This window comes from Allobosea sp. (genome assembly GCF_035999205.1).
Taxonomy (GTDB): Bacteria; Pseudomonadota; Alphaproteobacteria; order Rhizobiales; family Beijerinckiaceae; genus Allobosea.
Genome location: NZ_DASYHA010000026.1, coordinates 1 through 56321, shown reverse-complemented (window position 1 = coordinate 56321; position 56321 = coordinate 1). Strand labels below are relative to the sequence as shown.

Here is a 56321-nt window from a genome sequence, read left to right as displayed (position 1 = left end):
CTACGAGAAGGCAAAGGGCCTGAAACTGATCAAGCCCGACGCCTTGGCCGCCAAGAAGAAGTGAAGCCAGCCAGCAGTTAAATTCATCCTTGCCGGCGTTCGACGCCAGCTGGACAGAAACAGGGGATCGGAATGTTTGACTGGTTCGCGACAACACTGCGCACCTATCCCGAGATCGCACTCTTTCTCTCGCTGGCGATCGGCTACTATGTCGGCGGCTTCGCCTATAAGGGCTTCAGCCTCGGCGCTGTGACCTCGACGCTGATCGCAGCCGTCATCATCGGCCAGCTCGGCATCACGATTTCCCCCAATGTGAAGTCGACCTTCTTCCTGATGTTCCTTTTCGCCGTCGGGTACGGCGTTGGGCCGCAATTCGTCCGCGGTATCGCCAAGGATGGCGCGCCGCAGGCGATCTTCGCGGTCGTCGTGACCGTGTTCTGCCTCGCCGTCCCCGTCATCATCGCAAAACTCGCGGGCTATCATCCGGGCTACGCCGCCGGCCTGTATGCCGGCTCGCAGACGATCTCCGCCTCGATGGGTCTCGCGACTGATGCGATCAATCGCCTCGGCCTGTCGCCCGAGCAGACCAAGGACTGGCTCGACGCGATGCCGGTCGCCTATGCGGTGACCTACATCTTCGGCACTGTCGGTTCTGCCATGGTCCTGGCGTTGTGGGGGCCGAAACTCCTCGGCATCGATCTCGCCCAGGCCTGCAAGGACTACGAGGCCCGTCTCGGCGGCGGCAAGGAAATCGGCGGCCCCGGCTCGGTCTGGCGGCGCTTCGAGCTGCGCGCCTTCCGCCTGCGGGATGACGCTAAGGTTTCCGGCATGCGCGCCGCCGAGGCCGAAGCGCTGGTACCCGATGCCCGCGTCTTCGTCGAGCGCATCCGCCGCAACGGAGTCATCGAGGATGCCACCGCGGATACGGTCCTGAAGGCGGGCGACATCATCGCCCTTGCCGGTCCGCGCGAGGTACTGGTCAACCTGATCGGCCAGAATGCCGATGAGGTCGAGGACCCGGAACTGCTCGACCTCAAGGCCGAGGGCGTCGACGTCTACGTCACCAGCAAGGACGCCGACGGCAAGACGCTGACCGAACTCTCCAAGATGCCGACGGCTCGCGGCGTCTTCCTGCGCAAGATCGTTCGCGGTGCGACCGCCGTCAGCATCCCGATCCTGCCGGACACCGTGATCCATCGCGGCGACATCCTCACCGTTGTCGGTCGCACTCAGGACATCGCCGCCGTCGCCAAGACGCTCGGCCACGCCGACCGGCCGAGCGATGTCGCCGACGTTGCCTTCATGTGTGGTGCGATTGTGCTCGGCGCGCTCATTGGCGCGCTGGTCTTCAAGGTCGGTGGCGCCCCGCTGACGTTGTCGACCGCTGGCGGCGCGCTGATCTCCGGCCTCGTCTTCGGCTGGCTGCGCTCGGTTCACCCAACCTTCGGCCGCATCCCGAGCTCGACCGTCTGGTTCATGAATTCGGTCGGCCTGAACATGTTCATTGCGGTCGTCGGCATTTCGGCCGGCCCGGGTTTCGTCAAGGGACTGCAGACCCAAGGCATCGGCCTCTTCCTCTGGGGCGCGCTCGCCACGTCGATTCCGCTGATCCTCGCCATGTTCGCCGGCAAGTACGTCTTCCGCTTCGATCCTGCGATCCTGCTCGGCGCCTGCGCCGGGGCGCGGACCACGACGGCAGCGCTGGGCATGATCTGCGAGACCGCGAAGAGCCAGGTCCCAGCGCTCGGCTACACCGTCACCTACGCGGTTGGAAACACGCTCCTCACCATCTGGGGCATGATCATCATCATGCTGATGACCTAGTGCGCTTCCGCGCATGCGTCCGTTCTTATTCTGATCAGGAGAATGTCATGGATCCTGTCACCCTGCGGAGCTTCGAGAAACTCAGCCCCTTCGAGATCAAGGACGAGCTCATACGGCTCGCCAAGCTGACGGCGCAGAATTCCTCGATCGCGATGCTCAATGCCGGGCGCGGCAATCCGAACTGGGTGGCGATGACGCCGCGAGAAGGCTTCTTCCTGCTCGGCCAGTTCGCAATCACCGAAAGCCGCCGCGTGATGAACAAGCCGGCCGGGATCGGCGGCATGCCGAAGGCCGACGGCATCGCCGCGCGGCTGGGCGACTGGCTCGCGGAGCATAAGGACGCCCCCGGCGCCGGCTTCCTCAAGGACATGGTCGCCTTCGCGATCAAGAAGTTCGACTTCAAGCCCGATGCCTTCGTCCATGAACTCGTCGACTCGATCATCGGCGACAACTATCCGGTGCCGGACCGGATGCTGGTCCACAACGAACGCGTCGTGCACGAATACCTGATGTGGGCAATGTGCGGCGAGCCGCGCCCCTCCGGTCAATTCGACCTCTATGCCGTCGAGGGCGGCACGGCGGCGATGTGCTACCTCTTCAAGTCGCTGAAGGCCAACCGTCTGCTCAACGCCGGCGACACGATTGCGCTGGCGACGCCGATCTTCACCCCCTATCTCGAAATGCCGCATCTCGAGGATTACGGCCTCGAGGTGATCTCGATCGCCGCCCCGCAGGAGAACCGCTTCCAGTTCACCGACGAGGAGCTGAAGAAGCTCGAAGACCCGAAGGTGAAGGCCTTCTTCGTGGTGAATCCGGGCAATCCCTATGCGGTCGCCCTGAGCGAGGAGACCATCGCCAAGATCGTGAAGCTGGTCGAGACCAAGCGCCCCGATCTCCTGATCCTGACCGACGACGTCTACGGCACCTTCGTCCCGGGCTTCCGCAGCCTGCTTGGCGCCCTGCCCCGCAACACCATCGGCGTCTATTCCTACTCGAAATATTTCGGCTGCACCGGCTGGCGCCTCGGCGTCATCGCGATTCATCGCGAGAACATCTTCGACAAGGCGATTGCCGCCCACCCGGATAAGATCCTGGCGACGCTCGACAAGCGCTACGGTCCAATCACGCTCAAGCCGCGCGAGTTGAAGCTGATCGACCGCATCGTCGCCGACAGCCGCGACATCGCGCTCAACCACACGGCCGGCCTCTCCCTGCCGCAGCAGGTGATGATGACGATGTTCTCGCTGGCCGAACTGATGGACGAGGCCAAGCTCTACCAGAAGACCTGCATGGGCATAGTACGGGCGAGAGCCGAGCGGATGATCGAGGGGCTCGGCATCGAGGTGCCCGAGAACGTGCTGCACGACCGCTATTACGGCCTCGTCGATTTCGAGTTCTGGGCCAACAAATATGTCGGGCCGGAGGTGGTGAAGTACATGAAGGAGCACATCCACCCGCTCGACATCGTCTTCCGGTTGGCCGAGGACCACGGCATCGTGCTGCTGAACGGCGGCGGTTTCCATGCTCCCGACTGGTCGGTGCGCGTCTCCTTCGCCAATCTCGATGACGAGGTCTACAGCCAGATCGGCCGGGCGACGCGTGCCGTCGCGCGCGGCTACCGCCAGGCCTTCGACGCCTACAACATGGCGCTTGCATCGAAAGGCAAGCCGTCCGGGAGCGTCGGCGAATAGCCGACGCCGACGATGGGCTGAAAGCGATCCGGCCGCGCGCCTCGCTCGATCGTCGGCTGGGAGGACCGGCCGACAGGGATATTCCAGGATAGGCGAGCGAGACGCGCCATGACATTCGTCGTCGAGGCCCTGCGCAACAACCCGGAGCTGGCCGTCTTCCTCACGGTCGCGCTGGGGTTCCTGGTCGGCCGGCTCAAATTCGGCAGCTTCAGCCTCGGCGTCGTCGTCGGCTGCCTGCTGGCAGGCGTCCTCGTCGGACAGCTCGACATCAAGGTCTCGCCCACCGTCAAGGCGGTGTTCTTCAGCCTCTTTCTGTTCACCACCGGCTACAAGGTCGGGCCGCAGTTCTTTCGCGCCCTGAAGAAGGATGCCTTGCCGCAGGTCGCGCTGACGGTCGTGCTGTGCGTTACCTGCTTGCTCACCGCGCTGACGTTCGCGAAGCTGCTGAACTACGACATGGGAACTGCGGCAGGCCTTCTGGCGGGCGCCTTCTCGGAATCGACCGTCATCGGCACGGCCGGCGAGGCGATCCAGCGGCTCGACCGCTCCCAGGCCGAACGCACGGCACTCGTCAACAACATTCCCGTCGCCTATGCCGTGACCTATCTGATCGGCACGGCCGCGCTGGTCTGGTTCCTGCCGAAGATCGGTCCAAAGCTGATGGGGATCGATCTGCGTGCGGCCGCAGCCGCGCGGCGCGACGCGACGAGCGGATCGGCCGCGGAGGCGGAAGGGGTGACCTCGGCCGCCCGCCTCTTCGACGTGCGCGCCTACCGGGTCGAGAACCCGCAACTCCTGGGCAAGACGATCGCGGAACTCGAGGCGTTGCCGAAGCCGTCCCGCGTCTTCGTGCTGCGCGGCCGCAGCGGCAGCGCCCTGTTCGACCAGGCTTCCAACCATCGGGTCCAGGTCGGCGACGTCATCGCCGTGATGGCGCGCTTCGAGGTCCATGCCGCCCGCGGCGATCTCATCGGCCCCGAGGTGAGCGACCCCGAACTCCTGGACATTCCGATCGAAGCGCTCGACGTGATCGTCACGAGCCGCAAGTTCGACGGCAAGTCGCTGGCGGAGTTGGCCGGCGACCAGTTCGCGCGTGGCGTCTTTCTCGCCAAGCTGACACGTTCGGGTATCGCCATGCCGGTGATCCCGACGACTCGTCTCAATCGGGGCGACGTCATGTCCCTGATGGGCCCGATGGCGGAGGTCGAACGCGTCGCCGCCGTGATCGGCTACCCGGACAGGCGCACATCGGCGACGGACATGATCTTCGTCGGATTAGGCATCTTCCTCGGCGGGCTGTTTGGACTGCTTTCGGTGGTTGTTTGGGGCATTCCGCTGACGCTGACGGCGAGCGGCGGTGCCTTGTTCATGGGGCTCATCTTCGGATGGCTGCGCTCGGCCTATCCCTTCTTCGGCCGCATTCCCGAGCCGGCGATCTGGATCTTCGACACGGTCGGACTCTGCATGTTCATCGGCATCGTCGGGCTCAGCGCCGGCCCGAGCTTCGTCGCCGGCCTGAAATCGACTGGTATCAGTCTCGCCGCCGTCGGGCTGTTCTCCGCCCTGTTTCCGCACCTCGTCGGCATCCTGTTCGGCCGCTACGTCCTGAGGATGGATCCGCTGATCGTCCTGGGCGCCTGCGCCGGAGCCGGCACGATCACGGCAGCGCTGCGCGCCGTACAGGACGAGGCACAGAGCAGCATCCCGGCGCTCGGCTACACGGTCCCCTATGCGATAGGCAACATTCTCCTGACCGCCTGGGGACCGGTCCTCGTCGCGCTGATGTCGGTTTGAATGGCCGACAGATCGCCTCCCTGGCAACCTCGGTGCCCGACCTCCAGATCTAGCCGGTCGCCGCACGCCGATCATCGGCGGCGACGAGGCCGGCGACCGTCTCGTCGAGCTGCCTGATCGCCGCAACGATATGGTACAGGGAGCTCGCTGGCGCGGGCTCCTCGGCAAACGCGCCGTCCCCCGAATGCTTATCGTACCAGAGTCCGGGGATCGGTGTCTGGAGATAGCGCCAAAGCGCTGCGCAGGCGTCCTCCGCACTCGCCAGCAATTCGGCGCGCCGTTCGCCCTGCGCCCGCTCGGCCAGGATCAGGGCCGCCTTGAGCCGCTCGGTCTGCGGCCACAAGCGTGCTCGGTCGGTCCGGCGCGAAAAATCGTCATTGAGCGCATCTAGCGCAACTTTCCGGTCTGCATCGACGCCGATTTCACCGACATCGTTCAGACGCTCCGCCGCGGCCGAAGCCCGCATATCGCCCGAAAGCCGTGCCCAGCGCTCCAGCAGCCAGGCCCATTCGAACTGATGCCCTGGCTCCACGATGCGTCCCTTGTCGCCGGGATGCGGCGTCCAGTCCGCCGTAAAGCATTCCCGCAGGGCGCCGCTGCCTGCATCGATGAAGCGCGTCAGCGCGAGTTCGACCAACTCGGCGGCAAGCTGTCGCCAGAGCGCCGCGCCATCGGCCTCGATCCAGGCCAGGCAGGCTTCGAGAAGATGCATATGGGCGTTCGACTGGAAAGGGGTCTCGTTCTCCTCACGGAAGCCACCGGCCGCATGCCGCATCGTCGCCTGCAGCGTTGCTGCGATCGCCAGCGCTTCATCGCGGGCGTCCGGCAGAATGCGATGGCATCTGCTGAGGGCCAGCAGCATGAAGGCCTGATCGTAGAGCAGCGCGCGATCGTCGAGCGCGTTTCCATCCCGGTCAGCCAGCGTGCGGTAGAGCCCGTCCGGGCGCCGGTAATGCTTGCGGAAATGCGCCAGCCCGGCCAGCGCCGGTTGTTGCCAGGGCCCGCGCCAGCCAAGCTCGGCCCCAGTCACCAGGGCATAAACCTGCCGACAGCAGACCCGGCCTCGCACCGGCAGGGGCAGCGCAGCACCGGCTTGGTCGATCACCTCGACGAAGCCGCCCGTCTCCTGCCGGACGCCGGTGCTGCTCCAGAGCGGAAGAGCCGTATCCAGCAACCAGCCGCGATAGCGCTGCGACCAAATGGTGAGTGAGGATGCTGAAGACATTCAGCCAACGAAAGGAGGCAACATCGCGCGGCCGGCAACAGGGAAACCGCCGATATCTTAGCGGCCTCACCGCCGCGCACAATGCGACTCGCTCCCGCATGAAACGCCAACACCGACTGCGCACATCGCTTTCGCGCGTGGCCTATGAACCGGTTAGGCCGCCAGGATGGCCCTGATCTGCCGCCAGCTCTCCGAATCGGGCGCGCAGAGCAGGCCTGTGGATGGCCGGTCCACGCGATAGTGGCTGCCATCGAGCATCCGGGCATGGCCGCCGGATTCGCTGAAAAGCAGAGCGCCCGGCGCATGGTCCCACGGGTTCAGGATGCCGTAGAGCAGGAAATCACAACGTCCTGCGGCCGCCAGCCGGTATTCCTGCCCGCAGCAGCGCAGCGACGCGACCTGTGCGAAGGCCGGGAACCGTCCGGGAAGGTCTTGGCGCAGCGGCTCGGGAAAATACTGCCAGCTCACCATGCCGCTCATCCGATCCGGCTCCGTCGCGGCCCCGACGCGCAGGTCCCGCACCCGGCCGCCGCCTCCGGCGAGCCAGGCTCCCTCACCCCGCAGGGCCAGCGCACTGTCGTCGAGAACGGGATCGTGGATCACCGCCGCCACGGTCTCCCCCTTGACGACGGCGGCTGCCATCACCGCGAAGAGGGGTAGATCGGAGGCGTAGTTCAACGTCCCGTCGATCGGATCGATCACGAAGGCGAGGTCTGCATCCGCCAACCGGCGCAGCACCGACGGATCGCGCGTCGCCGCCTCCTCGCCGACGAGCAGCGCGCCCGGAAAAGCCCGCTCCAGCTCGGCATAGATGAAGCGTTCCGCCGCCTCGTCGGCCTCCGTCACGAGATCGCCGGGCGCACCCTTCTCGCGGACATCCTCGCGCGCGAGCTTGCGGAAGCGCGGCATGACCTCTCGTCGCGCGGCCTCGACAAGGATACCCTCGAGCCTTTCGTGATCCCGCCGCGTGAAGATCATCGCCTGGCGCTCCGCCTGCGCTCAATCGGCATCGAACTCGACCAGGATCGGCTGATGATCCGAGGCGCGGGTCTCGACATCGCAGCGGATGCTGCGGGCACGCGCCATGAGATCGGGCGTCGCCAGCACGTAGTCGAGGCAACCGGGCGGGCCATAGGTCTGGTCGACGATGAAAGCAGTGGGCGGCGGGGGCGCATCGCCCATCAGCGCCGGCCAGAGATCGGCCAGCGGTGGCGTGCCGTCCTCAAAGGGCGCCATCAGTCGCGCCAGCGAGGCATCGTCCGGCCGCATGTTGAAATCGCCGGTCAGCACCGCGCTCGCCGTGTTCGGCGTCGGCGCGTAGGTGTGCGGGCCGGCGGCCCGTGGCGTGCGAGCACGTGACGCCGCCATGCGATGCGCCTCGCGGATGCCCTCGACCTGGCCAGCGCGTAGGATCGGCGAGGAATATTCCAGATGCGTGGTCATCACCCGCACAGGCCCGAACGGCGCCGCGACGATCGCCTCGACCAGCACGCGCGGCATGTTGCGCGTCTCCGCCGCCTCCCAGGGCAGGAGATGGCGCAGCGCCTGCACGACCGGGTAGCGGCTCAGGATCAGGTTGCCGAAGCGCTTGCGCCCGCCCTTGCCGTCGTCGACATCGACCCCGATGCCCTCGATCGCGGTGAAGCCCGGCAGTAGCGCCGAGAACAGCGCGAACTGGTCCGTGGCGTCGTTGCCGTCGAGATCGGGGAAGTTGGCCGCGACCTCCTGCAGGCAGAGGACATCGAAATCCGCCATGGCACGGGCATGGGCGATGATCCGGCGCGGATCGACGACGTTGTCCGTGCCGCGCGCCCACTGGATATTCCAGGTGATCAATTTCATCTGCGCGACCGCCCTGCGCTACTTGATGCCCGCGCGCATGAAACTCTGCACGAATTGGCGCTGGAACAGCAGGAAGCCGACGAGCAGCGGCGCCGAGGTCATCAGCGTCGCGGCGCAGATCACCGCCCAGTCGATGCCCTGGTCGCTCGACGAGAACACCTGCAACCCGACGGTGAGCGGCCGCGACTCGACCGAGTTGGTCACCAGCAGCGGCCAGAGGAAATTGTTCCAGTGATAGCTCACCGAGACCAGCCCATAGGCGATATAGGTCGGCTTCGCGAGCGGCACATAGACCTTCATCAGCACCTGGAGCGGGCTCGCGCCCTCGACCCGCGCGGCATCGTCGAGTTCCTTCGGCACCGTCTTGAAGGTCTGCCGCAGCAGGAAGATGCCGAAGGCCGAGGCGATGTAAGGCAGCGCGATCGCGGGAATGGTGTCGATCAGGTTGACCTTGGCGAGCGTGCGGTAGTTCTCGACGATCAGCGCGTCCGGCATGATCATCAGCTGGGCCAGGATCAGTGCAAAAGCGACGTCGCGGCCCCAGAAATCCTGCCGCGCCAGCGCATAGGCAGCCAGCGTGCCCAATACGAGCTGGAAGGCGAGGATCATCGTCACCAGCACGAAGGTGTTGAGGAAATAGCGCGCGAAGGGCGCCGCAGCCCAGGCACGGGCGAAATTGTCGAGCGTCAGCGGCGCGGTCAGCACGAAGCGCGTCGTGAACTCGGCGGGGTGGAAGGCGGCCCAGACGGCGTAGGCCAGAGGCAGGACCCAGAGCAGCGCGAGCAGGATCGCGCCGGTGGATTCGAGCGTCAGCGAGAGGCCCTTAGGGGCGTAAGGGTCGGTCCGCGAAGAATGCACGGCCGGCTGCGCGGCGGGGGCGCTCATCGATAATGCGTCCTGCGCTCAAGGATGCCGTACTGGACGAAGGCGACGAGGGCGAGCAGCGCCAGCAACACGCAGGTCAGCGTTGCGGCATAGGCCGTGTCCCAGAAGCCGAAGCCGACCTGATAGATGTAGAACAGCAGAAGGGTCGTGGCGTTGTCGGGCCCGCCCCGCGTCATGACGAAGATGTGGTCGACCATGCGGAAGGCGTTGATCACCGCGTTGATCAGCACGAACAGCGTCGTCGGCATCAGCAGCGGAAACTGGATGCGGCGGAAATAGGTCCAGCGCGACGCGCCCTCGATCGCCGCCGCCTCCCCCAGGCTCGGCGGAAGCGCCTGCAGCGCGGCGAGGTAGAAGATCATGAAGAAGCCGGCTTCCTTCCAGATCGCGACGACTGTGATCGCGTAGAGCGCCGTGTCCTGAGAGCCGAGCCAGTTGGTGCTGCGCCCGCCGAAGAAGCCGACGATCTGCTCCAGCAGCCCGTATTGCGGGGTGAAGAAGAACAGCCAGATATTGGCAACCGCGATCATCGGGAGGATGGTCGGCGTGAAGAATGCCATCCTCACCCAGGTTCGCCCGACGATCTTGTCGTTGACCCACACCGCCATCAGCAGCGCGAGCGCGATCGATGCCGGGATCGTGCCGATGGCGAACCAGAGATTGTTCGACATCGCCTTCCAGAAGATCGGGTCGGCGAGGAGCTGGTGGTAGTTGTCGAGGCCGATGAAGCGCGCCGGGCGGCGCGCCTTGGGTGTCGAGTAGAAGCTGTCGATGAAGCTCGCGACCGCCGGCCAGTGCGTGAAGATCGCAAGGCAGGCCATCGCCGGCAGCAGGAGCAGCCAGCCATGCACCGTGGCGGTCGCGCGGTTGTTCATCCCAGAGGTTGTCCGGCGCTCAGCGATAGGGCTTCAGGATGCGCTCGGCTTCCACCTGCGCATCCTCCATCGCCTTCTGTGCCGGCTTCGTGCCGGTCAGCGCCGCCTGCAACCCGTCGTTCAGCGCCTTGGTGACGCGCTGGTTCTCATGGGTCGAAAGCTCGGCGACCGCGAATTCGAGCTGGTCGCGCGCCACCGCCGCCGGCGGGAACTCGACGACGTACTTCTTCATCGCCTCCGTCTCGTAGGCCGCCTTGCTCACCGCGACATAGCCGGTGTCGATCGACCACTGCGCCGCGCGCTCCGGCTGGGTGATCCACTTGATGAACTGGAACGCAGCCTGCTGCTGGGCCGGCGTCGCCTTCTTGGAGATGTAGAAATTGCCACCGCCGGTCGGCGATCCACGGCGCTTGTGAGCCGGCAGCATCGCGACGCCGAAGGGGAACTTGGCGTTGCTGCGGACATTGGTGAGGTTGCCCGTGGTCGTCCAGATCATGGCAACCTTCTTCTCGAAGAAGTCCTTCGGCGTGGTGCCCCATTCGACGATGCCGGGCGGGTGCACCTTGTGCTTCTGCGACAGGTCGATCCAATATTGCAGCGCCTCGACCACGCCGGGCTTGTCGTAATAGGTCGTGTCGCCGGCCTGGTTCATCAGGAGCGCGTCCGCCTCGGTCGTCAGCGCCTGGAACAGCCAGTAGGGGAAGCCCGAGGACGGGATCTGCGTGCCCCACTGCGTCACGTTGCCGGAAGCGTCGCGCTTGGTCAGCTTCTGCGCGAATTCGAGGTGCTCGGCCCAGTTCTGCGGCGGCTTCTCGGGGTCGAGCCCGGCTTCCTTGAAGAGCTCCTTGTTCCAGTACAGCACGATGGTCGAGCGCTGGAACGGGATGCCCCAGGTCTTCCCGCCGGTCTGGCTGTTCTGCATGAAGCCGGGATAGAAGCCGGCAAGCCACTTCTTGTCGTCCTCGGTCTTCACGAAGTCGTCGAAGGGAACGATCGCCTCTTCGTCGATCAGCGTGAACATGTCGGTGGACAGGAGCACCGAGGTCACCGGCGGCGTGCCGCTCTTATGCGCGGTCAGCGCCTTGACGATCGTCTCCTGATAGGTGCCCGCATAGATCGGCTTCACCTTGATCGACGGGTTCGCCTTCTCGAAATCGGCGGCATAGGTGTCGATCAGCTTGGTGATCGGGCCGCCGACGGCGACCGGGTAGAAGAACGAGATCTCCGAAGCCTGAGCGCGGGCAACGCCCGGCAGGGCCACGGAGCCGGCCAGCGCTGCAGCGCCGCCCATGAATTCACGCCTGTCCATTCCAACATTCCTTCCCCTGAGAGGTGGCTCGCGCGCCCGACCCTTGTGACGAGTCTTAACCCCGAACCACTTTGCGCTCGGACGCCTGGTCGAACCAGTGCAGTGCCGATTGTGACAATGTGATGTAGACCTTTTCGCCCGGCTTTGTCCGCACCTTGCCGGGGCGCCTGACGATGAAGCCATGCCCGCCGATGCGGGCCTCGATCAGTGTGTCGGCGCCGAGATATTCGACCGCCACAACATCGGCCGCGATGCCGCCTTCGCTGAGTTCCGTCATCTCCGGACGGATGCCGACGGCAAGGCCAGCCGGATCGAACCCGGCCGGTGGCGTGAGCTGCGAGGCGCCGCCCGCCGCGAGCACGGCCGGTAGCGGCAGGACGTTCATCGGCGGCGTGCCGACGAAGCGAGCGACGAAGATGCTGGCAGGATTCTCGTAGAGCTCGTCGGGCGGAGCGTCCTGCTCGATACGGCCATTGCGCATCAGCACGACCTGGTCCGCCATCGTCATGGCCTCGACCTGGTCATGCGTGACGTAGATCATGGTGATGCCGAGCCGCTGCTGCAGCTCCCGAAGCTCGCGGCGCATTTCGACGCGAAGCTGGGCATCGAGATTGGAGAGCGGTTCGTCCATCAGGCAGACCGGTGCCTCGGCGACGATCGCACGTCCCAACGCGACGCGCTGCTGCTGTCCGCCGGAGAGTTGCGACGGCTTGCGCTCGAGCAGGCCCTTCAATCCCAGAATCTCGGCCGCGCGCGTCACCCTCGCCTCGCGCTCGGCCCGCGGGACCTTGCGCACCTGCAGCCCGAAGGAAATGTTCTCCGCAACCGAGAGATGCGGGAACAGCGCATAGTTCTGGAAGACCATGGCGATGCCGCGCTGCGACGGCTGGGCATGCGTGACGTCGCGCCCACCGATCGTGATCGCGCCGCTGCTGGTTTCTTCCAGCCCGGCGATCAGGCGCAGCGTTGTCGACTTGCCGCAGCCCGACGGTCCGAGCAAGGCAACGAACTTGCCGCCCTCGACCGAGAAGCTGACTTCGTCCACCGCGGCGGCACCGCCCCAGCTCTTCGTAACCGCATTCAGCTCAACCGAAACCATGCGCTACCCGGCTTGCCGCACCAAATGCCATGCTGAGCCGGCATATGATCTGCTGTCCCTCGTGGCGCGAACCATGATGGCAAAACGCGACGAGGCACAAGGGCGTCCCTATGCTCGGAAAGTAGCAGGGCAGGGCTATTCCCCGCCTTTTCCCGCCGGCAGTTCGCGGCTTCCCTAGACTGCTGCTGCCCAGGGCGGCAGAGAGGTGCCTCCTGCGCCCGCGATTCTGGAAAGTTCACACCATGCCCGGACCTCTCTCCATCGGCATCATCGGCGCCGGCATCATGGGCGAGCGACTGCTGCGTGCGATCCTCGATCAGCCCCCGGGGATACTTCGCGTCGCGGGCATCTGGGATCCGTCTGCGCAAGCATTGGCGCGCATAGCCGCCGCCTTGCCCGCCGTGCCGCATCGGCCCGATGCCGCCGCGCTGATCGCCGCGAGCGACTGCGTCTACATCGCCTCGCCGCCAGCCTCGCATCTGGAGCACGCGCGGGCGGCGCTCGCCGCCGGCAAGGCCGTGTTCTGCGAGAAGCCACTGGCAGTCGACGTCGCCGATGCCCGTGCCTTCGTCACTCAGGCTGGTGGCAGGGGCGCGGTCAACTTCCCCTTCGCCTCCTCGCTGGCGGTCGCCAGCCTGCGCGACTGGATCGCGCAGGGCGAGGTCGGGACGGTCTCGAAGGTCACGATCGAGGTCGGCTTCGCGACCTGGCCGCGCCCCTGGCAGGCCGATGCCGCAGGCTGGCTCGACCGCACCGCGCAGGGCGGCTTCACGCGTGAGGTCGTCTCGCATTTCCTGTTCCTGACCCGCCGGCTGGTCGGCCCGCTGCATGATCTCGTCGCGACGGCGTCCTTCCCCGAACCCGGCCGATCCGAGCGCGCGATCAAGGCGGGCCTGAAGGCAGGCGAAATCGCCGTTTCGCTGAGTGGCAGCGTCGGCACGACGCCGAAGGACGATCACAACATCTGGATGCTGGAGGGCGACAAGGGCGCAGTGCGACTCTGCGACTGGTCGATCGCCGAGCGCCGCCTGCCGGACGGAACCTGGCAGCGCGATCCCGGTGCCTTGACGCAGGAACAGGCCCGCCCGCTTGCGCTCAAGCGGCAGCTCGAGGGCGTGATCAAACTGGCGCGCGGCGAGCCACACCATCTGGCGACGCTCGACGAGGCGCTGGACGTCCAGGAGGTCGTCGAGGCGATTCTGGCGAGCCCGGCCAAAGCTACTGGCAGTTGACCCAGAGCACCCTGGTCGTGCCTTCCGCCGCATTGGCGAAACGATGCGGGCGCGAGGACAGGAAGCGGAAGCTGTCGCCCTCCTGCAAGGTCCAGCTTTCGCTCTCGACCTGCAGCACCATGGCGCCATGCATCACCAGCCCCGCCTCCTCGCCGCCATGGGTATAGAGTTCGTCGCCCGTGCTGGCGCCCGGCTCCAGTTCGACGATGTACAGGCCCAGCTTCGAGCCTTCGGTATGCGGCGTGAGCAGTTGCTTGCGGATGCCCGAGCGCCAGATCTGCAGTTCGCTGCGCGCCGCGCTGCGCACGATCGTCGCGGTCTGGTCGCCCGGAGAGCCGGCCGGCGGAAACAGATCGCCGAGGCCCACGCCCAGGGCATCCGCCATGCTGACCAGCGCGCGTAGCGTCGGCGAGGATTTCCCGCGCTCGATCTGGCTCAGGAAGCCGATCGAGAGATTGGTTCGTGCAGCCAGATCGACGAGCGAGAGGCTGCGCTCCCGCCTCAGGCGGCGCAGGCCCGCTCCGATCACCTGGTCGACCTCGGACTGGGACATCGTGTCGGGGGAAGACGTCTTGGCGGCAGGGCTGCTCATGTAGGCTCCATTCGTCGCCGCTATTTCATGCACGTGAAATCGCTTGCCGACAAGATCGTCCTATGCTCGTATCTTCATGCTCATGAAAATCATGGCCGCCGCGCAAGTCGCGCGCAATAAGCAGGGGATCAATGCGATGGAACGTCGGACTTTTCTGTCCATGCTGGCGGGCAGCGTCGTGGCTGCCGGAATTCTTCCCGCCCAGGCGCAGTCCGTGCTGAAAGTCGGCTCGACGCCGACCGGCAGCCCGTTCACCTTCCTCGACACCAAGACCAACACGATCGAGGGCGTGATGGTCGACTTGATCAAGGCGATCGCGGGGGTCTCCGACTTTAAGGTCGAGGTCGAGGGCATGCAGTTCTCGACGCTGATCCCGTCGCTGACGGGCAACAAGGTCGATATCGTCGCGGCGGCGATGTACATCACCCCGGTCCGCAAGGAGGTCATCGACTTCTCGGACCCGATCTACACCTATGGCGAGGGCCTGATCGTGCCTTCGACCGACACGAAGGATTACGTCACCTTCGAGGACATGAAGGGCATGTCGATCGGTGTTCAGATCGGCACAGCCTATGTAGACGTTCTCCAGAAGTCCGGCCTGTTCTCCGAGGTCAAACTCTACAAGACCCTGCCGGACATTCTCGCCGACGTGAATGCGGCGCGCGTCCAGGCCGCGGTCTTCGACCTGCCGATCATCGCCTACAACCTCTCGCAGGGGCAGTTCCCGAAGGTCCGCATCGTCAAGTCCTACAAGCCGGTGATCTCGGGCTCGGTCGGCATCGGCGTGCGCAAGAGCGACGGCGAGTTGCTCAAGAAGATCAATGCCGGCCTCGCCAAGCTCAAGGCCGACGGCACGGTCGACAAGATCCTGGCCAAGTGGGGCCTCGCCTGAGCAGCGCCCGGGTTCTCCCGCGCGAACCACGCCGCCATCCCGGACAAGCCGCAAAGCGGCGCTCCGGGATGACGGTCTGAGGTTCTTACGCCTCCAACGCATGTTTCGATCGCCAGGCCTCCATGCAAACCTTCCTGAGGGACGCCACGCAGTTCCTGCCGTTGCTGATGCAGGGCATCAAATTCACGCTGATCGTGGCGCTGGGGTCGCTCGCCCTGTCGACGGTGCTCGGTCTCGTCTGGGCCCTGATGCGGGTCTCCGGCATCGGCTGGCTCGACTGGATCGCCAAAATCGTCGTCAACACGCTCCGCGGTATCCCGATCCTGGTGCAGCTCTTCTACATCTATTTCGTGCTGCCGGAGTTCGGCATCGCGCTGACGGCGCTGCAGGCGGCGATCATCGGCCTCGGCATCGCCTATTCCGCCTATCAATCCGAGAACTTCCGCGCCGGCATCGAGGCGATCGACCACGGCCAGATTGAGGCGGCACAATCGATCGGCATGGGTTGGGGCCTGACCATGCGCCGCGTCGTCCTGCCCCAGGCGATCCGATTGGTGCTGCCGCCCTACGGCAATATCATGGTGATGATGCTGAAGGATTCCTCGCAGGCCTCGACCATCACCGTCGCCGAACTGACGCTGCAGGGCACACTGATCGCCTCCTCGACCTTCAAGAACATGACCGTCTATTCGCTCGTCGCCCTGCTCTATCTTGCGATGTGCCTGCCGCTGATGGGTCTCGTCAGTTGGCTCGAAACGCGGTTCGGCAAAGGAACACGCCGATGAGCCGCCCGATGATCGAGATCTCCGGCGTCACCAAGAGCTTCGGCGCCTTCCCGGTGCTCAAGGGCATCACCGCCAACGTCGAGAAGGGCGAGGTCGTCTGCCTGATCGGCCCGTCCGGCTCGGGCAAATCGACCATCCTGCGCTGCATCAACGGGCTCGAATCCTATGATGGCGGCTCGATCACCATCGACGGCGAGCGCGTCGAGCGCGACAAGCCCACGATCGTCGGCATCCGCACGGCGATGGCGATGGTGTTCCAGCGCTTCAACCTCTTCCCCCACCGCACCGCCTTGGAGAACGTCGTCGAGGGGCCAATCTTCGTGAAGAAGGAGCCTCCCGCGCAGGCCTTGGCACGGGGGCGCGAACTGCTGGCCCGCGTCGGCCTCGGCAACAAGATCGATGCCTATCCCGGCCAGTTGTCGGGCGGGCAGATGCAGCGCGTCGCCATCGCGCGCGCGCTCTGCATGCAACCCAAGGCGATCCTGTTCGACGAGCCGACCTCGGCACTCGACCCCGAACTGGTCGGCGAGGTGCTGCAGGTGATGAAGAGCCTGGCCGACGAGGGCATGACCATGCTCGTCGTCACCCATGAGATGGGCTTCGCCCGCGAGGTCGCCGACCGTGTGCTGTTCCTCGACGGCGGCGTCATTGTCGAGCAGGGCCCCGCACGCGACGTGCTGAGCGCGCCGACCCATCCGCGCACGCAGGACTTCCTGCGCCGCGTGCTGCGCCCGATCTGAATATCCAAGGAGGCCGCGATGGCCGAACCATTCCCGCTCCAGCCCTCGCTCTGGCATGCGACCGCGCCGGCCGCCGTACCGACGCCGCCGCTCGCAGCCGATGCCACGGCTGATGTCTGCGTGATCGGCGCCGGCTACGCGGGCCTTTCCACCGCCCTGCATCTCGCCGAGGCCGGCGTTTCGGTGATTGTGCTCGAAACCCACGAGCCCGGCTGGGGGGGCTCCGGCCGCAATGGCGGCCAGGTGATCCCCGGCATCAAATATGATCCGAGCGAGATCGTCGCCAAGTTCGGCCCGGATGCGGGCGAGGCGCTGACGCGTTTCGTCAGCACGACGGCCGATCTCGTCTTTGATCTCATCGCCAGACACGGCATGGACGTCCCGCACAAGCGCGCTGGCTGGATCCAGGGAGCCCATACCCCGGCCATGGCCGAGACGGTAAAGCGCCGCGCCGCCGAATGGCAGGCCCGGGGCGTCGATGCAGAATTCCTCAATAAGGATGGCGTCGCAGGGCTTCTCGGTACCGACCGCTATCTCGCAGCATGGATCGACCGGCGCGCCGGTGGCGTACAGCCCTTGGCCTATGCGCGCGGCCTCGCCAAAGCCGCCCTCGCCGCAGGAGCACGCATGCACGGGCAGAGCAAGGTCGTCTCGCTCAAACGCAACGGGGCGAACTGGGTCGTCCGCACCGCGCAGGGCGCAAGCGTCACGGCCCCGCGCGTCGTCGTCGCGACCAATGGCTATACCGGCGACCTGATCCCGAAGCTGCGCCAGACCGTAATCCGGCCGAACACCTTCATCGTCGCCACGCAGCCGCTATCGGACAACGTCGCCGGCACGATCCTGCCCGCGGGTCAGGTCACCTCCGACACGAGGCAACTGCTGCTCTATTACCGCAAGGACCATCAGAACCGGCTTCTGATGGGTGGTCGCGGCCCGTTCCGCGAACCGAGGGACGCTTCCGACTGGGCTCATCTCGAACGCGTCATCGGCAAGATGTACCCGCAGGCCAAGGGCGTGCCCTTCGAATATCGGTGGTGCGGCCGTGTCGCGCTGACGCGCGATTTCCTGCCGCATCTGCACGAGCCGGAGCCCGGCCTGCTCGTCGACATCGGTTGCATGGGGCGCGGCGTCGGCCTGCAGAGCGCCATGGGCAAGGCGATGGCAGAGTATATCGCCAGCGGAGACAGGGGCCGACTGCCCTTCCCCGTCGTGCCTATCAAGCCCTTGCCCTTGCATGCGCTGAACGAGCTCTATGTCTCCGCCATCATCACCTGGTACCGGCTGACCGACGGCGGCATGAAGGACAAGGCGGCCTAAGCCGCCTCCCCTCAGACGCAGCGACCGCCATCGACCGCGAGAACGCTGCCGGTCACCATTTCCGATTCATCCGAGCACAGGAAAAGCGCGGCATTGGCGATGTCCTGCGGCGTCGAGAAGCGGCCCCAGGGGATCGTCGCTGTGAAAGCCTTGCGCTTTTCGGGCGTATCCTCGCCCATGAAGGTCGCCAGTAACGGCGTCTCGCCGGCGACGGGCGCAATCGCGTTGACTCGGATGCGGTCCGGCGCCAGTTCCACCGCCATGGATTGCGACATCAGGTTGGCCGCGCCTTTCGAGCCATTGTACCAGGTCAGACCGGGCCGCGGGCGGATGCCGGCCGTCGATCCGATGTTGAGGATGACGCCGCCGCCGTTCGCGCGGAAATGGGGAACGGTCGCCTTCGCCATCAGATAGATCGATTTTACGTTGACGGCGAAGACCCGGTCGAATTCGTCCTCGCTGACGTCGAGCATCGGCTGGTTGCGATGGCTGATGCCGGCATTGTTGACGACGATGTCCAGCTTCCCGAACGCGCCGATCACGGTCTTGGCCGCTTCGTCGACACTGGCTGCCTTGGCCACATCGCAGGCGACAGCGATGGCGCCTTTGCCGATCGCCGCAGCGGCCTCCTTTGCCTTCTCGCCATTGATGTCGAGCACGGCGACGCGGGCGCCCTCGCGCGTGAAGGTCTCGGCGATGCCGAGCCCGAAGCCCTGCGCTGCGCCTGTGATCAGCGCCGTCTTGCCCTGCAGTCTCATGATGTTTCCTCGATTTTCTGGAGGCGCCATCTTTGGCTGGCCCGGCGGCCCGCGACCAATTCGTTTTGGCGATCCCGCTCAGACGGAAATCCTATGGGCGTCGGCTGCGCCTGACGGATGCCTGCCGGTTATGGCGCGGATCACGAAACGGTCTTTGACAGCCCGCCGCATTTGCGGCCCGATGGCATTCGACACGCCGACCAAAGAAGCCCGTCGAGGAAATGCCTGCATGAAGATCCGCGCCGCAGTCCTGAACGCCAGCCCCGTTTCCGCGCCCTATGCCAAGAGCCGGCCGCTCTCGATCGAGGAACTCGACCTCGCGCCTCCGGGGCCCGGTGAAGTTCTGGTCCGGGTCAGGGCCGCGGGCCTCTGCCATTCGGACCTGTCGGTGATCGATGGCAACCGGCCCCGCCCCGTCCCGATGGTGCTCGGCCACGAGGCGGCGGGTGAGGTCGTGGAGCCCGGCGAGGGCGTTCATGACCTGAAGAAGGGCGACCGTGTCATTATGGTCTTCGTGCCATCCTGCGGCCATTGCTCGCCCTGCGCCGAGGGGCGCCCGGCGCTCTGCGAACCCGGCAACGCTGCCAACGGCGTCGGCGAATTGCTCGGCGGAGGACGCAGGCTTTCCGTCGGCGGCAAGCCCGTGCATCACCATGTCGGCGTCTCGGCCTTCGCCGAACATGCGGTGATCTCGCGCCACTCGCTGGTGAAGCTCGAGGCAGACATCCCCCATGAGATCGCGGCGCTCTTCGGCTGCGCCGTGCTGACCGGTGTCGGTGCTGCGGTGAACACCGCCAAGGTCCGAGCCGGCGAGACGGTTGCGGTAGTCGGGCTCGGTGGCGTGGGGCTGAGCGCGCTGCTGGGTGCGGCGGCCTGTGGCGCCTCACGCGTCATTGCCGTGGATCTGTCCGATGAGAAGCTCGCCGTCGCCCGCGATCTCGGCGCTACCGACACTTTCAATGCCGGCGATCCCGGCGTCGTCGAGGCCATCCGCGCCGCAACCAGGGGCGGCGTCGATCACGGGCTGGAGATGGCGGGCTCGGTCAAGGCGCTCGACCTCGCCTACCAGATCACACGCCGCGGTGGCACCACCACCACGGCCGGCCTCGCCAACCCGGCCCACACCCTTTCGCTCGCGCCCGTGCGCCTCGTCGGCGAGGAGAGGACGCTGAAGGGATCCTATGTCGGCTCCTGCATCCCGGTGCGCGACATTCCCCGCTTCGTCGATCTCTACCAGCGCGGCAAGCTGCCGGTAGACAAGCTGATGACCAGCCAGAGCGGGCTCGACGGCATCAATGAAGGGTTCGACGCCCTGCATGAGGGCCGCACCATCCGCCACATCATCATGATGTGACGGCAGACGCGATTCTCGGGCGGAGCCGGGCTCCGACCGAGAAGCGTTCTCATGAGATGGCCGGGACGAGCCCGGCCATCGTGATAGCGATCACCCGTGCTTGTGCACGATCGTCTTGGTGACGGCGAACTCCTCCAGCGCGGCAAAGCCCTTCTCGCGGCCATGGCCGCTCTTGCCGGTGCCGCCGAAGGGCAGCTCGATGCCGCCACCGGCACCATAGCCGTTGATGAAGACCTGGCCGGCCCGCACCTTCTTGGCGACGCGCTGCTGGCGCCCGCCATCCTTGGTCCAGACGCCGGCGACGAGGCCGTAATCGGTCGAGTTCGCCAGCTTGATCGCGTCGGCCTCGTCCGTGAAGGGGAAGGCCGCGAGCACCGGGCCGAACACCTCTTCCTGCTCGAGGCGGTTGCCGCGCGGCACTTTTCCGAACAGCGTCGGCGTCACGTAGAAGCCGCCATTCGGCACGCCCTGCGCGATCTGCCCCTCGGCGATCACCGGGATCCCGGCCTCGCGCGCGTTCTCGATGAAGCTCTGGACGCGGCCACGCTGCTTGGCGTTGATCACCGGGCCGCAATCGAGGTCCATCTCCGGCGTGCCGGCTCGCAGCTTGGTGAACTCCTTGGCGACCGCACCCATGAAGTCGTCGTAGACGCGCTCCTGCACGAGCACGCGGCTGCCGGCCGAGCAGGTCTGTCCGGTGTTCTGAACGATCGCCTTGCAGACGATCGGCACCGCCGCGTCGAAATCAGCGTCGTCGAACACGATCTGGGGCGACTTGCCGCCGAGTTCGAGCGTGCACGGGATCAGGTGGTCGGCGCAGGCATGCTGCACCATCTTGCCGACCTCCGGCGAGCCGGTGAAGGACATGAAGTCGATTCCGTGATGGGCCGAGAGCGCCGCCCCCGCCTCATGGCCGCGGCCGGTGACGATGTTGATCGCGCCGTCGGGGAACCCGACCTCCGAGGCCAGCACCGCGAGGCGCAGCGCCGTCTGGCACGCCTCCTCGGCCGGCTTTAGCACCACCGCATTGCCCATGGCGAGGGCCGCGGTGAGCGAACGGCCGAACATCTGCGCCGGATAGTTCCAGGGTAGGATATGGCCGGTGACGCCGTGCGGCTCATGGATGACGTTGACGTTGTAGCCGTTCAGGAACGGGATGATGTGGCCGTGCACCTTGTCCGCGGCGCCGCCGTAGAACTCGAAATAGCGCGCCGTCGCGTCGATATCGGCACGGGCCTGGGCCATCGGCTTGCCGGTATCCTGCGCTTCGATCTTGGCGAGTTCCTCGAAATGGTCGAGGACCTTGAGGCCGAGCTTCGAGATCAGCCGGCCGCGCTCCGCCGCCGTCAGCTTGCCCCAGGCCCCCTCATAGGCGGCGCGCGCAGCCTTCACCGCATCGTCGATGTCCTCGGCCGTGCCGCAGGCGATGCGGGTGAACTCCTCGCCCGTGGCAGGCGCCAGCACCGCCATGGTCTCGCCGCTGCGGCCAGCGACATGGCGGCCGTTGATGAAGTGCTGGGTCATGGGAATTCTCCGAATACGACAAATGGTGTTTTCAATGTCAGGGAGAACAGCATCCCGGCCCCAGCGAAGCCGAGCGCCGGGACGACGACATGTTCCCTCTGCGAACTAATGCAGCCCGGCCGCTTCGAGCGAACTCGCAACCAGGCCGCCGGCCACCTCCGTAACCTCGCCGCGCTCGATCGCATAGGCGCGCTCGGCGAAACTGCGCAACAGACTGGGGTTGGATTCGGTGATGAGCAAGGCGATGTCGGGATGGCTGTCGCGCAAGGCGCGCAGGGCGGCCGCATAGCGCTGCGCCAGAACGGGCGCCAGCCCCTGGAATGGTTCGTCGAGCAGAATGACGCGCGTGCCGACCATCAAGGCCCGCGCCAGCGCCGCCATCTTGCCCTGCCCTCCGGACAGCCCGGCCGCCGCCCGGTGGCGCAGATCGGCCAGTTCGGGCAGCACCTGGTAGATTCCATCGAGGCGCTTGGCGATCTGGGCGGCCGGCACCTTCATCACCTCGGCCGGAAGCCGGATGTTCTCCTCGATCGAGAAGCTCGAGAACAGGCGCCGGTCCTCGGGCGCATAGCCGATGCCGAGGCGCGGCCGCTCATGCGGCGGCATCGTTAGGATCGGCCGGCCGTCGAAGCTGATGTCCCCCGCCGTGACCTTCATGAAGCCCATGATCGCCCGCAGCAGGCTGGTCTTGCCCGCTCCGTTGCGGCCGATCAGCGCGACCGTCGCGCCCTCGGCCAGCGCGAAATCGACCTTGCGCAGAACTTGTACGCCCTCGATCTCGGCCGAAAGTCCCTTGATCTCCAGCATGGCTCAGACCCCCACCCCGATCACGGTCTCGCGGACCTCCGGATGGTTCAGGATCTCGTCGGGCGTGCCTTCGAGCGCGATACGCCCGCCCGACCAGACCGCGACACGGCCGGCATAGCGGGCGACGACGTCCATATCGTGCTCGACGAAGATCGCCGTGGTGGCGCGGGCGTCGAGCGCGCGGGTCAGCGTATCCATGACCTGGAATTTCTCGTGGCTGGAGACACCCGAGGTCGGCTCGTCCATGAAGATCAGCTTGGGATCGAGCGCGAGCGCAACCGCGATGTCGATCAGCTTGCGCATACCCTCCGGCAATTCGCGAACCGGGCGCTCCGCGGTCTCGCGCAGCCCGATGGAGTCGAGCAGTGCGACCATCTCCTCGCGCTTCGGGTGGCGGTCGAGCCGCTGGAACGGCGACCATGTCCCTTCGCGCGCGCTCAGCGCCAGCAGCAGGTTCTCCATCACCGTGTTGTCGGTAAAGAGCTGCGGGATCTGGAAGGAACGGCCGATGCCGTGCCGGGTGATGGCGCGCGGCGAGAGCGCCGTCACATCCTGCCCGGCGAAGATGACGCGGCCGGATTGCGGCTTGAGATAGCCGGTGCAGAGATTGATGAAGGTCGTCTTGCCGGCGCCGTTCGGCCCGATGATGGCGATGCGCTCATTGGCCCGCACTTTCAGGCTTGCCCCATTGGCGGCCTGGACGCCGCCAAAGCGCAGTTCGAGATCGCGGGCTTCGAGGATGAAGTCGCTCATGGCGCGCCCTCCTTCACGGCGGGCGCTCGCTTGCGCCCGGCAATCAGGCCGTAGAGCCCGCTCGGCGCGAAGAAGATGATGATCAGCAGCATCACGCCGAGCACCGCATGCCAGGTCTCGGGCGCATAAACCGCCGCATAGCCGCGGATGATCTGGAACATCAGCGCCCCGAGGAAGGGCCCGGCGACGCCGCCGACCCCGCCGAGGATCGCGATGAAGACGAATTCGCCCGAGCGGACCCAATAGGCGAGCTCCGGCGTGACATGGCCGGAGACCAGCGCGATGATCGCCCCGCCAAGCCCCGCGAGCAGCCCCGAGAGCAGATAGGCGCCGTAGAGCACCTTGCGGCTCGACACGCCAAGATACTCCAGCCGCGTCTCGTTCGACTTGATCGCCTCCAGCGCCTTGCCACCGGGCGAAACCAGATAGCGCGCGACCGCGACTGCCGCGACGGCGGCGAGCGCCAGCGTGATGTAGAACATCCAGAACTCGAAGGCCTCGCGTTCCAGCGTCATCCCGGCGAGTGTCGGGCGTGGCACACGCTTGCCGTCGGCGCCGCCGGTCAGTGAGAACAGCTTCTCCAGCAGCGACCAGAACACCATCGAGATGGCGAGGTTGAGCATGCCGAAGAAGATCGCCCGGTAGCGCACGATGAAGAGCCCGACCAGCGCCGCGACCAACCCCGATGCCGCGGTGGCGATCGGCACCAGCAAGAGCACCTCATGGCCGAACTTTGCCGCCGCCATGAAGGCCACGACATAGGCCGAGAAGGCGAAGAACAGCCCGTGCCCGAAAGAGACCTGCCCCGCCCGGAGCAGCACGAGGATGCCGAGCGCCGCCAGCCCCTCGCAGAGCGCGACGGTGAGGATGACCGTCGACCAGGGCGAGACCAGCGGGAAGACGACGAGGGCGACGAGCAGCAGCGCGCCGATCAGAATCTGGCGCGACATCAGACCTTCCTCGTCTGCAGCGTGGTGAAGAGACCTTCCGGCTTGATCAGTAGCACCGCGACCATGATCAGATAGGGGATCAGCACGTCGAACTCCGGCGCGAAATAGACCGCCGCCGAGCGCCCCAGCCCGATCATCAGCGCCGCGACCGCTGCGCCCTCGATGCGCCCGAGCCCGGCCGTCGCCGCGACCGCGAAGGAGAGCACGATCATCCCCGAGCCGATGCCCGGCGTCAGCGAGGTCGTCGCCGAGGACAGGGCGCCGCCGAGTGCCGCCAGCGAGGCCCCGATGATGAAGGTGAAGAGGTAGACATGCGTTGCGTTGATGCCCATCGCCATCGCCGCCTCGCGATCCTGCGTCACCGCCACGATCGCTCGCCCGAACGAAGTCCGGCGCAGGAAGAGCCTGAGGCCGACGAGAACGGCCAACGCCACCAATGGGATCAGGATGAGTTGGTAGCTGGTGTAGTAGATGCCGAAGACCTCGACCGTGCCGAGCCAGTTCATCGGCGCGTTGGCGAAGAGCGGTCGCACGCCGAAGATCACCTTCTGTGCATCCTCCAGGATCATGAAGACGGCGAAGGTCACGAGAAGCTGCAGCACCTCCTCCTTGCCGTAGATGCGCCGCAGCAGCAGCGCCTCGACGGCGCCGCCGACCACGACGCCGACGAGGATCGCCGAGATCAGGAAGAGCGGAAAGGCGAGCCAGGTCGGCAGTCCCATGCCGGCCGCTGCCAGCACCGCGCTCGCCGCCACATAGGCGCCGATCGCGTAGAACGAGCCATGGGCGACGTTGAGTACGCCGAGCACACCGAAGATCAGCGACAGCCCGACCGCGACCAGGAAGATCAGCGAGCCATAAGCGATGCCGTCGAGCGCGGCGAGGAAGAGCATTTCAAGAGGCATTGCGGCCTGTTCTCGGGAGATTGTCTCGACCTCGTCATCCCGGGCGACCCATGAGAGACCCGGGATCCATGCCTGAACCGTTCCGGCATGGATCCCGGATCATCGCGGCTGTGCCGCTCGTCCGGGATGACCGCGACTGGCGAATGAGCGCCCTACTTCGAATAATCGAAGGTCTCGATCGACTTGTCGTTGACCAGCTCCGGCTTCACCTTGGCGAACCAGTCGAGCGACTTCTCGCCGACCGGCGTCGTCACGAGCTTGCCGGGATAGAGCGCGATCTTGTCGTAGACCGCGAAGGGATATTCCGGGACGCGCTTGGTGGTGCCGAGCATCTGGTCCTCGAGCCCCTGATGGTCCGAGCGGATCGTGATCGTCCCGGTCAGCGACTTGAACTCCAGCCCCTCGAAGGCGGCGATGACCTGCTCCTTCGTCGGCCACTTGCCGCCTGCAGCGGCGCCGGCCTTCTCATAGGCCTTCACCAGCCCGGTCACGGCCTGGTTCATGTGGAAGGTCGGATAGATCGGATAGACGCTGGTCTTGGCCTTGTAGGCCTTCACGAAGGCCTGCATCTCCGGCGAATTCTTATGCTTCGGGTGCAGGAAATAATGGTCGCCGCGCGAGCCGACGATCACGCCCTCCGGCAGCACATTGCCCAGCCGCTCCAGCGAGCTTTCGGCCAACGGCAGCACAAAGGTCGACTGCTTGAGCAGTCCTCGCGCCGCCGCCTGCTGGACGAAGGTATCGAGATCCCCGCCCCAGGAGGTCGAGATCACCACGTCGGGACGCAGCGCCGAGAGCCGCGTGATCTCGGTCGAGAAGTCGGGCGCGCCGAACTTCGGAAAGAGTTCGGCAACGACCTTCACGTCAGGCTTCAACGCCTTGAGCCCGGCCTGCAGCAGCGCCCAGGATTCACGGCCCCAGGCATAATCTTGATTGACCACCGCGACCGTCTTGAAGTCGGGCTTGGTCTTCATGAGGTAGAGCAGCGTCGCCATCATCTCGGCGCCGGCATGGCCCTGGGTGCGGACCGAGTACTTCCACTTGCCCTCCTCGAAGATCGTCTGCGTGCCGCAATCCCACATCACGTTGACGACCTTGAGGTCCTCGGCGACGGGAGCCAGGGCATTGCAGGAGCCGGACGAGATCGCGCCGAACATCACCTGCGCACCCTGATCCTGCACGACGCGGCGATATTCCGAGATCAGCTGGTTGGTGCCGGCGCCCTCGTCGACATAGACCGGCTTCACCGGCACGCCGAGAATGCCGCCCTTGGCGTTGATCTCCTCGAAGAACAGATCGGCCGCGGCCTTGCCGGGCACGCCGAAGACTGAGGCCGGCCCGGACAGGAAGGTCGCGATCCCGACCACCAGCTCCTTCGGCTTGTCCTGCGCCTGCGCTGGCAGCGCCAGCAGGGCCCCCAACGCGAATGCGACCGCAGCGGATGCCTTCATTGCCATCATTCCTCTCCCTGGGATTCCTCTGGAGCGCGCTCTTGGGCGGCACGCTGCCTAGAGGCAGAGGGGTGCATGGGCTGCCAATCAGGACAAGTAGGATAAAACGATGAGGGCCATAGCGATTACCTATGGAGATCGCGCCACTGCCAGCATTTCGCTATGGCCCGCATCGCAAAAGCCTATTTGACTTCGCCGGCCATTCGACGCCCCGTCTGCCGCGATGGCCGACGGAATGCAGGAACGATGATTGACGCCCTCGAGGGAATTCTGGTGGTTGCGCTCGAGCAGGCCGTGGCCGTCCCGACCGCGACCTGCAAGCTGGCCGATGCCGGCGCACGGGTAATCAAGCTGGAGCGCTTTGAGGGCGACTTCGCGCGTGGCTATGACGACTATGCGAAAGGCCTTTCCTCCTATTTCGTATGGCTGAACCGGGGCAAGGAATCCTGCCGCGTCGATCTCAAGCAGGCCGACGACCGTGCCATGGTCGAGGCCATGCTGGGCAAGGCCGACATCTTCATCCAGAATCTCGCGCCGGGCGCCACCACGCGGCTGGGCCTGGGCGCGGCCGAGCTGCGCGCGCGCTATCCCAGGCTGATCACCTGCGACATCTCCGGCTATGCTCCCGGCACCCCGCACCACACCCGCAAGGCCTATGACCTGCTGGTACAGGCTGAATCAGGCCTTGCGGCGATCACCGGAACGCAGTCCTCCGGACCTTCGCGGATCGGTGTCTCGATCGCCGATATCGCGACCGGGCAAGCTGCCTATGCCGCGATCCTGGAGGCTCTGCTCCGGCGCGCGAAGACCGGCGAAGGATCGTCCATACAGCTCTCGCTGTTCGACACGCTCGGCGACCTGATGAACGTGCCCTACCTCACCCGCCGCTATGGCGGCATCGAGCCGCCGCGTCTGGGCCTCGCCCATCCCTCGATCGCGCCCTACGGGGTATTCGCCACCGCCGATGGCAATCTGCTGATCTCGATCCAGAGCGAGCGCGAATGGCAGATCCTGACGCGCGAGGTGCTGGGAAGCGCCGCACTCGCCGAGGATCCTCGCTTCGCGACCAATGTCCTGCGGGTGCGGCAGCGCGATGTCGTGGATGCGGAAGTGCAGGCCCTGCTCGCGACCCGGCCGTTCAAGGAGGTTGCCGCCGCGCTCGACCGCTACGCGATCGCCTATGGCACGGTCTCCAGCGTCGGCGACCTCATCGCCCACCCCGCCGCGACGGCTCTTCCCGTCGAGACCCCCTCCGGTCCGGTCGAGGTTCTCGCGCCGCCCGCGATCGTCGACGGCGAGCGGGTGCGGATGCGGCCCGTGCCGGCGCTTGGCCAGCACGACGAGACGATCCGAGCTGAATTCAGCACCGGCCACTAGGCCAGACAACGACAGACAAGGCCCATGCATCAGTCTTCAGATCACGCCGAAATCCGCGACGCCGTCGCGAGGCTCTGCGCCGACTTCCCCGGCGAGTACTGGCGCAGGCTCGACCGCGAGATGGCCTACCCGGCCGAGTTCGTCGCCGCTCTGACGGAAAGCGGCTTCCTCTCGGCGCTGATCCCGGAGGAATTCGGCGGCGCCGGCCTGCCGCTTTCGGCCGCGGCCGTGATCATGGAGGAGATCCAGCGCCAGGGCTGCAACGGCGCCGCCTGCCATGCGCAGATGTATGTGATGGGCACGGTGCTGCGCCACGGCTCGCCGGAGCAGAAGCTGCGCTATCTGCCGAAAATCGCCTCAGGCGAGCTGCGCCTGCAGGCCTTCGGCGTCACCGAGCCGACCAGCGGCACCGACACCACGAGCCTGCGCACCACCGCGAGGCGCGAGGGCGACCACTATGTCGTCAATGGCCAGAAGATCTGGACGAGCCGCGCCGCCCAGTCCGACCTGATGCTCCTGCTGGCACGCACCACGCCCCGAGATCAGGTGCAGAAGCGCACGGACGGGCTTTCGGTCTTCATCCTCGACATGCGCGAGGCGCTGCAGGCCGGACTGACCATCCGCCCGATCCGTACGATGATGAACCACGCCACGACCGAGGTTTTCTTCGACAATGTGAAGGTGCCCGCCGCGAACCTCGTCGGCGAGGAGGGCAAGGGCTTTCGCTACATCCTCGCCGGCATGAACGCGGAGCGCATCCTGATCGCGGCCGAATGCGTCGGCGATGCGAAATGGTTCATCGAGAAGGCCTCGGCCTATGCCAAGGAGCGCCAGGTCTTCGGCCGGCCGATCGGCCAGAACCAGGGCATCCAGTTCCCGATCGCGAAGGCCTACGCCAATATGCGCGCCGCCGAGTTGATGGTGCGCGAGGCGATCCGCCTCTACGAGGCCGGCGAGAACCCGGGCGCAGAAGCCAACATGGCCAAGATGCTGGCGGCGGACGCCTCCTTCGAGGCCGCCAATGCCTGCATCCAGACGCATGGCGGCTTCGGCTTCGCCGAGGAGTACGACGTCGAGCGCAAGTTCCGTGAGACGCGGCTCTATCAGGTGGCACCGATCTCGACCAACCTGATCCTGTCCTATCTCGCCGAGCATGTGCTGGGCATGCCGAGATCGTATTGAGCACAGTGGCAGCCATGGACATCGACCACCTCAGAAGCTGGATCGGCAGGACGGAAGAAGCCTCCGACCTCGTCACGCCGCGTCTGATCGCGAGCTATGTCGCTACCTTTGCGCCGCACCTCGCCCACTTCTCTGCCAGCGACGCTCCACTCGCCTTGCATTGGTGCCTCGCGCCGTCGATCGCGCCGATGTCCGCCCTCGGCAACGACGGGCACCCCGCCAAGGGCGATTTCCTCCCGCCCGTGCCGCTGCCGCGACGCATGTGGGCCGGCGGCTCGATCGAGACGCTGGCGCCCTTGCGCGAAGGCGATCTCGTCACGCGCCGCTCGCGAATCGGAGACGTCACCGCAAAGGACGGCCGCACCGGGCCGCTCTGCTTCGTCGCCGTCGATCACGAGATCTCGACGCCGCGCGGGCTGGCGCTCCGCGAACGCCACAACATCGTCTATCGCGAGGCCTCGAGCCTTCCCGCCGCAGCGCCCGCTACGCCGACGGCCGAGCCTCAGCCCGCCGATCTGAGCTGGACGGTCGAGGCCGGCCCGGTCCTGCTGTTCCGCTACTCGGCGCTCACCTTCAACGGCCACCGCATCCATTACGACCTGCCCTATGTGACGCAGGAGGAAGGCTATGCCGGGCTCGTCGTGCATGGCCCGATCCAGGCGACGCTGATGCTCAACATCGCAGCGACCCTGGCTGGGCGCTCAACCCTCAGGCTGGACTATCGCGGCGTCAGCCCACTGGTCGCGGGCACCGCCTTCCGGGTTAAGGCCGAGCGGCAGGACGACGGCAGCATACGGACCTGGACCGAGGGCGCCGACGGACGCCTGCGGATGGAGGGAACGGCCAGGCTCGCCTGACCAGATCCTGGCTCAGGCCACGATCGACTCTGCCGCCGCCTGGGCCTGCCAGCCCTGCAATTCGCGCCAGTTCGGCTCGAGATGCGCGAAGCGCGAGAGCTTGAAGGAGGAGATGTCGGCGAAACTGCACGCGCCGTCGATCACCAGGTCGCGGATCGCGCGGCCGCTGGCCGGCGACAGGCCGAAGCCGACGCTCGACAGCGTCGCGACCACGACATTCGCCTGTGAATCGAGCCGGTCGATGACGGGCCGACCGTCCGGCGTGTTCTCGATCACCCCGGCCCAGGAGCGGATGATCCGGGCATGCGCCGCCTTGGGCAGCAGTTCCGCCAGCCGGCGGCCGATATGGCCCATCAGCGGCGTCGTCGGCTTGGCCGGAGCCTCGTTGCCGGCAATGTCGAGCCATTCATGCGGGCCGCCGCCATAGGCCAGGTTGCCGCGCAGCGTCTGGCGTCCATAGAGGCCGTTCCCGTCGACGCCGCCATAGGGCATCAGCGGCAGCGGCTCGGTAACGACCATCTCGCAGCGGGCGGATGCCACCGGCACCTCCTGCCCGAGCATGGCCGAGAGCCGGCCGGTCTGGGGGCCGGCGGCGAGGACGAGATGATCGCAAGGCACGAAGCCGCGCTCGGTCTCGACGCCCGTCACCTTGCCGCCTGCCGTCCGAAAGCCCGTCACGGCGCAGTGCTGCATCACGCGCCCGCCATGGTCCTGCATCGCCCAGGCATAGCCCTGCAGGGTGCGGTGCGGATTGGCGTGGCCGCCGAACTTGTAGAAATAGCCGCCGACCATGTTGTCGCCGGCGAGCGGCACGAGTTCCTTGATCTGCCTCGTATCGAGGATCTCTGAGTCGAAACCCTGCCGCTTCGCGTTCGACAGCGCCCGGCCATAGAGCGCCATCTGCTGCTCGCTCGACGCCAGTCGGATACGGCTGCCGCTGAACTCGGTGGGGTAGCCGAGAAGTTCATCCATCTGCGGCCAGAGCCGCTGCTCCTCGAGGAAGAGCGGCGAATGATGGTGCGAGCAGCCGCCGCCATTGCGGCCCGAGGCCTCCCAGCCAATCATCCCCTTCTCGATCACGAGGACATCGACGCCCCCACGCGCCAGCCACCAGGCGGCGCTGAGCCCGGTGACGCCGCCGCCGACGATGACGACGGAAGCTCCCTTGATCTCGCTCATGCTCGACCTCACTCGCTCGCCACGGGCCCGGTCGCGTCGTTGCTTGCGACCGTGTAGAACTCCGGCACCTCCCAGAACGGGCGCCATTGCGCATGCATGCCGAACCAGGTGTCCCAGTGCTCGGCCTGCTCCGGCGGCTCGGGGATCTGGCCGGCAATCGCGAGCGGCAGCGGCCTGACCGGCGCGCGATAGCCGGCGAGCGGGATCGACGACAACGGCATCGCCGAGCCCAGCGCCAGCAGCGCCGCGACCTGCTCGCGGCAGCGCCGGCCCTGGCAGGGCCCCATGCCGGCGCGGGTCAAGCGCTTGATCTGGTCGGGATTGGGCGGCTCATCGCCGAGCAATGCCGCAAGTGAACGGTCATTACGACGCTCGTTCTGCCAGTCGAGATAGCGCGGCGGCCGCACCTCCAGGATCTCGCGCGCGGTCACCTCCTCGCACTGGCAGACGTGGAATTCGGCCTTTGCCTCGATGACGCTGGCGCGCACCCAGGCCAGGCGATAGGCGCCGATGTCATGGCTCGCGGCGTCGGGCGCGACAGCGTCCAGCACGGCGCGACCGTCGTCGAGCCCGAGATCCCGGATGATCGCCGCCACGGCGCGCCGTCCTTCCGCCTCCGCGACCGCACGGTCCAGTGACTTCGACGGCCAGATGCCGGCACAATCCCCCACCGCGAAGACAGGACGAAGGCTGGTGCGCTGGTCGGCATCGACCAGCGGCGCATAGCCGCCGCGTTCGTCCTGGAACGCGACCTTGCAGCCGAGCGCATCGAGAAGGTCGACCACGGGCGTCGCGCCGACAGCGAGCACGATACCGTCACAGGCGATTTCGCGCTCCGCGCCAGTCGGGCGGCCGGCGGCATCGACCGCGCCGACGAGTGCCGCCTCGACACCATCGCGGCCAAGGGCCTCGCGCACGACATGGCCGGTCAGGATGTCCACGCCAGCTTTTTGCAGTGTCGCGATCAGATCCGGCCGGGCCAGCGGCTCAGCCGCCTGCTCGACAATGGCCGCGATCTCGACACCGGCTTCGCGCAGCGACAGCGCGGCTGTCCCTGCCTCGGTCGACGACCCCAGCACCACGACCCGGCGCGACGCAAGCGCGCCATAGCGCGTGGCGAGCGACACGGCAGCGGTCGCGCCCATCACGCCTGGCCTCTCCCAGCCGGGGAAGCCGAGCCCCATGTCGCGGCGGCCCGCGGCAACCACGACATGATCCGCCTGGAGCATCCAGGAACGCTCCTCGTCATTCAGCCCGGCGACAAGGCCCGGCAACCAGCTGACCGAAGGCCCGTTGGTGTAGAGCCCCCAGCAGCTCGTGCCGAGACGGACATCGACGCCAGCCTCGAAGGCGATCTCGATCTGAGGCTCGGAGGCAATGAAGGCCTCCAGCATGGCGTTGCGGTTGCGCGCCAGCCCCGACATGCCCTGCCCGTAGTGCAGCGGCACCTCGTCGCCCATCGTCTTGAAGGCGACCGGGTTCTCGTCGACCAGAACGACCGAGAGGCCCTGCCCGGCCGCCTCGATCGCAGCTGCGAGACCGGCCGGCCCGGCGCCGATCACGAGAAGCTGCGTACGCTCCTCGACCTGCAGGGCCTTGCCGGCCACGGATTTCGGATCGGGCGGGATGGTCGAAGCCATGGCGCGTTTCGCTCCCTGGGAAGATACCGGTGGTGTTTCCGGCCGGCTCCGTGCCGGCCGATCTGGCAAGGCACGGCGTCGTCAGAGCACCTTGTCGAGGAAGGCCCGGGTACGCTCCTCCTTCGGCGCGCCGAAGAGCTCGGCCGGCGGCGCGTGCTCGACGATTAGGCCGCCATCGGTGAAGTAGACGTGGTCGGCGACCTCGCGGGCGAAGCCCATCTCATGGGTCACCAGGATGCAGGTCATGCCCTCGGCAGCGAGATCCTGGATCGTCACCAGAACCTCCTTCTTGGTTTCGGGATCGAGCGCCGCGGTGACCTCGTCGAACAGCATCACCTTCGGATTCATCGCCAGCGAGCGTGCGATCGCGACCCGCTGCTGCTGTCCGCCGGACAACTCGCCGGGATAGCTCGCAAGCTTGTTGGAGAGACCGACCTTGGCGAGCAGTCTCCTGGCGCGCTCCTCGACCTCTGCCTTGTTCTGCTTGAGCACATGGATCGGCGCCATCATAACGTTCTGCAGCGCGGTCTTGTGCGGGAAGAGGTTGTATTGCTGGAAGACGATGCCGACGTCGCGGCGCAGGGCCAGCTTGTCGAGCTGGCGGTCGTTGACCTCGCGGCCGGCCACGGTGATCGAGCCTTGGCTGATCGGCACGAGCCCGTTGATGCAGCGCAGCAGGGTCGATTTGCCGGAGCCGGAAGGGCCGATGATGCAGACGGTTTCGCCGCGTCGCACGGTCAGGCTGACATCCTTCAGCACCGCGAAGGCGCCGAAGGATTTCTCGACGCCAGCAACGACCACCACGGGCTCGCCCAGTTGATGCCGGTTCGCCATGGTTCAGGCTTTCACGTTGAAGCGGCGTTCGAGCGCCAGTGTTGCCCGTGCGATCGGGTAGCAATAGGCGAAGAACATCAGGAGCAGCAGCAGGTACATCGGGATCATCAGCTCCGGCCGGCTCTCGGCGACGAGCGCCGCTCGGGTGATGGTCAGCCCGTCCTGGATGCCGACGACCGAGATCAGCGTCGTCGCCATGGTGAGGATGGCATAGAGGTTCATCCAGGGCGGGATCATCCGCTTGAACGCCTGTGGCAGGATGATCATCCACATCGTCTGCCGCCGCGTGAAGGCGAGTGCTTCGGCCGATTCCCACTGGCCCGACGGGATCGAGCGGATGCCCCCGCGCACGATCTCGGAGACATTGGCGGCAACCGGGAGCGCGAGCCCGATGATCGCCTTGACCCAGGCCGGGAAGGCGATCGTCACGCCGAAGACCCGGAACTCGAAGGGCAGCAGGAACATCGCGTAGAACAGCAGCACCAACCAGGGCGCATTGCGGAAGAATTGGGTCAGTCCCCAGGCGCTCTTGCGCAGCGGTGCGATCAGAGAAACCTGCGCGATGCCGACCAGCACGCCGACGACGGTGCCCAGCGCCATCGAAAGGAAGCTGATCAGGATGTTGAACAGGAAGCCCTGGAAGATCAGCGGGGCCCAGCGCAGCAGCACCGCGACGGCGCTCTCGCCGGCCGGGCGGGCGGCAACCTGCGCGAGGGCCACAGATGCTCCGAACAGGATGGCGAAGGTGGCCAGCGTCACCCCACCCAGGAGAACAGGCGCGACAAGGCCGGTCGGCGCGATCGGCACCGGCGCGCGATAGGGCAGCAGAACGGGAAGGTCGGTTGCGCCCGCCCTCATGTCGAGTATCCGGGAATGCGCATCGCCTTTTCCCAGCGCCCCATGACGAAGACGAGCACGCCGACGAGCAGGACATAGGTCACCAGCAGGACGTTCATCATCTCGCGGACGTTGAAGCTCTCCGACCAGATTTGCGAAGCCGCGTAGAGCAATTCCGGCACGCCGATGGCGTAGGCGAGCGTCGTCGTCTTCACGAGGTTGACGAGGTTGTTGTTCAGCGCAGGCAGGCAGATGCGGAAGGCGAGCGGCAGCACGACATGGACGTAGAGCTGCAGCCGGGTGTAGCCGAGCGATTCAGCGGCCTCGACCGTGGTCGAGGGCACCGCCTCGATGCCGGCCCGGAAGATCTCGACATTGAAGGCGCCCGCAAACAGCGAGAACGCGATGATCGCCCAGCCCGTGCCGGAGACCAGCGGCGACTGTCCGCCGAAGCCGTCCGACACCCGCGGCAAAAGCCCACCGATCGCGAAATAAAAGAAGGACAGCTGCACCAGCGGCGGCGTATTGCGGAAGAACTGCACATAGCCGCGCACCAGGAGCCGGCCGAGGCGCGAGCCGCTGCCGGCGATCCAGACGCCGAGCAGGCCCAGCGCGAGCGAAGCGAGGATCGAGACGACGCAGATATAACTCGTCGTCCACAGCCCGGTCAGGAAGCGGGAGCGATCGAACGCGTCGTAGAAGACCGAGAAGTTCAGCCCCTGCGTCTCGTTCAAGCGCTCGAAGAAGGCAGCGATCATGGGTTGAAGCTCGCCGCGGCGCTCACCCACCACGCCATCCCGGACGCAGCGACGCGGGGCTCCGGGATCCATCGTGGCGTGCGCAGTCCAGCGATGGATCCCGGATCAAACCCGGGATGACGGGGAGGGTTCGGCATCGGCAGGGCCCGACAAGACGTCAGGAGCCAGCCTTCAGCTTCTTGTTGGTCTCGATCAGATAGGGGCTCTGCTTGATGCCCCACTTGGTCTCGAGCTCGAGCAGCTTGCCGCTCTTGTGCCAGTCGGTCGACATCTCCTTGACGAGCTTGCCGAACGGGCCGTCCATATCCTCGAGCCGGATGCCGATGGCCCAGAGCTGCGGATCTTCCGAGACGAGCGGCATCTCGTAATTCGCCCATTTCGCGTCGCCGCCCGAGAGTGTCGAGACGATCAGCGTGTCGTCGAAGAGGAAGGCGACGCAGTTGTTGCCCTGCAGGGCGTTCAGGGCGTCAGGCACGGAGGGGAACACCACGAGTTCCGGCGCATACATCTGCGTGACGCGGCGGTTGTAATAGGCGCCCTGCACCGCGCAGACCTTGCGGCCCTTGAGGTCTTCCCACTTCTTCAGCCCGGCGCTCTTCGGAGCCAGCACATTGGTGGCGCCGGCATAGTAGTTCGGCTCGACCATGCCGACGATCTTGCGACGCTCGGCCGTGTCGCCCATCGTCGCGATGACCATGTCGATCCGGCCCTGCTTGAGGAACTCCATGCGGTTAGCTGCAATCACCGGCAGCATCTCGAGCTTCACGCCGATCTTGTCGGCGACCGCCTGTGCGAGATCGATCTCGAGCCCGACGATCTTGCCCGACGGCTCGAGGAAGCCCCACGGCTTGTAGTCGTTCTTAACGCCGACGGAGAGGACGCCCTTCTCCTTGATCTTCGCGAGGGAATCCTGGGCGAGGGCCGGCAGGGCGGCAAGCGGTGCGGCGAGTGCGGCGGCGCAGGCGAGCGCGAGCGTGGCGAAGTGTTTCATGGCTGCGATATCCCCTTTTGATCTTGCCGCTAGAGTTTCGGTCCAGCGCGGCGGGGAAGCGCCGAAATGCGACGCTTTCTAGCCTACAAGCGACAAAGCATGTCAAAGGGGATGTCGACCGCCTGGGCGGACATGAGGCTCAGCCGTAGAGATGCGGCGGCCCGCCATCCTCGCCCAGGGTCGCGGTCCAGGTTTCGTCCGCGACGAGGCCGCGCAGGATCTCCCAGGACAGTTGCCCGATCGCCCGTGCCGCCGCCGGCATGGGCCGCTCGGTCGAATAGGCCAGGTAGACCTTGCGATAGAGCGAGGGGCGGGCAAGCGGCCAGGTCCGGAAGACACCGGCCCTCTCCTGCCCCGCGACGGCCATGCGCGGCAGAATGCTGTAGCCGAAGCCCTGCTCCACCAGCCGTTTGATCTGGCTGTAGGATTCGATCTCGATCGCCGGCTGGATCGTCGTACCGGCCTGCCCTGCCGCCTCGTCGATCTGGTCGCGCAGGCCGTGGCCGAGCCCGGGCAGGATCAGGTCCAGCGCGGCGGCATCGGCCATCGCCACCGTCTCTCCGGGCGCCGCGGGCTGGCCGGCGGCTCCGGTCGCAGAGAACAGGCAGAGTTCCTCGGTCAGGACATGATGGATCCCCAGCCCCTTCGGGTCGGAGGTCGAATAGATCATGGCGAGGTCGACATCGCCACGCCTGAGCCAGTCCAGCACGAAGCCGCTCATCGCCTCGGCGATGCGGATGCGAATGGCCGGGTAGCGCTCGCGCGCCGCCTGGATCAGCGGCACGCTGAACTGTTCGCTCACCGTTCCGGGCAGGCCGATCCGGACCTCGCCGGCAGGCAGCTCGGCCTCGCCGCGCACCTGCTCCGGCAGGGCAGCGAACTCGGCAAGGATGACGCGGGCCCGGGCCAGAAGACGCTCGCCGGCCTCCGTCGGCAGGACGCCGCGCGTGCCGCGATGCAGGAGCGCGACGCCGAGCTCATCCTCCATATGGCGAAGATGCTGGCTAAGCGCCGGTTGCGCCACGCGCAGCTTGGTCGCCGCCTTCGAGAAGGAGCCCTGTTCGACAATGGCCGCAAAATAGCGGAGCTGGCGTAGATCCATCGCCGTTTTCGTCTCGCAATGACCGTGCGGATGCCGCCCGCCTCCATAGCGACGCGATGCGGCCGTGACTAGGCTACACCCACCCTGCCCTATCGGCAGCTTTGCGTTATGGCCGCTAGAGCGAACCGATATTGGTCCAGGCACCGACGCAGGTGCATCGTCGCGCTCGGGCGGATCGCGGCCTGGTCGGGCTCCCGCACGTCCGACGACAACATGCCGGCGGCCAACGCCGGCCCCACAGCACACAGGAGGAAATGCCATGTCGAACGACCAGTTCCGTCTGCCGTCCGCCAGCCGTCGCGGGTTCCTGGGCTCGGCAGCGGCCCTTGCAGCCGGAGCCGCCTTTCCGCTCGGTGCCCCGGCTCTTGCAAAGGCGCCGCTTTCCAAGACCCAACCGGCCTATTTCTACCGCTTCATGCTCGGCACGGCCGAGGTCACGGTCGTTTCCGACGGTCCGCTGCCATTGGGTGATCCCGGCTCCAGTTTCCTCGGCGTGCCGAAGGAAACCGTCTACGGCATGCTCGAGACCAACTTCCTGCCCAAGGATAACGTCGTCCTCGAGCAGAACATTCCGGTCGTGAACTTCGGCGACCGCCTCGTCATGTTCGACACCGGCATGGGTTTCTCGAAGGCCTTCGGCCCGACCACCGGGCGCCTGCTGAAAAGCCTGGAAGAGGCCGGCATCAAGCCCGGGGACATTGACGACATCGTCTGCAGCCACGCCCATATCGACCATATCGGCGGCATCTGCACCGCTGACGGCAAGGCGCTTTTTCCGAATGCCCGGATCCATATCAGCCAGGTCGATTTCGATTTCTGGACCGATGAAAGCAAGCTCGGCTCGCCGCTGAAGGCCTTCATCGAGCATGCGCGGGCCAATCTGCTGCCGGTGCGCGACCGCATCGTCTTCTTCAAGGACCAGCAGGAGTTCCTGCCCGGCGTGCAGGCGCTCGCAGCGCCTGGCCACACCATCGGCCACCACATCTTCAAGGTCGCCTCGGGCGGGAAATCCTTCGCCTTCCTCGGCGACCTGACACATCACGCCATCCTGTTGACCGAGAATCCGCGCCTCGAATTCGCCTATGACAGCGATCCAAAGCAGGCCGTGCAGTCGCGCGTCAGGCTTCTGACGATGCTGACCGAGGAGAAGACGCCGGTGATGTCCTATCACTTCGCCTGGCCGGGCTTCGGCAACCTGGTGAAGGCGGGCGACGGCTTCCGTTACCTTCCCGCGCCGATGCAGTTGATCCCCGTCTGAAGGGCGCCGGCCGGATCGCCCGGCCTCACTCAGACAGGCATCCCGGTGTATCCGGGATGCCGCCTCCCCGCGGCCGACGAGAAACTAAGCCGCCGGGTCGGGCAACAGGTCCACGAGATCCGGGGCTGACGACGCCTCGTCCAGCTCGATCTCGGCCTCGAGCAGGCGCTGGAAGGCAGCTTCGGCCGGGCTCATCTCCAGCGACGGATTGCTGATCAGGTAGAGGTCCGCTCCAAGGTCGGCGCCCGCGGCGGACAGGTTCCAGAGCGTACCGGCATCCATTGCATCCTGCACGGAGGCGAGCGGCAGGATGCCAATGCCCATGCCGGCGGCGATCATCCGGGCGACCTCCTCCAGATTGGGGCTGGTTCCGACCGTTCGGCTGCCGAGCCCCACCCCTTCGCGCAGCGCGACCATCGGCTCCAGCGCCCCGTCCTGCCCGCAGGCAAGGGCGACGAAGGGCTCGTCCGCCAGGTCGTGCAGCGGCACCTCGCTGCGGCCATGCAGCGGGTGGTCGCGCCCGCACAGGATGCCGAATTCTTCGCGCAGCAGGCGCCGGCAGCTCAAGCCGGCGAGCGGGTTCGGCAAAAGGCAGATCCCGAAGGGCCCGAGCTTCTGCGAAACCGAGCGGACGATGTCGTGGCTGTTGGCGACGTCGATGCGGACGGTGACGGAAGGGTGATTGCGATTGAGCTGGGTGAGTGCCCGGTCCAGCGCGGGCAGGACGACATGGGTGACGACCTGGATCCGCACCAGCCCCGTCAGCTCGTCATGCTCCTCGGACAGCTTGTCACCGATCCTCGCGACGCTGCGATAGATGTCGACGCATTCCTTGTGCAGCAGCTCGCCGCGCTTGGTCAGGACGAAGCGGCGGCTGTCGCGCTGCACGAGCTGGCCGCCGAGCGTCTCCTCCAGGCGCTGCAGAGCAGCACTCACGGAAGGCTGGCGCACCAGCAGCCGATCCGCCGCACGCGTGATGCTGCGCTCCTCGACGATCACCAGGAACGTGTGCAGGAGGTTCCAGTTCAGGTGATGCAGTTTTGGGCGCTTCGCCGTCACGAACCCTTTTCCCGGCTGCGCGCCGGCCTCCTCTCGCGGAGCCTCCTTTTCGCGCCCGCGGAAAGGAATCGCAAGCCAGCCGCCGTGACGCTTGCCGCCCTGGCCACTCACCGGGATCGCCGGCCGGAAGTCGTGGTCAGGAACGCGTTGCATCGAGCGCGTCGCGTACACCGTCGCCGAGCAGGTTGACCGCGAGGATCAGGAGGCACAGTGCGGAACCCGGCAGGGCGATCAGCCATGGGTCGAACAGGATCTGCTCGCGCCCCTCGGCGATCATCAGCCCCCAGGAGGGCGTCGGCGGCCGGGCGCCAAGGCCAAGGAAGGACAGCGCCGCCTCGAGCAGGATCACGTTCGCCACCTCCAGCGTCGCCACGACGATCAGCGTGTTCTGCAGGTTGGGCAGGATGCTCCGCAGCATCAGGAATAGGTGCGAGGCGCCGAAGGAGCGCGAGGCCTGGACGAACTCGCGACCGGCGAGCCCCTGCGTCGCCGCCCGCACCACGACTGCGAATCGGTCCCAGAGCAAGAGGCTGAGCACGATCGCCAGTGTCTGCAGCGAGGCGCCGCCCAGCGCCACGGCCGCAAGCGCGACCAGCACAATCGGGAGCGACAGGCGCGTCGTGATGATGAAGCTGATCAGCATGTCGGTGCGGCCGCCGAAATAGCCGGCGAGCAGACCGAGCATCGTCCCGATCACCCCGGCGCAAAGCGTGACGCCGAGCCCGATGCCGAGCGAGACCCGCGCCCCGTAGATCAGCCGCGAAAGATAGTCGCGACCGAGGTGATCGGTGCCCAGCCAGTGCGCCGGATCGGTCCCGGCCTGCCAGAACGGCGGCAGCAGCCGGCGCGTCAGATCCTGCGCGACGGGGTCATGCGGCGCGAGCCAGGGCGCCAGCAGCGCGATCAGGATCAGCAGAGCGAGCAGCCCGCCGCCGAGGAGGATGCCGGTGTCGCGCCGCACCCGGCGCCAGACCCGGCGGCGCTGCAGAACGGTTGGATCGAGTTCGAGCGTCGTCATCAGGCGCTCCTCAGGCGTGGGTCGAGCCAGGCGTTGATCAGGTCGGCCGCCGTCGTAAGCGTCACATAGACCAGCGACAGGATCAGGATGATCGCCTGCACCACGGGCAGGTCGCTGCGCAGCAGCGACTCCCAGGCGAGCCGGCCGAGCCCGTTGATGGCGAAGACACTCTCGATCACGATCGAGCCCGACAGCATCAGGCCGAACTGCACCGCGGCCAGTGAAACCAGCGGCAGCACGGCGTTGCGCAGCGCATGGACCAGCAGGACGCGCGTCTGCGCCGCCCCCTTCGCGCGCGCGGTGCGGATATAGTCGGCGCCCAGCACCTCGATCATGCCGGCGCGCGTCAGCCGCATCAGTGCCGGCATGGCATAGTAGCTCAGCACGACGACGGGCAGGATGAAGCCCTGCCAGCTTTCGGTGCCGGAGATTGGCACCATGCCCCACCAGACCCCGAAGACGACGATCAGGATCAGCCCGAGCCAGAAGCTCGGGATCGCCTGCCCGGTCACCGCGACCAGCAGAGCGAAGCGATCGATCCAGCCGCCGGGCTTCAGCGAGGCGAGGATGCCGAGCGGCATCGCGACCAGCATCGCGGCGAGGAAAGCGGTGCTGCCGAGGACCAGCGTCACCGGCAGCCGCTCGCCGATGATCGAGGCGACCGGCAGGTTGAAATAGATGCTGGTACCGAAGTCCCCGACGAGGGCCCGCCCCAGCCAGCTGACGAACTGGACCAGGAACGGCCGGTCCAGCCCATAGGCCTGCCGGATGATCTCGACGTCCTGTGCCCGCCCCGCCTGGCCGGCGAGCACGACGGCGGGATCGCCCGCCACGAACATCAGACCGAAGGCGATGCCGGAGACCGCGAGCGCGACGAGCGCGGCGACGATCAGGCGGCGGGTCAGGAATGGCAGCATGTGGGCTTTCGTCCAGAGGCTGTGTCGAGACTGGGAATTCGGCGGCGAGCGCCAGCCGATGGGCGAACCGTCATCCTGGGCAAGCCGCGAAGCGGCACTGCTCCGGGATCCATCATAAGGCACAGCGCCTACGATGGATCCTGGGCCGACCTGCGGTCGCCCAGGATGACGCTGTGCTTTCAAGGCCGAGCCACGACGCCCGGTGAGCGAAGCCTACTTCCAGCTCGACAGCCACCAGCGGGCGAACTCGTCCGGATGCGGCTTGAACACCAGCGACTGCGACAGGCCGTAATTGATGTTGAAGTCGTACATCGGCAGCCAGTACGCCTGATCGGCGATCTTCTTCAGGGCCTTGCGATAGTTCTCCTGGCGCAGCGCCCGGTCCTGCGCCTGGTCGGCCGCCGTAACGAGATCGATGACCTCCTTGTCCTGCACCAGATCGTCGGCACCGCCGCCGAAGAAGTTCGAGATGATGAAGGCGACGTCACCGGTGCCGTAGCTGCCCCAGTTGGTGAAGAACGCCGGCAGCTCGCCCGCGCGCCACTTCTGCACGCCGGCGGCGAACTGCTGCTCGTTCAGCGTGACCCGGATGCCGGCCTTGCCGAGATCGGACGCGATCGCCTCGGCGACCGGACGCGGCATGGCGGCGAAGACCATCTCGATGTCGACGCCATTGGGGAAGCCCGCTTCAGCGAGCTGCGCCTTGGCCTTGGCAGGGTCGTAGTCGTACTTCACGACGTCCTGCGCACAGCCGAACTGCTTGGGATTGCAGGCGCTGTTCAGCACCTGCGAGGCGCCGCCGGCGAAGGCCTTGACGATCGCCTCGCGATTGACCGCGTGGCTGATGGCGCGGCGCACTTGCAGGCTCTTGGTCGGATGATCCTTGCCCTTGCCGGTCACGGTCATGCCGACATAGGAAATCCGCATGATCGGGCCGTTGACGATCTGCACGCGGCTGGCGAGCCGGGCCGCCTGATCGGGCGGAATGCGCCAGGTCCAGTCGAGCTTTCCGGCCATCAGCTCGGCGAACTGCGTGTTCAGCTCGGGGATGGTGCGCACCACGATCTTGCCGATGGCAGGCTTGCCCTTCGGGCTGCCGGCGTAATGGCCGTCGAAGCGCTCGAAGGCGTAGCGGATGCCGGGCGTCATTTCGGTGAGCTTGTAGGGCCCGGTACCGACGGGCTTCGCCGCCATGCCGGCCGAACCGCCCTCCTTGAAATAGGCCGCCGGATAGATCGGCAGCGCGTCGGCCAGCATCTCGATGGCACCGGCGAAGGGCTTCGCCATCTTGATGCGGACCTTGTAGTCCGAGACCTTCTCGACCTTCTCGATCCAGTCCACCGAGATCCGGAAGCGCGTGCCGTAATTCGGGTCGAGCACGGTGTTGAGGGTGTAGACCACGTCGTCGGCGCTGAACTTCGCACCGTTATGGAAGGTCACGCCCTCGCGCAGGTCGAACTCCATCGTCATCGGATCGACGAAGCGCCAGGCCGAGGCCAGGGCCGGCTTGATCTCGCCGGTGTCGAGGTCCTTGTAGAGCAGCCCGTCATAGATGTGCCGGGCTAGGATGAGCCCCTCGCGGCCCGCGATCTTGTAGGTATCGAGCGCCTCGGGCTCGAGCGCGAAGGCGACGTTGAGGGTGTCGTCGGCTTTGCCGGCCAGGGCCGGCTGCGCCGCCAACCCGAGCAATGTGAGGGCAACGCCGCCCAGCAGCGATGCAATTCCGAAACGTGCCATCGATCAGATCCCCTGTTTTATGGTCGCCGTACCCGTCCGCCGCGCCGCCTGCTTTGCAGTTCGGGCGCATCGGCTGCCTGTCGCCATCGTGAGGATGGCGACACGGGCCGTCTGTCTCGACCATAGGTCCGCAGGGGACCAGCGGCCTAATAGACAGTTCCTATGCGACGAATAGGTGCCGTCTCGGGCCGGGCAGACTCAGGCCAGATGACAGGCGACGATGGCTCCGCCGATGGGCCGCAATGCGGGCGCCTCGACGCGGCAGGTCTCGATGGCGTTCGGGCAGCGCGGATGGAAGGCGCAGCCCGGCGGCGGCGCAATCGGGCTCGGCACCTCGCCCGACATCGGCTTGCGGTTGCGGTTGGGCCGCTCGACATCGGGGATCGTGTCGAGCAGCAGCCGCGTATAGGGATGCCGCGCCTGGCTGAAGACCTCTTCCGCCGAACCGCTCTCGACGAAGCGGCCGAGATACATGATCGCGATCTGGTCCGACATGTGACGGACGACCGACAGGTTGTGGCTGATGAAGAGATAGGTCAGCCCGAGCTCCTTCTGCAGCTTGACCATCAGGTTCAGCACCTGCGCCTGCACGGAGACATCGAGCGCGGAGGTCGGCTCGTCGCAGACGAGGAAATCGGCCTCCGTGGCGAGCGCGCGCGCAATCGAGATGCGCTGGCGTTGACCGCCGGAGAAGGCGTGCGGATAGCGCTGCGCATCGGCCCGCGACAGGCCGACGATCTCGAGCAGGTCGCCAACGCGCTCCTGCGTCGCGGCGGCATCGGGGCGAAGCTTCAATTCGCGGATCGGCTCGGCGATGATGTCGCCCACACGCCAGCGCGGATTGAGGCTGGCATAGGGGTCCTGGAAGATCATCTGCACGCGCGGCGGTCCGACCGTGCCGTCCGCCCGCCGGATGTCGTGGAAGCGCAACGATCCCTCGGTCGGCCGCTGCAAACCCACGACCATGCGCGCCAGTGTCGATTTCCCGCAGCCGGACTCGCCAACGATGCTGAAAGTCGTGCCGCGCTCGACCGTGAACGACACATCCTCGACCGCGCGCAGGATGCGGCGCGGCTGGCGCGACAGCAGCCGCGTCAGCGCCGGCGCCGAGACATCGAAGCGACATGAGGCGGCGGAGACGGTCAGGATCGGGGAGCGTTCGCCTCGCAGGTCCTCATCCCGAGCAGCGCCGCCAGATGCGCCTCGAGCGATGCCTGCCGAGGCTCCGGAACCTCCTGAAGCATTCTTCGGGACGCCGCTGCGCAGCTCCTCAGGACGAGGGCTGTCGGTCGATGCGGCCATCTGCTCACGCATGTGCAGCCTCCATCAGCGGGAAATGGCATGCGGCGGCGTGTGCCCCTTGCGGCAGGCCGGGCTTGTGCTCGCGGCAGAAGGACTGGGCCCGTCCGCAGCGCGGATTGAAGGCGCACCCCGCCGGAATGGCGTTGAGGCGCGGCATCGCGCCGTCGATCTGGTTGAGCTGCGCGTGGCGGGCATGGACGCTCGGGATCGAGGCCATCAGCCCGGCCGTATAGGGATGGCGCGGCCGGCGAGTCACCTCCTCGACCGGCCCAATCTCGACGATGCGCCCGGCATACATCACAGCGACGCGGTCTGCCGTTTCCGCGATGACGCCCATGTCGTGGGTCACCAGCATAATCGCGGTGCTGTGCTCGCGGCAGAGGCGCTTCAGCAATGTCGTGATCTGCGCCTGGATCGAGACGTCGAGCGCAGTCGTCGGCTCATCCGCGATGATCAGCTTCGGCTCGGCGCAGAGTGCGAGCGCGATCACGACGCGCTGGCGCATGCCCCCGGAGAACTGGTGCGGATACTGGTCAATCCTGGTCTCGGCGGCTGGGATGCCGACCTCCTTGAGCAGCGACAGCGCCCGCGCCCGCGCCTCGGCTGCGGACACCGGCAGATGCGTCGTGATCGTCTCGACCAATTGTTCGCCGACTGTCAGCAGCGGATGCAGCGAGGTCAGCGGATCCTGGAAGATCGCCCCGATCCGGCGCCCGCGCAGCCGGCGCATCTGTTCCGGCGGCAGATTGTCGATGCGCTGACCGTCGAGCCGGATCTCGCCGCCGCTGATCCGGCCGGGCGGATCGAGCAGGCCGATGACCGCCGTGCCGGTCAGCGACTTGCCTGCCCCCGACTCGCCGACGACGCCGAGGATCTCGCCGGGCGCGATGTCGAAGGAGACGCCGTCCAGCGCCGTCAGCGGCCCATGGCGGCCGTCGAAGACGATGCGCAGGTCGCGCACGGAGAGAAGCGGCGCGGCCTCGGTCATGCCCCTGCCCTCTCGACCGGGTAGCTCGACGAGAAGATCTCGCTCTCAGGCGGATGCCCGAGTGTCCGTTCGGGGTAGCGCGCCATCACGCCTTCAAACTGCTTCTGCGCGCGGGCATTGTCGGACGCCTCGTCGATGCCGGGAATGACGCGCTCCTCCATCACGAAGCGTCCATCGATGATGACCGTCGAAAAGTCGCGGCCATGGCCGGTCAGCAGCATGGTCTGGATCGGGTCGATGACCTGCCCGAGATGAGGCCGGTCGAGGTCGAACACCGTGATGTCCGCCCGCGCGCCTGGCTCCAAACGGCCGAGATCGGTGCGTCCGAGCGCATCGGCACCGCCAACCGTCGCGGCATCATAGTAATTTTCGGAGCGAACCGCACCCACGCTGCCGGCCATCGTGCGGGCCAGGATCATCCCGACCTGCAGGTTCATGATCATGTCGGGAGGGCTCGTATCCGTGCCCATGCCGATCTTCAGCCCCATCTCGCGATAGCGGCCGAAATGATCGATCGCGTTGCCATGCCTGCCTGAGACCAGCGGACAATGCACGATCGCCGCCCCTGCATCGCGAATGATCTCGAGGTCGCGCCCAGGGCGATCGACAAGGCGACTGCCGGAGACGACCGTGCCATGCGGCAACAGGCTGCGCTCGCTCAGGAAGCCGAGGCTAGCCAGCCATTCCGGCGGGCTCATCCCGTGCTGGGCGAGCACGAGATCGTATTCGATCTTCGACTGGCAGCAATGCAGCCGGACCGGCACGTCGAGCTCGCGCACGGCCGCGGCGGTGCGACGCAACAGCTCGGCCGTCGAGGTCTCTATCCGGTCGGGTGCGAACATGCCCCGGATCAGCCCACCGGCCGCACCATCATGGCGCTTGGCGAAATCGATGGCTGCGTCGAGTTCCGCAAGCCCGCGCGCCTCGTCATAATGGGTGACGATGCGCCCATCGGCCTCGACCAGCTGGTTCCCGGTGCGATAGGCCGGACCGAGATAGGCACGGATACCGAGCGAAGCGGCAGCTTCCGCCGCATCCTCGAACTCCTGCACCGTCTCGCCCCAGGCGCGATAGAACAGCGAGGCGATTGGCAAGGCAGTCGTGATGCCGTTGCGGATCAGCGTCGCGAAGGCATGCTTCTTCTGGAAGGCCAGTTCCTCGCGCGAATACATCTCATAGGGGCCAGCTTCGAGGTAGCTGCGCGGCCAGACGCGGCCCTTCTTCCACGCCGGCTGGTTGTCATAGGCCAGGATCGTCGTGTCGAGGTCGGAGAGCGCGTCGAGATCGACGAAACCCGGCCCGATCAGGGCGTTGCCATAGTCGATCCGCCTCGCCACCTCGCCGGGAAAGCCGTGGCCGACGAAGATCACCACCCCGTCCTCGAAGACGATCTCGCCATTCTCGTAGAGGCGATGTCGCCCCCGCGCGTGGCCGACCAGCCAGCGCGCCGTCAGCAGGATACGCCCCTCGGAGCGTTTGGCCGGTTGCAGGCTCATGGGGCCGTCCTGATCGAGACGCCGTCGCGGGCGACAATCTTGCCACGCTTGACGACGCGACGCTTGGGCGAGCGGGTCACGATCGCCTCCGCCACTGTCTCGCCGGGTAGGATCACGAAATCGGCGTTGCTTCCCTCACTGACGCCGTAGCCCGCGATCTCCATCACCTTCGCGCCTTCCGTGGTGCAGACGTCGAGCGCAAGCCGCAGCTCGTCATCGCGGCGCAGATTGTTGCGCAGGCCGACGAACATGGCTCGTTCCAGCATGTCGGCATTGCCATAGGGGCCCCAGGTGTCGCGGATGCCGTCATTGCCCGAGCAGACCCGCACGCCGGCGGCGAGCAGCTTCTTCACCGGCGGCGCCGGGCGGCTCGCCGGGCCCGTCGTCATGATCGCGATGTCGAGCTCGACGAGCTGCTCGATAAGCGGATCGACCAGCGCCGGATCGGCGCCGAGGCTGAAGGCATGGCTGATCGTGACCTTGCCCTGCATGCCGAGCGCGCGTGTCCGCTCGCAGATCAGTTCGGACGAGAAGATGCCCATCTCACCTGGCTCGTGCAGGTGGACGTCGAGCGGCTTGCCGTAGCGCTGGCAGAGCTCGAAGACCGCGTCGAGATGGCCCTTCGGATCGCGATCGATTGCACAGGGATCGAGGCCGCCAACGACCTCGCAGCCGGCCTTCATCGCCTGGTCCATCAGCTCCAGGGTGCCAGGTCGGCGCAGCAGCCCCGACTGCGGGAAGGCAACCAGCTCGATGTCGATGATGTCGCGATAGCCGTCGCGCGTCGCCATCACGCCCTCGACGCCCCAGAGCCCATGCTCGGTGTCGACATCGACATGGCTGCGGATATGGGTCGAGCCCATCAGCGAGGACTGGATCGACTGCCGGGCTGACTGGCGGGCCGGATCGATGTTTAGCCGCTTCTTGTTCTCACGCTCGTTGTCGATCTTGTCGAGCAGCCTGGGGCCGACCTCGTTCTTGTACCAGGGCAGGCCCCACAGGCTCTTGTCGAGATGGGTATGCGCCTCGACGAGGCCGGGGATGACGATCTCACCGCGCCCGTCCTCGACCGCGACGCCGGCCGGCGCCTCGATACCGGCCGCGATCCGTACGATCTTGCCGTTCTCGATCAGCATGTCGACCGCAGGGCCGGCATAGGGGCGGACGTTCTTCAGCAGCAGGGAGGCGGTCATCGCAGGCGTTTCCTCTTGGCGTTTCTTGTCAGCGGAGTTTCGGGTTCAGCGCGTCGCGCAGCCAGTCGCCGAGCAGGTTCACGCTCAGCACGATCAGCCCGAGTTGCAGCGACGGGAACACCACCAGCCACCAGGAGCCGGAGAACAGGTACTGGTTGCCGATGCGGATCAGCGTACCCAGCGAGGGCTGGGTGATCGGCATGCCGACGCCGAGGAAGGACAGCGTCGCCTCCGACAGGATGGCGAGGCCGAGATTGAGCGTGGCGGCGACCATCACCGGCGTTAGCGTGTTCGGCAGGATGTGCCGCGCCATGATCCTGACTGCCGAAACCTTGATGATGCGCGCCGCCAGCACATACTCCTTGCGCCGCTCGACCATGGTGGAGGCGCGCACGGTGCGGGCATACTGGACCCAGTTCGTCAGCGAGATCGACATCACAAGCACGACGGCGGCAAAGGGCTCGCGCAGGGCCGGCGGCAGCAATTCGCGAAAGATCGCCGAAACCAGGATCGCCATCAGCAGCGTCGGGATCGACAGCACGGTGTCGCCGAGCCGCATCAGGAGATTGTCGATGCGCCCGCCATGGAATCCGGCGATCAGCCCGATCGTGACGCCGAGCGTCATCGAGACGATGACGGCGGCGAACCCGATAATCAGCGAGACCCTGGTGCCGTAGAGGATGGCCGAGAGTACGTCGCGGCCCTGCGGATCGGTGCCGAGCAGGAAGGGCCACTCGCCATCCGCCGACCAGATCGGCGGGATCTCGGCCTTGTCGATGAAGATCTGCGAGAGATCATGCGGGTTCTGCGGCGCGATCAGCGGGCAGAACAGCGCGCTCAGGATCAGCAGTGCCAGCACCAGCGCAGACAGCCAGGCGGCCGGCGTGCGCCGGAAGCTCCAGCCGATATCGCTGTCGAGGAAGCGGGCGAGCGGCAAGCGGCGTTGCACCTTCTCAGCGGTCCGGGTCTTCTCAGCGAGCATTGGCGGCTCCCGACAGCGCATCCTCGCGCAGGCGCGGATCGACATAGGCGTAGGTCAGGTCGACCAGCGTGTTGAGCGAAACGAAGATGAAGGAAACGACGATCAGATAGGCCGCCATCACCGGGATATCGACGAAGGTCACGGCCTGCACGAAGAGCAGCCCCATGCCGGGCCACTGGAACACCGTCTCTGTGACCAGAGCGAAGGCGATGAGGTTGCCGATCTGGAGCCCTGTGACCGTGATCACCGGCATCAGGCAGTTGCGCAGCGCGTGGCGGAAGTTGACGGCCCGCGCCGTGAGGCCGCGCGCCCGTGCGAAGCGGATGAAGTCGGTCCGCATCGTCTCCAGCATCTCGGCCCGCACCAGCCGCATCACCAGCGTGATCTGGAACAGCGAGAGGGTCACGCCGGGCAGGATCAGCGCCCTGCGGCCCGAGGGTGTCAGAAACCCGGTGCTCCACCAGCCGATCTGCACCGTCTCGCCGCGCCCGAACGCCGGCAGCCATTGCAGCGTCACCGAGAAGACCAGGATGAACAGGATGCCGAGCGCGAAGCTCGGCAGCGAGACGCCCAGTACCGAGACGAACTGCAGCGCCTTGGCGAGCAGGCTGTCGCGCCGGATCGCCGTGTAGACGCCGAGCGGGATGCCGACCGCCAGGGACAGGAAGGTCGCGACCAGCACGAGCTCGAACGTCGCCGGGAAGCGCTCCGCGATCAGCGTGAACACCTCCTGCTGGTTGCGATAGGAGATGCCGAAATCGCCGCGCAGCGCGTTGCCGACGAATGTCAGGAACTGAATGACGAAGCCCTTGTCGAGCCCGAGCCTCGCGCGCAGCTCGTCGCGCTGCGCCTGGCTCGCCTGCTCGTTCAGCATCAGCTCGACCGGATCGCCGACGAAGCGGAAGATCAGGAAGGCGATGAACGCCACCGCGAGCATGACGCCGGCCGCGTTCAGGAGTCGCTTGAGAAGGAAGGCCGGCATGGGATGGGCTCCGGTGGCGGCATCATTCTCGGGCTTCGCAAAGCGAAGGCCCGAGAATCTCAGGGCAAGAAGGCGCAGGTGTCCGAGATGGTCGGGTCAAGCCCGACCATGACGTTGCGCCCGCCTCACTTCATCGTCGTCAGCCAAAGCCGCGGCTTGTTGTCCGAGGCCTGCACGGTGTTCGCGACCGTCGAGCGCATCGCCCAGGCCATCGGCTGCTGGTGCAGCGGCACGAACAGGTGCTCGGCCTTGGCGATCTTCAGCGCTTCCTTCATCATCGCGATGCGCTTGGGCGTGTCGAGCTCGACGCCGGCCTTGTCGACCAGCGCGTCGATGCGCGGATCGCCCCAATTGCCCCAGTTGAACACGCCGCCCGTGCCGCTCTTCGAACGCAGCACCTGCACCAGCAGGGAGTAGGCGTCGATCATCGGCTCGTTGGCCCAGCCGAACGAGATGACGTCGAAATCGCCCTTGACGCGCTTCGGCGCCTGCTGGCTGCGCGGCGCCAGGCTCAGATTGGGCTTCAACCCGGCGCGCGACCACATCGAAGCGACCGCCTGGCAGAACTCCTCCTCATTGACGAGCGAGTCGCTCTGGCAGTTCATCTGGAAGGAGAAGCCGTTCGGATAGCCGGCCGCCGCGAGGAGCTTCTTGGCGCCGTCGAGATCGAAGGGCAGGCGCTCATCCTGCGATGGCTCGTAGCCGGGAATAGCCGGCGCGACGAGCGCGCCCGTGTTGCGCGAGAGGCCGCGCATCGCCCGCTTCTGCACCGCGTCGATGTCGATCGCGCGATAGAGCGCCTCGCGGACGCGGATGTCCTTGAGCGGGTTCTTGTCCTTCACGTCGCTCTCGAACAGCGTGTCCTTGAGATTGAAGGCGAAGAACACCGAGCGCAGTTCGTTGGTCTGCAGCACCTTGACCTCGGGCGAGGCCGTCAGCCGCGGCAGGTCCTGCAGCGGCGCCACATTGGTGAAGTCGATCTCGCCGGACAGCAGCGCCGCGACGCGGGTCGAGGCGGAGGTGATCGGCGTGAACTCGATCTTGTCGATGTTGTGCTGCGGCTTGTCCCACCACGCCGGATTCTTGACGTAGACGGTCTTGGAGTCGGCGCGGCGGCTCTCGACCGAGAACGGCCCAGTGCCGTTGGCGTTGTCGGTGGCGTAACCCTTGACGCCTTTGCCGGAATCCGTCGGCAGCAGGCTGTTGTTGGCCTCCATCCACTCCTTGTCGAAGATGAAGATGTTGGTCAGGTCGTTGAGCAGCAGCGGATAGGGACCGTTGACCTCGATCTCGACCGTGAAGTCGTCGACCTTCTTGGAGGATTTGTAGGCCGGCAGGTTGCCCTTCAGCGGCGAGGTCTCGTGCGTCACGCGCTCCAGCGATGCGATGACATCGTCGGCGGTGAACGGGTTGCCGTTGTGGAACTTCACGCCCTGGCGCAGCTTGAAGCGCCACACCGTCGGCGACACCGTCTCCCAGCTCTCGGCCAGCGCCGGCTCGATCTTCAGGTCGCCGGTGTACCGCACCAGCCCCTCATAGACGTGGTTGAGTACGGAGAGCGTGAAAGTCTCGCCGAAGGAATAGGGATCGAGCGAGGCGATCTCGCGCGCCGCGCCCCATTTCAGGGTCTTCGCCTCCGCCACGCCGGTCAGCGCCATCGCGGCTACCGCCGCCAGCAACCAGTTCTTGCGCGTCAGGCGGCTCTTACGTGTCGGGCCCGGCTTCATCATCGCTATCTCCCCTGCGAGACCGGAGGCGGCATCAGTGGCGCCTTCGCGGATTTCCATTGTGTGCTGCTGCATTTCGCGCCCCTCTGGCGACTTTTTTGGCAAGCTGTGTGCGATTGATAATCAAGACTGCATGCGATTGATTGACGGTATTGTATGCGATAATTGAAGACAAGCGGAAAACTGGAGCGGAGTCGAAACCCGTGACATGGAGTGAGCCCCGAACGGCTGAACCAGAGAAAAAACGGGCCAAGATGTCGGCAAAGATGACGGAACCCCGCCAACCCGGCCTGCGTGCGCAGTCCGTCTACAAGGCCCTGCGCCGCGCCATCATCGAGCAGGCGCTGAAGCCCGGGATGAAGCTTCCGGAGGATTCGATCGGCGAACAGCTCGGCGTCAGCCGCACGCTGGTGCGCGAAGCCTTCGGCCGCCTCGCCATCGAGGGGCTGGTCGAGCTGAAGCCGAATCGCGGGGCTTCGGTCGCCTACCCGACCCTTGAGGAGGCGCGCGACGTCTTCGACGTCCGTCGCGGGCTGGAGCGCATGGTCGCCGAGACATTGGCGGGCAACCTCACCGCCGCCCAGGCTGCCGAGCTCGAGGCCCATGTCCGGCTGGAGGAAAAGGCCCACGAGCAGGACGGGCCGGAATCGATTCGCCTCTCCGGCGAATTTCACATCAAGCTCGCCGAGATGACCGGCAATGCCCTCCTGCTGCGCTATGTTCAGGAGGCGTCGTCGCGCTGCTCGCTGATCCTCGCGATCTATGGCCGTCCGCACTCTTCCGAATGTGCCGTCTCCGAACACCGCCAGTTGATCGATGCGCTACGTGCCGGCGACGCCGCGCGCGCCGCGCATCTCATGGACCATCATCTCCAGGCCGTGGTGACGCGGGCCCTGCTGACGCCGCGCGGCGAGCGCGACATTCGCGAAGTGCTCGCGCCCTATGCCCTCAGCGAAGGATTGACACCCCCGTGACCGACGCACCGACCATGACAGCCCCGGCGGGCGAGAAGTCCAAGATCGTGACCTTCGACTTCGCCAGCCTCACCCCGCGCGAGCGCTACAAGCTCCTGATCGGCGCTGTCGTCCCGCGCCCGATCGCGCTGGTGACGACGGTCGATGCCAATGGCATCGTCAACGCCGCGCCCTTCAGCTTCTTCAACTGCCTCTCGGCCGATCCCGCCATCCTCGCGCTCGGCGTCGAGTATCGTCCGACCGGCGCGCAGAAGGATACCGGCCGCAATGTCCGCGAATCCCTCGCCTTCACCGTCAACATCGTCTCCGATGCGCTGGTCGAGGGCATGAATATCTGCGCGACCCCGTTCGAGCCGGGGATGGACGAACTGGCGGCGGCCGGCCTGACGGCGTTGCCCGGCGTCAAGGTGCCCTGCCCCTGGATCGGCGAGGCTCCGGCCGCCTTCGAATGCCGCCACCACACGACGCTCGGCATCGGCAATTCGCGCGAGATCATCCTCGGCGAAGTCGTCTACGCGCATTTCCGGGCGGACACCGTCGATACCGGCAACCTCCATGTCGACCCCGCTGCGCTCGACGCGATCGGCCGCATGGGCGGACACGGCTATACGACAACGCGGGACTATTTCGACCTGCCGACCATGTCGGTCGCGACATTCGCAGCCGATCCCGCAGCAGCCAACCGGCGGCGCTAGCTCCGGGTCACGCCACTTCGTCGGTGGCGTCGGTCAGCACATAGCCCGGCAGCCGCGAGATGACCCCGGCGACCGGGCGCAGATGCTCGTCGAGCACGGCGCGGGCGCGAAGCTCGTCATGAGCGCGCAAGGCGGCGATGAAGTCGCGGTGCTCGCGACGGATGCGCTCGATCCGACCGGGATCGGCCGCCAGAGCGCGCATCGCGACGCGCTGCTGGCGCGCACCCAGCGACTGGTAGACCTCCGACAGGACGTCGTTGCCGAGCGCACGGACCATCACGAAATGGAACTCGCGATTGAGCTCGACCCGGGCGAAATGGTCGCCGTGACCGATCTCGTCGAGACGGTCGAGAATCTCTTCCATGCTTGCTGGTAGCGCGATCTTCTCGCGGCAGATCCGGGCGATCGCGTAGCCCTCGATCATCCGGCGCGTCTCGTAGAGGTCGGCGAGTTCCTGCGCCGTGACCTGCCGTACCAGCGCGCCCCGACGCGGCAACAGATCGATGAAGCGCTCGGCCTCCAGCCGGTGGAAGGCTTCCCGCACCGGCGTGCGCGAAACGCCCATGGCGGAGGAGATCTCTTCCTCCTCGATGAACGAGCCACCGGCGAAGACGCCGCGCAGAATTTGCTCGCGAACATAGGCGTAGACGCGCTCCCGCGCCGGGCGCCCCTCGGCTTCCTGTGCCGGCAGCGGTGTCACGACATTCACTTTTTGCGACCTCCGCACGACTGCGCTCGCCGTTTAGTCTAGGCGCTTCCCGCGTCGACAGCAAAAATCCATCGCGTATACGTGACGCATGACGCTTATGCGCCTGAGGACTGGCACCCGGACGCAAATGGCGCTCTTCTTGCCAGAACGGGGACGCCGGACAGACGCGAGAAGCGCACCGGCGAACGAAGACAGCGAGGAGAAAGCCATGACGATCTCACGCCGCACTGTGCTCGGAGCCGGCCTGGCCGCACCGTTCGCGACCCTACCGATTATTTCCGGACCTGCCCGCGCGCAACGCGCCAACGGCATCCTGCGCTACGGGCTGTCCGCCTTCCCGCCGAACCTGCAGCCCTGGGTCTCGACCGGCGCCTCCGCCGGCACCGTGAAGATGCTGATCCATCGCAGCCTCGTCGCCTACGGGTCGAATGGCGAGCTGCGCGGTGAGCTGGCCACCTCCTGGTCGCTCGATGGCGACGGCGCCTGGGTCTTCAAGCTCCGGCCCGGCTGCGTCTTTCACAATGGCGACCCTGTCACCGCCGACGATGTGAAGTGGTCGATCGAACAGATCGCCAGCGAGAAGTCGACCGCCTATATGCGGGCGCAGTTCCAGAGCGTGGAGCGCGTCGAGATCCCCGACCCGGCCACGATCCGCATCGTCACGAAGACGCCGCAGGCCACGCTGCCGAGCTGGTTTGCCAACTACAACACCTTCATCCTGTCGCGGAAGTCGACCCCGACCGAATTCATCGGAGCCGGCCCCTTCCGGCTTGTCGGCCAGGAGCGCGGCTCCTCGGTCGAGATCGCCGCCTTCGACAAGTTCTACAAGCCCGGCTTCCCGAAGCTGAAGGGCATCAAGTTCGTCGTCTATGCCGACGAGAACCTGCGCAACGCCGCACTGCAATCCGGCGATGTCGACATGATCGAATACGTGCCCTGGCAATCGATGGCGGCGGTCGAGGCCGATCCGCGCCTGAAATTGACGACCCAGGAAGGGCCGTTCATGGACGTGCTTTTCAACGGCACCAAGCCGCCGTTCAACGATCCTCGCGTGCGCCGCGCCGTCGCCCATGCCGTCAAGCGCGACGATATCGTCAAGGTCGCCTTCTTCGGCCGCGGCAAGCCGCTCGAAGGCGTCCCGATCGTTGAGGGTACGCCCTGGTGGGACAAGGAACTCGCTCATGGCTGGAACTACGACCCCGCCCGCTCCAAGGCGCTGCTGACCGAGGCCGGCTACGCGAACGGCTTCCAGACCACCCTGCTCGCCACGGCGCAGTTCGGGATGCACAAGGATACCGCGGAGATCGTGCAACAATACCTCGCTGCGATCGGCATCCAGTGCGAACTGCAGCTCCCCGATTGGTCGACCCGCGTCGCACGCGGCTCGAAGGGGCAGTACGACATCGCGATCCATGGCGTCTCGTCGGACAACAACGATCCTGACGGCCTGACCGTGGTGCTCGACACCTCGCTCTCGCCTGCCCATGGCCGCTCCTTCCAGGTCGCGGCGCCGCGCACCATCGCCGCGCTGGCCAAGGGCCGCGCCGAATTCGACCAGGCCAAGCGCGTCGAGATCTACAAGGAGATGCAGCGCGCCGCCCTCGAGGAGGTGCCGCTCGTCGGCCTCGCCTGGCGTTCGCAGGGCTACGGCATGGACAAGAGCGTGATGGGTTTCACCAACCTGCCTGGCGCGCTTTCGAACTCCTCCGGCAACATGCTCGAAGAGACCTATTTCGGATGAGCGCGGCCTGGCTTGCGCGCAAGCTGGCGACGGTGATCGGCCTCGCCTGGCTCGTCGCGACGATCGTCTTCCTGGCGCTGCACATGGTGCCGGGCGACCCGGCGGAGCTTCTGCTCTCGACCGGCGGCGTCTCGCCCGATCCGGCCTCCGTGGCCGAGCTGCGCGAGAAGCTCGGCCTC

The 56321-nt window shown here is 66.4% G+C and carries 51 protein-coding genes and 1 pseudogene (1 of these 52 running past the window's edge); 18 read left to right on the top strand and 34 right to left on the bottom strand.

Annotated features, from left to right (window positions below):
• The 4 genes from VGN82_RS22155 to aspT (VGN82_RS22140) all read left to right on the top strand — a co-directional run.
• Positions 1 to 64, top strand: partial view of a decarboxylase gene (locus VGN82_RS22155; protein WP_327529248.1) — the 3' portion only. It extends 2660 nt beyond the left edge of the window; only the last 64 of its 2724 coding nucleotides appear in the window; the start codon falls outside the window, past its left edge; the stop codon is at positions 62 to 64.
• Between the two features lie 68 nt (positions 65 to 132).
• Positions 133 to 1824 (top strand): aspartate-alanine antiporter, encoded by a 1692-nt coding sequence (gene aspT / locus VGN82_RS22150; protein WP_327529247.1) that lies wholly within the window; start codon positions 133 to 135, stop codon positions 1822 to 1824.
• Between the two features lie 47 nt (positions 1825 to 1871).
• Positions 1872 to 3515: a bifunctional aspartate transaminase/aspartate 4-decarboxylase gene (locus tag VGN82_RS22145; RefSeq protein WP_327529246.1), complete on the top strand. Its 1644-nt coding sequence runs from the start codon at positions 1872 to 1874 to the stop codon at positions 3513 to 3515.
• Positions 3516 to 3623: 108 nt separating this feature from the next.
• The gene (aspT, locus tag VGN82_RS22140; protein ID WP_327529245.1) at positions 3624 to 5309 is read left to right on the top strand and encodes an aspartate-alanine antiporter; all 1686 of its coding nucleotides are present in this window, start codon (positions 3624 to 3626) and stop codon (positions 5307 to 5309) included.
• Between the two features lie 49 nt (positions 5310 to 5358).
• On the opposite strand, the gene VGN82_RS22135 is transcribed toward aspT (VGN82_RS22140), so the two are convergent.
• The 7 genes from VGN82_RS22135 to VGN82_RS22105 form a co-directional block, all read right to left on the bottom strand.
• Positions 5359 to 6534, bottom strand: coding sequence for an AGE family epimerase/isomerase (locus VGN82_RS22135; RefSeq protein WP_327529244.1), 1176 nt, complete (start codon positions 6532 to 6534; stop codon positions 5359 to 5361).
• A gap of 153 nt (positions 6535 to 6687) precedes the next feature.
• On the bottom strand, positions 6688 to 7512 hold the full coding sequence (locus tag VGN82_RS22130; RefSeq protein ID WP_327529243.1) for an inositol monophosphatase family protein: 825 nt from the start codon (positions 7510 to 7512) through the stop codon (positions 6688 to 6690).
• 21 nt (positions 7513 to 7533) lie between these two features.
• Entirely contained in the window at positions 7534 to 8376 is an 843-nt protein-coding gene (locus VGN82_RS22125) for an endonuclease/exonuclease/phosphatase family protein (protein WP_327529242.1), read from the bottom strand.
• Between the two features lie 18 nt (positions 8377 to 8394).
• On the bottom strand, positions 8395 to 9261 hold the full coding sequence (locus VGN82_RS22120; protein ID WP_327529241.1) for a carbohydrate ABC transporter permease: 867 nt from the start codon (positions 9259 to 9261) through the stop codon (positions 8395 to 8397).
• Positions 9258 to 10136, bottom strand: a complete 879-nt coding sequence (locus VGN82_RS22115; protein ID WP_327529240.1) for a carbohydrate ABC transporter permease — start codon at positions 10134 to 10136, stop codon at positions 9258 to 9260. The genes VGN82_RS22120 and VGN82_RS22115 overlap by 4 nt, the downstream gene beginning before the upstream one ends.
• 19 nt (positions 10137 to 10155) lie before the next feature.
• Positions 10156 to 11445 (bottom strand): ABC transporter substrate-binding protein, encoded by a 1290-nt coding sequence (locus VGN82_RS22110; protein WP_327529239.1) that lies wholly within the window; start codon positions 11443 to 11445, stop codon positions 10156 to 10158.
• A 55-nt stretch (positions 11446 to 11500) separates the two neighbouring features.
• Entirely contained in the window at positions 11501 to 12544 is a 1044-nt protein-coding gene (locus tag VGN82_RS22105; protein ID WP_327529238.1) for an ABC transporter ATP-binding protein, read from the bottom strand.
• 242 nt (positions 12545 to 12786) lie between these two features.
• Between VGN82_RS22105 and VGN82_RS22100 the strand changes: the two genes are divergently transcribed.
• Positions 12787 to 13776, top strand: coding sequence for a Gfo/Idh/MocA family protein (locus VGN82_RS22100; RefSeq protein ID WP_327529237.1), 990 nt, complete (start codon positions 12787 to 12789; stop codon positions 13774 to 13776).
• Here the strand turns inward: VGN82_RS22100 and VGN82_RS22095 are convergent.
• Complete coding sequence (locus tag VGN82_RS22095; protein WP_327529236.1) at positions 13763 to 14368, bottom strand: helix-turn-helix domain-containing protein; 606 nt, start codon at positions 14366 to 14368, stop codon at positions 13763 to 13765. The two genes, VGN82_RS22100 and VGN82_RS22095, sit on opposite strands and share 14 nt — an antisense overlap.
• A 136-nt stretch (positions 14369 to 14504) precedes the next feature.
• On the opposite strand from VGN82_RS22095, the gene VGN82_RS22090 reads away from it, so the two are divergent.
• The 4 genes from VGN82_RS22090 to VGN82_RS22075 all read left to right on the top strand — a co-directional run bounded on the left by VGN82_RS22090 (position 14505) and on the right by VGN82_RS22075 (position 18105).
• The gene (locus VGN82_RS22090) at positions 14505 to 15260 is read left to right on the top strand and encodes an ABC transporter substrate-binding protein (protein WP_414644362.1); all 756 of its coding nucleotides are present in this window, start codon (positions 14505 to 14507) and stop codon (positions 15258 to 15260) included.
• A 122-nt stretch (positions 15261 to 15382) separates the two neighbouring features.
• Positions 15383 to 16045: an amino acid ABC transporter permease gene (locus VGN82_RS22085; RefSeq protein WP_327529235.1), complete on the top strand. Its 663-nt coding sequence runs from the start codon at positions 15383 to 15385 to the stop codon at positions 16043 to 16045.
• Positions 16046 to 16053: 8 nt separating this feature from the next.
• The gene (locus tag VGN82_RS22080; RefSeq protein ID WP_327529924.1) at positions 16054 to 16785 is read left to right on the top strand and encodes an amino acid ABC transporter ATP-binding protein; all 732 of its coding nucleotides are present in this window, start codon (positions 16054 to 16056) and stop codon (positions 16783 to 16785) included.
• A gap of 18 nt (positions 16786 to 16803) precedes the next feature.
• Positions 16804 to 18105 carry an NAD(P)/FAD-dependent oxidoreductase gene (locus tag VGN82_RS22075; RefSeq protein WP_327529234.1) on the top strand — a complete coding sequence of 434 codons (1302 nt, stop codon included), beginning with the start codon at positions 16804 to 16806 and terminating at the stop codon, positions 18103 to 18105.
• A gap of 11 nt (positions 18106 to 18116) precedes the next feature.
• On the opposite strand, the gene VGN82_RS22070 is transcribed toward VGN82_RS22075, so the two are convergent.
• On the bottom strand, positions 18117 to 18863 hold the full coding sequence (locus tag VGN82_RS22070; RefSeq protein WP_327529233.1) for a glucose 1-dehydrogenase: 747 nt from the start codon (positions 18861 to 18863) through the stop codon (positions 18117 to 18119).
• Positions 18864 to 19092: 229 nt separating this feature from the next.
• On the opposite strand from VGN82_RS22070, the gene VGN82_RS22065 reads away from it, so the two are divergent.
• Positions 19093 to 20217, top strand: a complete 1125-nt coding sequence (locus VGN82_RS22065) for a zinc-dependent alcohol dehydrogenase family protein (protein ID WP_327529232.1) — start codon at positions 19093 to 19095, stop codon at positions 20215 to 20217.
• A 90-nt stretch (positions 20218 to 20307) separates the two neighbouring features.
• Here the strand turns inward: VGN82_RS22065 and VGN82_RS22060 are convergent, their stop codons facing one another.
• From VGN82_RS22060 to VGN82_RS22035, 6 genes are all read right to left on the bottom strand, one after another.
• Positions 20308 to 21741, bottom strand: coding sequence for an aldehyde dehydrogenase family protein (locus tag VGN82_RS22060; RefSeq protein ID WP_327529231.1), 1434 nt, complete (start codon positions 21739 to 21741; stop codon positions 20308 to 20310).
• A 105-nt stretch (positions 21742 to 21846) separates the two neighbouring features.
• A complete protein-coding gene (locus tag VGN82_RS22055; protein WP_327529230.1) occupies positions 21847 to 22548 on the bottom strand; it encodes an ABC transporter ATP-binding protein in 702 nt (233 codons plus the stop codon).
• Between the two features lie 3 nt (positions 22549 to 22551).
• Entirely contained in the window at positions 22552 to 23301 is a 750-nt protein-coding gene (locus VGN82_RS22050) for an ABC transporter ATP-binding protein (protein WP_327529229.1), read from the bottom strand.
• Positions 23298 to 24251: a branched-chain amino acid ABC transporter permease gene (locus tag VGN82_RS22045; protein ID WP_327529228.1), complete on the bottom strand. Its 954-nt coding sequence runs from the start codon at positions 24249 to 24251 to the stop codon at positions 23298 to 23300. Before VGN82_RS22045 ends, VGN82_RS22050 begins: the two co-directional genes overlap by 4 nt.
• Positions 24251 to 25156 carry a branched-chain amino acid ABC transporter permease gene (locus VGN82_RS22040; RefSeq protein ID WP_327529227.1) on the bottom strand — a complete coding sequence of 302 codons (906 nt, stop codon included), beginning with the start codon at positions 25154 to 25156 and terminating at the stop codon, positions 24251 to 24253. The genes VGN82_RS22045 and VGN82_RS22040 overlap by 1 nt, the downstream gene beginning before the upstream one ends.
• Before the next feature lie 152 nt (positions 25157 to 25308).
• On the bottom strand, positions 25309 to 26607 hold the full coding sequence (locus tag VGN82_RS22035; RefSeq protein WP_327529226.1) for an ABC transporter substrate-binding protein: 1299 nt from the start codon (positions 26605 to 26607) through the stop codon (positions 25309 to 25311).
• 246 nt (positions 26608 to 26853) lie between these two features.
• On the opposite strand from VGN82_RS22035, the gene VGN82_RS22030 reads away from it, so the two are divergent.
• Genes VGN82_RS22030 through VGN82_RS22020 form a run of 3 tightly spaced genes read left to right on the top strand, consistent with a single transcriptional unit; the run spans position 26854 to position 30023 of the window.
• Positions 26854 to 27984: a CaiB/BaiF CoA transferase family protein gene (locus VGN82_RS22030; RefSeq protein WP_327529225.1), complete on the top strand. Its 1131-nt coding sequence runs from the start codon at positions 26854 to 26856 to the stop codon at positions 27982 to 27984.
• A gap of 24 nt (positions 27985 to 28008) precedes the next feature.
• A complete protein-coding gene (locus tag VGN82_RS22025; RefSeq protein WP_327529224.1) occupies positions 28009 to 29166 on the top strand; it encodes an acyl-CoA dehydrogenase family protein in 1158 nt (385 codons plus the stop codon).
• A 14-nt stretch (positions 29167 to 29180) separates the two neighbouring features.
• Positions 29181 to 30023, top strand: a complete 843-nt coding sequence (locus tag VGN82_RS22020; protein ID WP_327529923.1) for an HTD2 family dehydratase — start codon at positions 29181 to 29183, stop codon at positions 30021 to 30023.
• A gap of 12 nt (positions 30024 to 30035) precedes the next feature.
• Here VGN82_RS22020 and VGN82_RS22015 read toward each other — a convergent pair whose 3' ends face one another.
• The 7 genes from VGN82_RS22015 to VGN82_RS21985 all read right to left on the bottom strand — a co-directional run bounded on the left by VGN82_RS22015 (position 30036) and on the right by VGN82_RS21985 (position 37364).
• A complete protein-coding gene (locus VGN82_RS22015) occupies positions 30036 to 31202 on the bottom strand; it encodes an NAD(P)/FAD-dependent oxidoreductase (protein ID WP_327529223.1) in 1167 nt (388 codons plus the stop codon).
• Between the two features lie 8 nt (positions 31203 to 31210).
• The gene (locus VGN82_RS22010; protein WP_327529222.1) at positions 31211 to 32842 is read right to left on the bottom strand and encodes an NAD(P)/FAD-dependent oxidoreductase; all 1632 of its coding nucleotides are present in this window, start codon (positions 32840 to 32842) and stop codon (positions 31211 to 31213) included.
• Positions 32843 to 32923: 81 nt separating this feature from the next.
• A complete protein-coding gene (locus VGN82_RS22005; protein WP_327529221.1) occupies positions 32924 to 33676 on the bottom strand; it encodes an amino acid ABC transporter ATP-binding protein in 753 nt (250 codons plus the stop codon).
• Between the two features lie 3 nt (positions 33677 to 33679).
• On the bottom strand, positions 33680 to 34534 hold the full coding sequence (locus VGN82_RS22000) for an amino acid ABC transporter permease (RefSeq protein ID WP_327529220.1): 855 nt from the start codon (positions 34532 to 34534) through the stop codon (positions 33680 to 33682).
• The gene (locus VGN82_RS21995) at positions 34531 to 35271 is read right to left on the bottom strand and encodes an amino acid ABC transporter permease (protein WP_327529922.1); all 741 of its coding nucleotides are present in this window, start codon (positions 35269 to 35271) and stop codon (positions 34531 to 34533) included. Before VGN82_RS21995 ends, VGN82_RS22000 begins: the two co-directional genes overlap by 4 nt.
• A gap of 157 nt (positions 35272 to 35428) precedes the next feature.
• Positions 35429 to 36262: a transporter substrate-binding domain-containing protein gene (locus VGN82_RS21990; protein WP_327529219.1), complete on the bottom strand. Its 834-nt coding sequence runs from the start codon at positions 36260 to 36262 to the stop codon at positions 35429 to 35431.
• 139 nt (positions 36263 to 36401) lie between these two features.
• A complete protein-coding gene (locus tag VGN82_RS21985; protein WP_327529218.1) occupies positions 36402 to 37364 on the bottom strand; it encodes a LysR family transcriptional regulator in 963 nt (320 codons plus the stop codon).
• A gap of 259 nt (positions 37365 to 37623) precedes the next feature.
• On the opposite strand from VGN82_RS21985, the gene VGN82_RS21980 reads away from it, so the two are divergent.
• On the top strand, positions 37624 to 38622 hold the full coding sequence (locus VGN82_RS21980; protein ID WP_327529217.1) for an MBL fold metallo-hydrolase: 999 nt from the start codon (positions 37624 to 37626) through the stop codon (positions 38620 to 38622).
• Positions 38623 to 38706: 84 nt separating this feature from the next.
• On the opposite strand, the gene VGN82_RS21975 is transcribed toward VGN82_RS21980, so the two are convergent.
• From VGN82_RS21975 to VGN82_RS21925, 11 genes are all read right to left on the bottom strand, one after another.
• Positions 38707 to 39834 carry a LysR family transcriptional regulator gene (locus tag VGN82_RS21975; protein WP_327529216.1) on the bottom strand — a complete coding sequence of 376 codons (1128 nt, stop codon included), beginning with the start codon at positions 39832 to 39834 and terminating at the stop codon, positions 38707 to 38709.
• On the bottom strand, positions 39818 to 40699 hold the full coding sequence (locus tag VGN82_RS21970) for an ABC transporter permease (RefSeq protein WP_327529215.1): 882 nt from the start codon (positions 40697 to 40699) through the stop codon (positions 39818 to 39820). The genes VGN82_RS21975 and VGN82_RS21970 overlap by 17 nt, the downstream gene beginning before the upstream one ends.
• Positions 40699 to 41616, bottom strand: a complete 918-nt coding sequence (locus tag VGN82_RS21965) for an ABC transporter permease (RefSeq protein WP_327529214.1) — start codon at positions 41614 to 41616, stop codon at positions 40699 to 40701. The genes VGN82_RS21970 and VGN82_RS21965 overlap by 1 nt, the downstream gene beginning before the upstream one ends.
• Positions 41617 to 41829: 213 nt before the next feature.
• Positions 41830 to 43353, bottom strand: coding sequence for an ABC transporter substrate-binding protein (locus tag VGN82_RS21960; protein ID WP_327529213.1), 1524 nt, complete (start codon positions 43351 to 43353; stop codon positions 41830 to 41832).
• 198 nt (positions 43354 to 43551) lie between these two features.
• On the bottom strand, positions 43552 to 44667 hold the full coding sequence (locus VGN82_RS21955; RefSeq protein ID WP_327529212.1) for an ABC transporter ATP-binding protein: 1116 nt from the start codon (positions 44665 to 44667) through the stop codon (positions 43552 to 43554).
• Positions 44660 to 45643 carry an ABC transporter ATP-binding protein gene (locus VGN82_RS21950; protein ID WP_327529211.1) on the bottom strand — a complete coding sequence of 328 codons (984 nt, stop codon included), beginning with the start codon at positions 45641 to 45643 and terminating at the stop codon, positions 44660 to 44662. Before VGN82_RS21950 ends, VGN82_RS21955 begins: the two co-directional genes overlap by 8 nt.
• The gene (locus tag VGN82_RS21945; RefSeq protein WP_327529210.1) at positions 45640 to 47139 is read right to left on the bottom strand and encodes an amidohydrolase family protein; all 1500 of its coding nucleotides are present in this window, start codon (positions 47137 to 47139) and stop codon (positions 45640 to 45642) included. Before VGN82_RS21945 ends, VGN82_RS21950 begins: the two co-directional genes overlap by 4 nt.
• On the bottom strand, positions 47136 to 48332 hold the full coding sequence (locus VGN82_RS21940) for an amidohydrolase family protein (protein ID WP_327529209.1): 1197 nt from the start codon (positions 48330 to 48332) through the stop codon (positions 47136 to 47138). The genes VGN82_RS21945 and VGN82_RS21940 overlap by 4 nt, the downstream gene beginning before the upstream one ends.
• 28 nt (positions 48333 to 48360) lie before the next feature.
• Complete coding sequence (locus VGN82_RS21935) at positions 48361 to 49314, bottom strand: ABC transporter permease (RefSeq protein ID WP_327529208.1); 954 nt, start codon at positions 49312 to 49314, stop codon at positions 48361 to 48363.
• Complete coding sequence (locus VGN82_RS21930; protein WP_327529207.1) at positions 49304 to 50296, bottom strand: ABC transporter permease; 993 nt, start codon at positions 50294 to 50296, stop codon at positions 49304 to 49306. Before VGN82_RS21930 ends, VGN82_RS21935 begins: the two co-directional genes overlap by 11 nt.
• Before the next feature lie 125 nt (positions 50297 to 50421).
• Entirely contained in the window at positions 50422 to 52023 is a 1602-nt protein-coding gene (locus VGN82_RS21925) for an ABC transporter substrate-binding protein (protein ID WP_414644394.1), read from the bottom strand.
• 266 nt (positions 52024 to 52289) lie between these two features.
• Here VGN82_RS21925 and VGN82_RS21920 point away from each other — a divergent pair, with 266 nt between their 5' ends.
• The gene (locus VGN82_RS21920) at positions 52290 to 52997 is read left to right on the top strand and encodes a GntR family transcriptional regulator (RefSeq protein ID WP_327529206.1); all 708 of its coding nucleotides are present in this window, start codon (positions 52290 to 52292) and stop codon (positions 52995 to 52997) included.
• A gap of 14 nt (positions 52998 to 53011) precedes the next feature.
• On the top strand, positions 53012 to 53692 hold the full coding sequence (locus VGN82_RS21915) for a flavin reductase family protein (RefSeq protein WP_327529920.1): 681 nt from the start codon (positions 53012 to 53014) through the stop codon (positions 53690 to 53692).
• Between the two features lie 7 nt (positions 53693 to 53699).
• Here the strand turns inward: VGN82_RS21915 and VGN82_RS21910 are convergent, their stop codons facing one another.
• Positions 53700 to 54401 (bottom strand): GntR family transcriptional regulator, encoded by a 702-nt coding sequence (locus tag VGN82_RS21910; protein ID WP_327529205.1) that lies wholly within the window; start codon positions 54399 to 54401, stop codon positions 53700 to 53702.
• A 208-nt stretch (positions 54402 to 54609) separates the two neighbouring features.
• Between VGN82_RS21910 and VGN82_RS21905 the strand changes: the two genes are divergently transcribed.
• Positions 54610 to 56142, top strand: a complete 1533-nt coding sequence (locus VGN82_RS21905; protein ID WP_327529204.1) for an ABC transporter substrate-binding protein — start codon at positions 54610 to 54612, stop codon at positions 56140 to 56142.
• Positions 56139 to 56321 (top strand): annotated as a pseudogene (locus VGN82_RS21900) (glutathione ABC transporter permease GsiC); the annotation flags it as partial. The gene VGN82_RS21905 and the pseudogene VGN82_RS21900, both read left to right, overlap by 4 nt.

Excerpts from the sequence above, each read along its gene's own strand:
- aspT (WP_327529247.1), top strand. The coding sequence starts at position 133 with ATGTTTGACTGGTTCGCGACAACACTGCGCACCTATCCCGAGATCGCA.
- VGN82_RS22145 (WP_327529246.1), top strand. The coding sequence starts at position 1,872 with ATGGATCCTGTCACCCTGCGGAGCTTCGAGAAACTCAGCCCCTTCGAG.
- aspT (WP_327529245.1), top strand. The coding sequence starts at position 3,624 with ATGACATTCGTCGTCGAGGCCCTGCGCAACAACCCGGAGCTGGCCGTC.
- VGN82_RS22135 (WP_327529244.1), bottom strand. The coding sequence starts at position 6,534 with ATGTCTTCAGCATCCTCACTCACCATTTGGTCGCAGCGCTATCGCGGC.
- VGN82_RS22130 (WP_327529243.1), bottom strand. The coding sequence starts at position 7,512 with ATGATCTTCACGCGGCGGGATCACGAAAGGCTCGAGGGTATCCTTGTC.
- VGN82_RS22125 (WP_327529242.1), bottom strand. The coding sequence starts at position 8,376 with ATGAAATTGATCACCTGGAATATCCAGTGGGCGCGCGGCACGGACAAC.
- VGN82_RS22120 (WP_327529241.1), bottom strand. The coding sequence starts at position 9,261 with ATGAGCGCCCCCGCCGCGCAGCCGGCCGTGCATTCTTCGCGGACCGAC.
- VGN82_RS22115 (WP_327529240.1), bottom strand. The coding sequence starts at position 10,136 with ATGAACAACCGCGCGACCGCCACGGTGCATGGCTGGCTGCTCCTGCTG.
- VGN82_RS22110 (WP_327529239.1), bottom strand. The coding sequence starts at position 11,445 with ATGGACAGGCGTGAATTCATGGGCGGCGCTGCAGCGCTGGCCGGCTCC.
- VGN82_RS22105 (WP_327529238.1), bottom strand. The coding sequence starts at position 12,544 with ATGGTTTCGGTTGAGCTGAATGCGGTTACGAAGAGCTGGGGCGGTGCC.
- VGN82_RS22100 (WP_327529237.1), top strand. The coding sequence starts at position 12,787 with ATGCCCGGACCTCTCTCCATCGGCATCATCGGCGCCGGCATCATGGGC.
- VGN82_RS22095 (WP_327529236.1), bottom strand. The coding sequence starts at position 14,368 with ATGAGCAGCCCTGCCGCCAAGACGTCTTCCCCCGACACGATGTCCCAG.
- VGN82_RS22090 (WP_414644362.1), top strand. The coding sequence starts at position 14,505 with ATGGAACGTCGGACTTTTCTGTCCATGCTGGCGGGCAGCGTCGTGGCT.
- VGN82_RS22085 (WP_327529235.1), top strand. The coding sequence starts at position 15,383 with ATGCAAACCTTCCTGAGGGACGCCACGCAGTTCCTGCCGTTGCTGATG.
- VGN82_RS22080 (WP_327529924.1), top strand. The coding sequence starts at position 16,054 with ATGATCGAGATCTCCGGCGTCACCAAGAGCTTCGGCGCCTTCCCGGTG.
- VGN82_RS22075 (WP_327529234.1), top strand. The coding sequence starts at position 16,804 with ATGGCCGAACCATTCCCGCTCCAGCCCTCGCTCTGGCATGCGACCGCG.
- VGN82_RS22070 (WP_327529233.1), bottom strand. The coding sequence starts at position 18,863 with ATGAGACTGCAGGGCAAGACGGCGCTGATCACAGGCGCAGCGCAGGGC.
- VGN82_RS22065 (WP_327529232.1), top strand. The coding sequence starts at position 19,093 with ATGAAGATCCGCGCCGCAGTCCTGAACGCCAGCCCCGTTTCCGCGCCC.
- VGN82_RS22060 (WP_327529231.1), bottom strand. The coding sequence starts at position 21,741 with ATGACCCAGCACTTCATCAACGGCCGCCATGTCGCTGGCCGCAGCGGC.
- VGN82_RS22055 (WP_327529230.1), bottom strand. The coding sequence starts at position 22,548 with ATGCTGGAGATCAAGGGACTTTCGGCCGAGATCGAGGGCGTACAAGTT.
- VGN82_RS22050 (WP_327529229.1), bottom strand. The coding sequence starts at position 23,301 with ATGAGCGACTTCATCCTCGAAGCCCGCGATCTCGAACTGCGCTTTGGC.
- VGN82_RS22045 (WP_327529228.1), bottom strand. The coding sequence starts at position 24,251 with ATGTCGCGCCAGATTCTGATCGGCGCGCTGCTGCTCGTCGCCCTCGTC.
- VGN82_RS22040 (WP_327529227.1), bottom strand. The coding sequence starts at position 25,156 with ATGCCTCTTGAAATGCTCTTCCTCGCCGCGCTCGACGGCATCGCTTAT.
- VGN82_RS22035 (WP_327529226.1), bottom strand. The coding sequence starts at position 26,607 with ATGAAGGCATCCGCTGCGGTCGCATTCGCGTTGGGGGCCCTGCTGGCG.
- VGN82_RS22030 (WP_327529225.1), top strand. The coding sequence starts at position 26,854 with ATGATTGACGCCCTCGAGGGAATTCTGGTGGTTGCGCTCGAGCAGGCC.
- VGN82_RS22025 (WP_327529224.1), top strand. The coding sequence starts at position 28,009 with ATGCATCAGTCTTCAGATCACGCCGAAATCCGCGACGCCGTCGCGAGG.
- VGN82_RS22020 (WP_327529923.1), top strand. The coding sequence starts at position 29,181 with ATGGACATCGACCACCTCAGAAGCTGGATCGGCAGGACGGAAGAAGCC.
- VGN82_RS22015 (WP_327529223.1), bottom strand. The coding sequence starts at position 31,202 with ATGAGCGAGATCAAGGGAGCTTCCGTCGTCATCGTCGGCGGCGGCGTC.
- VGN82_RS22010 (WP_327529222.1), bottom strand. The coding sequence starts at position 32,842 with ATGGCTTCGACCATCCCGCCCGATCCGAAATCCGTGGCCGGCAAGGCC.
- VGN82_RS22005 (WP_327529221.1), bottom strand. The coding sequence starts at position 33,676 with ATGGCGAACCGGCATCAACTGGGCGAGCCCGTGGTGGTCGTTGCTGGC.
- VGN82_RS22000 (WP_327529220.1), bottom strand. The coding sequence starts at position 34,534 with ATGAGGGCGGGCGCAACCGACCTTCCCGTTCTGCTGCCCTATCGCGCG.
- VGN82_RS21995 (WP_327529922.1), bottom strand. The coding sequence starts at position 35,271 with ATGATCGCTGCCTTCTTCGAGCGCTTGAACGAGACGCAGGGGCTGAAC.
- VGN82_RS21990 (WP_327529219.1), bottom strand. The coding sequence starts at position 36,262 with ATGAAACACTTCGCCACGCTCGCGCTCGCCTGCGCCGCCGCACTCGCC.
- VGN82_RS21985 (WP_327529218.1), bottom strand. The coding sequence starts at position 37,364 with ATGGATCTACGCCAGCTCCGCTATTTTGCGGCCATTGTCGAACAGGGC.
- VGN82_RS21980 (WP_327529217.1), top strand. The coding sequence starts at position 37,624 with ATGTCGAACGACCAGTTCCGTCTGCCGTCCGCCAGCCGTCGCGGGTTC.
- VGN82_RS21975 (WP_327529216.1), bottom strand. The coding sequence starts at position 39,834 with ATGCAACGCGTTCCTGACCACGACTTCCGGCCGGCGATCCCGGTGAGT.
- VGN82_RS21970 (WP_327529215.1), bottom strand. The coding sequence starts at position 40,699 with ATGACGACGCTCGAACTCGATCCAACCGTTCTGCAGCGCCGCCGGGTC.
- VGN82_RS21965 (WP_327529214.1), bottom strand. The coding sequence starts at position 41,616 with ATGCTGCCATTCCTGACCCGCCGCCTGATCGTCGCCGCGCTCGTCGCG.
- VGN82_RS21960 (WP_327529213.1), bottom strand. The coding sequence starts at position 43,353 with ATGGCACGTTTCGGAATTGCATCGCTGCTGGGCGGCGTTGCCCTCACA.
- VGN82_RS21955 (WP_327529212.1), bottom strand. The coding sequence starts at position 44,667 with ATGCGTGAGCAGATGGCCGCATCGACCGACAGCCCTCGTCCTGAGGAG.
- VGN82_RS21950 (WP_327529211.1), bottom strand. The coding sequence starts at position 45,643 with ATGACCGAGGCCGCGCCGCTTCTCTCCGTGCGCGACCTGCGCATCGTC.
- VGN82_RS21945 (WP_327529210.1), bottom strand. The coding sequence starts at position 47,139 with ATGAGCCTGCAACCGGCCAAACGCTCCGAGGGGCGTATCCTGCTGACG.
- VGN82_RS21940 (WP_327529209.1), bottom strand. The coding sequence starts at position 48,332 with ATGACCGCCTCCCTGCTGCTGAAGAACGTCCGCCCCTATGCCGGCCCT.
- VGN82_RS21935 (WP_327529208.1), bottom strand. The coding sequence starts at position 49,314 with ATGCTCGCTGAGAAGACCCGGACCGCTGAGAAGGTGCAACGCCGCTTG.
- VGN82_RS21930 (WP_327529207.1), bottom strand. The coding sequence starts at position 50,296 with ATGCCGGCCTTCCTTCTCAAGCGACTCCTGAACGCGGCCGGCGTCATG.
- VGN82_RS21925 (WP_414644394.1), bottom strand. The coding sequence starts at position 52,023 with ATGAAGCCGGGCCCGACACGTAAGAGCCGCCTGACGCGCAAGAACTGG.
- VGN82_RS21920 (WP_327529206.1), top strand. The coding sequence starts at position 52,290 with ATGACGGAACCCCGCCAACCCGGCCTGCGTGCGCAGTCCGTCTACAAG.
- VGN82_RS21915 (WP_327529920.1), top strand. The coding sequence starts at position 53,012 with ATGACAGCCCCGGCGGGCGAGAAGTCCAAGATCGTGACCTTCGACTTC.
- VGN82_RS21905 (WP_327529204.1), top strand. The coding sequence starts at position 54,610 with ATGACGATCTCACGCCGCACTGTGCTCGGAGCCGGCCTGGCCGCACCG.